Genomic DNA, 55,457 nt, shown 5'->3' with positions numbered 1-55,457 from the left:
ATGAGCTGTCTCCAATGAATGCGCCGAGCTTACTAGAGGCTGCTGCGCGTCAGCAATCAGAAAATGCTATCGAACGTGCAAGAGGGCTTCTATGGGGTGAGCGCCCGCCAAGGTGTGACACACTCTGCTTTCTGAGCTCGCGCTCAAGAAAGGGGCATGAACTTGAATAAGATCGAGGCAGAAATGAGTTTTCAGTTGCGCCAGGCAACGTCCGCCGACCTGTCGTTTGTACGAGAGCTGACTTGCCGAAACATGCTTCGGTACTACATTCACTATGACTTGCTGTGGCAGGACGAGGCGTTCGATATCGCCTGGGCAGGGCGCGAAAACTGGTTGATCCTTCGCGAAGGCGAATTGACGGGGTATGTCAGTCTCAGTCGTGATGCTCGGGCCGTGTATATCCGCGAATTGCAGATCGTCGAAAGCGCTCAAGGCCAGGGCGCGGGATCCTGGGCGATCGATCAGGTTAGTGCGATGGCCCGGCTGGAGCGCAGGCCGGCGCTGCGCCTGACGGTGTTCAAAAACAATCCGGCGCAAAACCTTTATCGAAGAAAAGGAATGTTGGTGCAGGGCGAGGACGAGTGTTTCCTGCGAATGCAGCTCGATTTGAGTACACCTGTGCTCTGAAACCCACGGCCGGCAAGCCCCCGATGAAGAATTGAAACTTTTTATATGTCGCTTGCCGCTAGGTCTGCCCGGCACTTTTTGCTAAGGTGTCCGGCATCCCAATAAGACCATATCGCGAGGTGTCTGCTTGATTAGGGTGCTAGTGGTCGACGACCATGATCTCGTTCGTACAGGCATTACACGTATGCTGGCCGACATCGATGGCCTGCAGGTAGTGGGCCAGGCCGAGTCCGGGGAAGAATCCCTCATCAAGGCTCGTGAGTTGAAGCCCGACGTGGTGCTGATGGACGTCAAGATGCCGGGCATCGGCGGCCTGGAAGCCACGCGCAAACTGTTGCGCAGTCATCCCGACATCAAAGTGGTCGCGGTCACCGTGTGTGAGGAAGACCCGTTTCCTACACGGTTGCTGCAGGCCGGTGCGGCGGGTTATCTGACCAAGGGCGCCGGACTGCCGGAAATGGTTCAGGCCATACGCCTGGTATTTGCCGGCCAGCGCTATATCAGTCCGCAAATTGCCCAGCAACTCGCCATAAAATCCTTTCAGCCGACCAACGATTCACCATTCGATGCGTTGTCCGAGCGGGAAATCCAGATTGCGCTGATGATTGTCGGCTGTCAGAAGGTTCAGATCATTTCCGACAAGTTATGCCTGTCGCCGAAAACCGTGAATACCTACCGTTACCGCATTTTCGAGAAGCTCTCGATCAGCAGCGATGTCGAGCTGACGCTTCTGGCAGTTCGTCACGGCATGGTTGATGCCAGCCTCTGATCATGACTGAAACCTTCGATTCAGGCGCCTTTCTGTCAACCGTCAGCGGGCGTCCCGGCGTGTATCGCATGTTCGACAGCGATGCGCGTCTGCTGTATGTCGGCAAGGCGAAGAACCTCAAAAAACGTCTGGCCAGCTACTTCCGCAAGACCGGCCTTGCGCCGAAAACCGCAGCACTGGTCGGGCGCATCGCCCAGGTCGAAACCACCATCACGTCCAACGAGACAGAGGCGTTGCTGCTTGAGCAAACCCTGATCAAGGAGTGGCGGCCGCCTTACAACATCCTGCTGCGCGACGACAAATCCTATCCCTATGTCTTTTTGTCTGACGGGCAATTTCCGCGCCTGAGCATTCATCGCGGGGCCAAGAAGGCCAAGGGCAAGTATTTCGGTCCCTATCCGAGTGCCGGGGCTATTCGCGAAAGCCTCAGCCTTTTGCAGAAGACTTTTTTCGTGCGTCAGTGCGAGGACAGTTACTACAAGAACCGGACCCGTCCGTGCCTGCAATATCAGATCAAGCGTTGCAAGGCGCCTTGTGTCGGACTCGTCGAGCCTGAGGTTTACGCCGAGGACGTGCGTCACTCGGTAATGTTCCTCGAAGGGCGCAGCCACGCATTGACCAATGAGTTGTCGACGGCGATGGAAGAGGCTGCGATCAATCTCGAGTTCGAGCGTGCCGCCGAACTGCGCGACCAGATTGCGCTACTACGCCGGGTGCAGGATCAACAAAGCATGGAAGGCGGAACGGGCGACATTGATGTGATCGCCGCGTTCGTCAATCCTGGTGGTGCCTGTGTTCATCTGATCAGCGTGCGGGGAGGGCGGGTGCTTGGCAGCAAGAATTTCTTCCCCCAGGTCGGGATCGAAGAGGACGTTGCCGAAGTCATGGCGGCGTTTCTGGGGCAATACTTCATCAGCAGCCCGGAACGCGATTTGCCGAGCGAGCTGATCGTCAACGTCGTGCATGACGACTTTCCTGCACTGATCGAGGCCATTCAGACGCTGCGCGGACGTGAGTTGAGCATCAGTCATCGGGTGCGTGGCACCCGGGCGCGCTGGCAGCAACTGGCCGTGACCAATGCCGAACAGGCACTGGGTGCGCGGCTGGCCAATCGTCAGCACGTTGCCGCACGTTTCGAAGCGTTGGCAGAAGTGTTGAACCTCGACGAGCCGCCGCAACGGCTGGAATGCTATGACATCAGCCACTCCAGCGGTGAAGCCACAGTTGCGTCCTGCGTGGTATTCGGCCCTGAAGGGGCGATCAAGTCGGATTATCGCCGCTACAACATCGAAGGCGTGACGGCCGGCGACGATTACGCCGCCATGCATCAGGCCCTGACCCGACGTTTCAGCAAGCTGAAGGAAGGTGAGGGCAAGTTGCCGGATATTCTGCTGGTGGACGGCGGCAAGGGGCAATTGTCGATGGCGCGTGATGTGCTCAACGAACTGGCTGTTCCGGATCTGATCCTGCTGGGGGTCGCCAAGGGGGCTACCCGCAAGGCGGGATTCGAGACTTTGTATCTGAATGATGCAGCAAACGAGTTCACCTTGCGGGGTGATTCGCCGGCGCTCCATCTGATTCAGCAGATTCGCGACGAGGCCCACCGCTTTGCAATCACCGGCCACCGTGCACGGCGCGGCAAGACCCGCCGTACGTCAACGCTGGAGGGTGTAGCGGGCGTTGGGCCAACCCGGCGTCGGGACTTGTTGAAACATTTTGGTGGATTGCAGGAGCTGTCTCGTGCAAGCATCGAAGAGATCGCCAAAGCACCGGGGATCAGCAAAAAGCTAGCAGAGTCGATTTATGCAAACCTGCATAGTGAGTAGAATGCCCATTCACCTCGTAGCCAGTTGTGCCGATGAATATCCCTAATCTGATTACCGTTCTCCGCGTCCTGCTTATCCCGATCTTCATTCTGCTGTTCTACCTGCCTTACCAATGGAGCTATATGGCCTCAAGTTCGGTATTCGCCTTTGCGGCGGCAACGGACTGGCTGGATGGCTATCTGGCGCGACGTCTGGAGCAAAGCACGCCGTTTGGTGCGTTTCTCGATCCTGTTGCTGACAAACTGATGGTGGCTGTTGCCCTGGTGTTGCTGGTGCAAGAACATGGCAACCTTTGGCTCACTCTGCCGGCCGCTGTCATCATCGGTCGCGAGATCGTTGTCTCGGCGCTGCGTGAGTGGATGGCCGAACTGGGTGCCCGGGCTCATGTAGCCGTGTCGAATCTGGGCAAGTGGAAAACCGCTGCGCAAATGCTCGCACTGGTTATCCTGCTGGCCAACCCCAAGGTTTTCAGTTTCTGGGTTGTCATCGGTTACGCATTGCTGATGGTGTCGGCAGGCCTGACCCTGTGGTCGATGGTTCAGTACCTTCGCGCTGCCTGGCCACATCTGAAGACCGATGTTGAAAAGAAATAAAACTTTTTTGAATCAAAGGGTTGACGGGGCATCTGGAATCTATAGAATGCGCCACACCAAGCGGGAATAGCTCAGTTGGTAGAGCACGACCTTGCCAAGGTCGGGGTCGCGAGTTCGAGTCTCGTTTCCCGCTCCAATTTGTACAACGTTTGTTGTTGCGCTACTGACAGCAAATGTTTTGAGGCCGAGTAGCAAAATGGTTATGCAGCGGATTGCAAATCCGCCTACGCCGGTTCGATTCCGACCTCGGCCTCCACTATAAACAAGCTCCGTAGATCCATGATTTACGGAGCTTTTTTATTTGCATTGCTCTGAAGGATTTAGTCTTTGAAACGGCAACTGCAAACTTGCTTCACCGGGAAGTGATGTATATATTTCCCCCTCTGCCGCCGACGTGCAGTTCCTGTCAGGACTGTGAATCGTCATCAGAGCAAAGCAACACCGCGCTACCGCCCGAATGGCGAAACTGGTAGACGCATGGGACTTAAAATCCCCCGCTCGTAAGGGCGTGCCGGTTCGATTCCGGCTTCGGGCACCATGAATATCAAGGGCTTGCATGACATACCTCATGCAGGCCCTTTTTTGTGCTCAGACAAACGCCTGCCCGCTAAACCCTCTAGGTAAACGCTGAAGTCCAGCCATTGCAGTCAACCGCTCGATCCACTCCGAGCGCCAGTCAGACGCCGTGTGGGCAACCCTGGAATGGCGCGCCGCGCGCCGCGCCGCGTTGCGCTGGTTTTTCCGCGCATCCTTATAGGCATCGGTATTGCGGCAACTACGGCATTTCACTCGATTGAGTTCGCTGCTGGAGGAGAGGTTGTTGCCCTTGTGCCCGCAAGCCAGATGCCCGTCGACTTTGAAATGAATGATCATGAGACGTCTCCTTGGTGACGTGTAAAGGTTTTGACCTTTCACGACCAGGGGCGTTCTTTCATGCGCCAGCCGAATCGACCAACTATCTGAAGCGTGGCAGCGGCCGGTCGATCGGTTTGAGCGATGACAGGGTGCTTCGAATCAGCGGAGTGTCCTTGTCGATATCGTTCAGCCGGTCGCGGATGCGCAGAGCGGTCGGGTGTCCGCCTTGATGATCGACCCAGTCGGCGATCTCTTTGCAGGCTGCCGCGAGACGCGCCTCCCGAGCCTCGAGCAAGGTCAGGAGAGTGGTGATGGACTCTTTTTCGGACATGGAACACCTCCGTTCATTAAATCCGCTCGGTGCCAGCAAAAAGCCCGCCAAGCGCGAGCCTTCTGCCGTTGGGGCGCTGCTCCTTCAGCTGGTTTGAGTATAGACCCGTAAATGACAGCTATCAGCCCGACGACTCGGGGGCGGTCACTCGCGAACTCGCTGCGTTGAGCCGATGGCATTCCTTGCGGGCGTCTTCTTCCCGATCGTAGCCATCGCCGATGAAACCGCCGGTTCGCGTATCGCAGATGCGATACCAGCCCAAGGCTTCGGCGGGTTCATGGAGGCTTTCTCCGGCACGCCGGCCGTGGATGACAATCTTGTTGCAGCGCTTCACGACGAATATGTCTTCCATGGCTTCACCGCGGCTGATTCGTATCAGATCAACTATAGAAGCCCTGACCAATCGTGCAAAAAATAGGCAAGTCAGTTCGTCGGGTACAGTTGCCAGGCTGATCGGTGCCAGCGCAAGTGATGAGTTGGATTTAACGCCTCAAGGAAATCCTGATCATGGGAAACGGCGACAATGGTGCCCGGAAAAGTCTGCAACGCTCGTTCGAATGCTTCCACCGAAGGCAGATCCAGATGATTGGTCGGCTCATCCAGCAACAATAACTGCGCAGGATCCGTTCGCCACAAGGCCAGCGCCAATGCGGCCTTCAAGCGTTCTCCACCGCTCAATGAGGCGCAGGGCCCAGTGGCGCGGTTCGCATCCAGTTGCAAGTGGGCGAGATAGCTGCGCAGGGTGCCCTCGCTCAGCGCAGCTCCCTGCGTCATCAGCTGCTCGGTGATGGAACGCTGATCGTCCAGTTGCGCCAATTGCTGATCCAGGAATGCGAAGGGCACATGTGTTGTGGCGATTCCCTCCAAGGGTGCCAGTTCCCCGGCAAGCACCTTCAGAAAGGTTGATTTGCCGCAGCCGTTTGGGCCGCTGACAGCGATCCGCATCGGGCCGTGGATCGTAAGATTCAGTGCATCGCCCGGCAGCCACGGCAATCGGGCCTCAATCAGCGTGCAGATCTGACGGTTGTTGGGCACGGCGCTCCCGGGCAAGTTAATCAGCACGCTGTCCTCGGGTTGCACCTTGGCGTAAGCGTCGCGCACCTGGGCATCCAGCTCGGACTTGCGGTCCTGATGTCCCTGACGGACACGTCCCATGATTTCCCGGGCGGCGCCCTTGATCGCGACGTATTCGAAACTGGCAATGTTGGCGGTCTCGGCGTTACGGCGGGAGTTGGCGGCGTGACGCTGTATCGTGTCGTGCTCGCGGCGAAGTCGAATCCGCTCGCGCTGGCGTTCGCTTCTGGCCTGTTCAAGACGTGCTTGCGCTGCGGCTTGATGGATCCGTTGATGCTCGCGAAATGCCGTGTAATTGCCGCCGAATTCGACAGCCCCCGATGCGTTCAACTCGACGATTCGAGACATTCGGTCGAGCAGTTGCCGATCATGGCTGACGACGATCAAACCGGTTTGCCAGCGCTCCAGTGCACTCATCAGCCATTGCCGTCCCGATGCATCCAGATGGTTGGTCGGCTCATCGAGAATCAGCAGCGGAGCCCGGCTCAAAAACGCGCCAATCAGGGCAACGCGCGCTTGCTGGCCGCCACTCAGGTGCTCGGTCAAATCAGTAAAGGCGATGTTGCTCAGTCCGGCGTCATCGAGCAGGCGGCGCAAGCGGTCCGCCAGATCCCATTGTTCGCCAATGAGATCGAAATCCTCGACTGATCCGCAGCCCCGGTTCATTCGCCCCAGCGCCTGAAAAATCTCGGCGCTGCCGGTGGTCTCGGCGACCGTCTCGCCGGGTAGCGTGACAAAGGTTTGCGCCACGTAGGTCGCCGCCACGGCGCGCGTTACGCTGCCGCTGGTGGGGCGCCAATGTCCGGCAATCAGGCGCGCCAGTACGCTTTTGCCCACGCCGTTGCGCCCGACGATGGCAGTCGGGGTGTGATCGAATTTCAGATTGAGTGCAGTGAAAATCGTCTCGCCATTGGCGAACTGAAAACCCAGCTGGTTCAGGGAGACGAGTGCAGGCGTACGCGAGACGTGAGTCATCGGCACCTCCAAAAAATGTTGTGAGCACTGACAAGCGCCATGAACGGCGTGTCGCGATTACATTTTTGAAGGCTTAGTTGTTCACTTCTGCGGTCGTCCTGGAAAGGTAGGAGGGCGTAGCCTAGTCGAGACAGCCGAAGGCTTCAAGTCGCGTCAGCCTGTTCGACCATCCGTTCAAGGAACAGCGCCAGCGCGACTTCTTCCTTGCGCAGGCCTTTGCGGATGCGTGGTTTAGGCAGTTCTGCCAGCGCTCCGAGCATGAAATGTTCGACCACCGCCGGGTGGATGTAGCATTTGCGACAGACCGCCGGCGTGTTGCCCAGTTGCCGCGCAACTCCCTTTACCATCTCGACTACATGTCGCTTGGCTTCGGCTTCGGATTCCCATTGCAGCTCCCGCAGAACCGCCAACGCCAGAGCGCTGCCGGCCCAGGTCCGGTAATCCTTGGCGGTGAAGTCCGCCCCGGTCAGGTTTTGCAGGTAGGCGTTGACGTCGGAAGAGCTGACGGTGTGCCGCTCGCCGTTTTCATCCAGATACTGAAACAGGTTCTGCCCCGGTATCTCAAGGCAGCGCTTGATGATTCGCGCCAGGCGCCGGTCCTTCACCGTGATCTGATGCTCGATACCGCTCTTGCCGCGAAACTGGAACAGGATCGCGCTGCCGTTGACCTCGACATGCCGGCTGCGCAGGGTCGTCAGGCCGTAAGAGCGATTGTCCCGCGCGTATTGCGTGTTGCCGACGCGGATCAGCGTGGCGTCGAGCAGCGTGATGACCGTTGCCATGACTTTATCGCGGCTGAAACCGGGCGAGGCCAGCAATGCCTCCAGCTGTTTGCGCAGTTTGGGCAGCGCAAGACCGAATTCGCGCAGACGCGAATACTTGTCCGCATCACGCACTTCGCGCCAACGCGGGTGATAGCGATATTGCTTGCGTCCACGAGCGTCGCGACCGGTGGCTTGCAGATGGCCGCGCGGGTCGGCGCAGATCCATACGTCGGTGTAGGCGGGCGGAACGGCCAGCGAGTTGATGCGCTTGATCTCGTCAGGATCGGTGATGCGCTGGCCTTCGGGATTGAAATAGGCAAATTTTCCGCGCAGTTTTTTTCGGCTAACACCGGGCTGGGTGTCATCGACGTAATGCAGATCCGAAGGCAATACCTCGGTGAGCGCAGTATCGGGCATGGTGGATTTCCTTCGCGGCAGATCAGGCTGTTAAAGCCATTGACCGCACGCCATGACGGTCGTGCCCGCGGATTTACGCCAGCACCGCGACGGCCTTGATCTGGGCCCACAACGACTGGCCCGGATGCACGCCAAGCTGATCCCGCGAATAGCGAGTGATGCGCGCCAGCAGCGGTGTGCCCCCGGCATCGAGACGAATGAGTACGTGCGCGGCGTTATCGGCCGGCTGTTCGCTGACGACCGTGACCGGCAGGCGATTGAGGATGCTGCTGAATTCGCTGTTTTGCAGGGTCAGGCTGATGTCGCGCGCATGTACCTTGCAACGCAGTCTCTGGCCCGTCGTCATCGGCGCGTGGGTCACGCGAATGTTCAGTGACGAGTCCGGCAGTTGCAGGGTGAGCAATTGATAGTCGGCATCGTAGCCACTGACCTGGCCTTCGATGATCACGCCGGCGTTATTGTCCATGGCCAGGGGTAGGTCGAGTCGCGCCAGGGTTTCGCCAATCGGGCCGCTGGCCAGCGCTGTGCCGTTGCTGAGCAGCACCAGATGGTCGGCGAGCCTGGCCACTTCGTCCTGCGCATGGCTGACATACAGGACGGGGATTTCCAGTTCGTCGTGCAGGCGTTGCAGGTAGGGCAGGATTTCGCCTTTGCGCTGACTGTCGAGGGCGGCCAAAGGCTCATCCATCAGCAGCAGTTGGGGGCTGGTCAACAGCGCGCGGGCGATGCCGACACGCTGACGCTCACCGCCGGATAAGTTTTGCGGGTGACGATCGAGCAAGTGGCCGATCCCCAGCAGTTCGGTGGCTTGGGTCATGTCGACCCGGCGCTGCGCCTTGGGAATGCGCTTGAGGCCGAACTGCAGATTGGCCAGCACCGACAGATGCTCAAACAGGCTGGCTTCCTGAAACACATAGCCGAGCGCGCGTTTGTGCGGCGGCACGAAAATGCCTTTCTCGCTGTCCTGCCAGATTTCGCCATTGATGCGGATAAAAGCCAGCGGCGCGCGTTCGAGCCCGGCGATGCAGCGCAGGCACGTGGTCTTGCCCGAGCCGGACTGCCCGAACAGCGCAGTCACGCCGCGACCGGGCAGCTGCAGGTCAACATCGAGGCTGAAGCGCGGCCAGGCCAGTTTCAGACGTGCATCAATCATCGATCAGCTCCAGCCCGCGCGGGTCTTTCGGCTGGAATACAGCGCCAGCAACACCAGAAATGAAAACACCAGCATCGCCCCGGCCAGCCAGTGCGCCTGCGCGTACTCCATGGCTTCGACGTGGTCGTAGATTTGTACGGAAACCACCCGGGTCTTGTCAGGAATATTCCCGCCGATCATCAGCACCACGCCGAATTCGCCGACGGTGTGGGCGAAGCCGAGGATTGCTGCAGTGATGAAGCCGGGGCGGGCGAGGGGAAGAATTACGCTGAAAAAGGTGTCCCAGGGATTGGAGCGCAAGGTTGCGGCCACTTCCAGTGGGCGGGTGCCGATCGCAGAGAAGGCGTTTTGCAACGGCTGCACCACGAACGGCATGGAATAGAGCACCGAACCGATCACCAGGCCGGTGAAGCTGAAGGTCAAGGTGCCAAGCCCCAGCCACTGGGTGAACTGGCCAATGAACCCGTTTGGGCCGAGCGCCAGCAACAGATAGAAACCGATCACCGTCGGTGGCAGCACCAGCGGCAACGCAACAATCGCGCCGATGGGGCCGCGCAGCCAGGAACGGCTGCGTGACAACCACAGGGCGATCGGCGTGCCGACAACCAGCAGGATCGCGGTGGTCAGAGACGCCAGTTTCAGGGTCAGCCAGATCGCCGCGAAATCGGCACTCGTGAGCGACATTTACAGCTGGTAACCGTAGGACTTGATGACCGCAGCGGCTTTCGGGCCTTTGAGGTAATCAACCAGCGCCTTGGCAGCGGCGTTGTCTTTGCCTTTGTTGAGGATCACTGCGTCTTGCTTGATCGGGTCGTGCATGCTCGCCGGAACGATCCACGCCGAACCGCTGCTGACCTTGCCATCCTTGTAGATCTGCGACAGCGCGACGAAGCCCAGCTCGGCGTTGCCGGTGGATACGAACTGGTAGGCCTGGGTGATGTTCTGACCTTCGACGATCTTGGCTTTGGTGGCGTCGGTCAGTTTCAGCTTTTCCAGCACCTGAGTGGCGGCCAGACCATAAGGGGCGGCTTTCGGGTTGGCGATGGACAGGTGCTGGTACTGGTTTTTCTTCAGGACGTCGCCTTTGGCGTCGACGTAACCTTCCTTGGCCGACCACAGTGCCAGGGTGCCGATGGCGTAGGTGAAGCGCGAACCTTTGACGGTGTCGCCTTCTTTCTCGAGTTTTTCAGGGGTGGTGTCATCGGCCGAGAGGAACACTTCGAACGGTGCGCCGTTTTTGATCTGGGTATAGAACTGGCCGGTGGCGCCATACGCAGCGACCAGTTTGTGCCCGGTGTCTTTTTCGAAATCGGCGGCAATCGCCTGGATCGGTGCGGTGAAGTTGGCCGCGACAGCGACTTGCACTTCATCGGCCTGTGCCGCGCCGATGGCGAATAACGCGAGCAGGGCAGGGGCAAAACGTGAGGCACGATTGATCATGTAACGGCTCCGTGGGTGGCAAGTGCAGTGGGCAGTTGTTATTGGATGGGAAGACTGCGCCGATGCGAGGGGGTGAAACGCTATATATAGAAATATATAGCGAAATGCCGTCAAACGGGAAGCACTGGATTAAAACCGGGCGAGGGCGCCACGCTCCTCACCCGTTCAGGTTCATCACCGGGTCAGTTTTGCCAGAGCGCCTTCAGCCAGTTGCCGGGTCAATTCGGCGGTGCCGAGGTCTTTGCCGAGCGTGAAAGCCTGGCCGGCCCATAGGTTGCTGAATTCGGCTTCGCCCTTCGCGCGCAGCGGTATCAAGGCCCCACCCGCCAGCGGAAAGGCAGGAGCCTTGTCCGACATCGGGCCCAGCTCGCGCATCACCCGATTGAGAATCCCCCGCGCCGGGCGCCCGGTAAACAGATTGGTCACCGCCGTTTCGCTTTCCTTGGCGGTGCGCAAGGCCTTGTGGTGCGACGCACTGACTTTCGCTTCCGGAGTAAACAGATACGCCGTGCCGACCTGAACCGCCGAAGCACCGAGCAGGAACGCTGCCGCCACGCCGCGCGCATCGGCAATCGCACCGGCGGCAATCACCGGCACACTCACGGCGTCGACCACTTGCGGCACCAGGGCAAACGTACCGACCTGGCTGCTCAGGTCGTCGCTGAGAAACATCCCGCGATGGCCGCCGGCCTCGTAACCCATGGCGATGATCGCGTCGCAGCCGTTTTGCTCCAGCCAGATCGCTTCGTCGACGGTGGTTGCCGACGAGATGATTTTCGCGCCGGTCGCTTTCACCCGATCCAGCAAGGTTTTTTCCGGCAGGCCGAAGTGAAAACTCACCACTTCAGGACGAAATTCTTCCAGCACTTCGCAGGCAGCCGCATCGAACGGCGCGCGGTTGGACACCGGCGTCGGTGCATCGAAGTCGACACCCAGTTCGCGATAGTAGGGTTCCAGCAGGTTTTTCCAGTCACGTGCCTTTTGCTCATCGGCGGCCGGCGGTTGATGGCAGAAGAAGTTGACGTTGAACGGTTTGTTCGTGCCCTGGCGAATGGTCTTCAGTTCTTCGCGCAGTTGCTCGATGGTCAGCATCGCGGCTGGCATTGAACCGAGGCCACCAGCGTTGCACGTAGCGATGACCATGGATGAGTTAGTGGCTCCGGCCATGGGGCCCTGGATGATCGGCAGTTCGATGCCGAACAGGTCAAGAATGCGGGTATCAGGCCATTGGCTCATGGAATAGCTTCTCCGACGACAAAACAGGGCAGGGACGGTAGCTGCCGGTTTTTTTAACGCAAAGCCAACCCCATGACCAGCACAGATTTGTAGCTTTTACAGCTGGCACCGGGTCGGCATTCGGGCCCGATTGGCTAAAGGTCGAGTGGGGCAAAATGTTGCGATGTGCTATTCCAGTGCCTCGACATCCTGAATTTCACCGGTAAGAGGCAGTCATGTTTAAAGGCATTGTGATCGATAAAGACGACAGCGGTTATCGCGCCAACCTGCAGGAAATCAGCGACGAGCAGTTACCGGAGGGCGATGTGACAGTGGATGTCGCTTACAGCACGCTGAACTTCAAGGACGGTCTGGCGATCACCGGCAGCAGCCCGGTGGTGCGCAAGTTTCCGATGGTGCCGGGGATTGATCTGGCGGGCACCGTCGAAGTCAGCTCACACCCGGACTACAAGGTTGGCGACGCGGTGCTGCTCAATGGCTGGGGCGTCGGTGAAAGCCACTGGGGTGGCCTGGCACAGAAAGCGCGATTGAACGGTGACTGGCTGATTCCGCTGCCCAAGGCATTCACCGCCGCGCAAGCCATGGCCATCGGCACCGCGGGCTATACGGCGATGCTGTGCATCATGGCACTGGAGCGCAACGGCGTGACACCGCAACAGGGCGAAGTGCTGGTGACCGGTGCCAACGGTGGCGTCGGCAGCTTTGCCATCGCATTGCTGAGCAAGCTGGGCTACCGCGTGGTCGCTTCGACCGGTCGGGTGTCGGAGCACGAATACCTGAAACAACTGGGCGCTGGCGAAATCATTGATCGCGCCACCCTGTCCGAACCCGGCAAGCCGCTGGCCAAGGAGCGCTGGGCGGGCGTTATCGATTCGGTCGGCAGCCACACGCTCGCCAATGCCTGCGCCAGCACCCAGGCCGAAGGCACCGTGGCCGCGTGCGGTCTGGCGCAGGGCATGGACTTTCCCGCCTCGGTCGCGCCGTTCATTTTGCGAGGCGTGACGCTGGTCGGGATCAACAGCGTGACCCAGCCCAAGGCCCGCCGCATCGAGGCTTGGGATCGCTTGGCGAAGGATCTGGATTTTGCCCTGCTGCCGCTGATCAGCCATGAAATCGGCCTCGGCGAAGCTATCGACGCGGCACCGAAGTTGCTGGCGGGGCAACTCCGGGGGCGGGTCGTGGTGGATGTGAATCGCTGATCACTGTCGGGTTTTGTCTTCGCGCTCGAGCAATTCTCGCTTGCGCTCCACGCCCCAGCGGTAGCCCGACAGATTGCCGTCGCTGCGCACCACGCGGTGGCAGGGAATGGCCACCGCGAGACTGTTGGCACCGCAAGCCTGGGCCACTGCGCGTACGGCTTTTGGCGAGCCTATACGCAGGGCGATGTCCGCGTAGCTGGCGGTGCTGCCGACCGGTATTTCCCGTAGCGCCTGCCACACCCGTTCCTGAAACGCCGTGCCGCGCACATCCAGCGGCAAATCCAGCCCTATGGCCGGCGTTTCAATGAACCCGACGACGCGCGCGATCAGTTGTTCGAACTCCGCATCGGCGCCGATCAGGTTGGCCCGGCGAAACTGGTCCTGCAGGTCGCACACCAACTGGTGCGGATCGTCCCCCAGCAGGATCGCGCAGATTCCGCGCTCGCTCTGCGCCACCAGAATGGCGCCGAGCGAGCACTGGCCGACGGCGAAGCGGATGTCGTTGTTCTGGCCGGCGGCCCGGAAGTCGCCGGGTTTCATGCCCAGCACCTGATCGGCCGCCTCGTAGAACCGGCTATTGGAATTGAAGCCGGCGTCATATAGCGCCTCGGTCACCGATCCGCCGTCCGCCAGACGCTGGCGAACCCGGCGCGAGCGATGCGCGGCGGCGTAGCCTTTGGGTGTAAGCCCCGTTGCGGCTTTGAAGACCCGGTGAAAATGGAAGGCACTCAAGCCGGCGGTCTCGGCGAGATCGTTGAGCGCCGGCAGGCTGTCCGACGCTTCGATCTGGCGACAGGCTGCCGCAACGGTAGCGGCGTGCTGCGCTGCGACTTCGGTCTGATCCTTGCTCACTCGTCTGCTTGGGCGATAGCCCGCGGCTTCGGCTTCTTCGGCGGTGTCGAAGAACTCGACGTTCTGCGGTTTCGGCAAGCGCGCCAGGCTGCTGGGGCGGCAATAGATGCCGGTGGTTTTCACGGCGTAGACAAACTGGCCATCCGCCCGAGGGTCGCGTGCCACGACAGCGGCCCAGCGCGGATCGTCTTCAGTGTTCAGCGAGGTGGGAAGCGTTTTCATGATGGAGAGTCCGTTGACCTGTTGAATGTCAGATTAACCAGTGCCACCAGCCGGCACACTCCGACCCTTGCGGTCAAACTTTGCAGGATTATCCAGCGGTGCGAAACGTGAGGTTGAAACGCTGTTCGCCAAGGCGCGGGTGGCGGCCAGGCTTGATCGGCAGGATGCCGTGATAGCGCAGTCGGTCGACACCGCCCCAGATCACCATATCGCCGTGCAGCAGCGAGATTTTCTGGCTCCTGTCACCTCGCGCGAAACCGCCGAACAGGAACGTTGCCGGCAAGCCCAACGACAGCGAAACGATCGGCGCTTCGTAGGCATTTTCGTCTTTGTCCTGATGTAACGACATTTTTGCGCCTGGGACATAACGATTGATCAGGCAGGAATCCGGCATGAAGTCGGCAAATCCGGCGCGTTTCGCTGCTGCCTGGGCCAGTTCGCGAAACACCTCGGGCATCGCTGGCCAGGGTTGATGGCTCACGGGATCTTCGGATGAATAGCGGTAGCCGCTTCGATCGGTGATCCAGCCCAGTGCCCCGCAACTGCTGGTGGCCACCGACATGCTGAAGCCCCCGGGCGTCATCATGTGGCGCAACGGGGCGCAGGCGATGATCGATTCCAGGGCCGGCAATAGCTGCTCGATTTGCGGCAGGGCAAAACCGCGCAGAACCCAGGATTGCTCGCCGATCTGTTCGGCGCGCCGAGGTTGTTCGGATTCTGTGTCGGCGAACAGGTCGAAGGTGGTTTGCATGATCGTCAGGTCGCGTCGTGGAAAATGATGCCCAGAGTATGCCGTGTTCCGCTGTGCAGTCGGCTGACGCCGTGGCGCATGGTCACCCGATAGTCACCGCGCACACCTTTGACCGGTCGCTGATTGACGGCAAAGATCAGCGCGTCGCCTTTTCTCAGGTCCATCACGAGTGGGCGCGACTGCATTCTCGGACGTTGCTCGGTCATGACGAACTCGCCACCGGTGAAATCAGCCCCGGGTGCTGACAGAAGAATCGCCACTTGCAGCGGAAAGACATGTTTACCGTACAGATCCTGATGCAGACAGTTGTAGTCCTGCGGACCGTATTGCAGCAAGAGCGGGGTAGGCCGCAGTTGACCGGCGGCATGGCAGCGCTCGAGAAACTCGCTGTGTCGCTCTGGAAAACGTTCCGGCAGACCCATTCGCTTATGCCAGCGGTTGGCCAGAGGCACGAGCCGTGGGTAAAGCGCGCTGCGCAGGCGTTCCACCACGGGAGGAAGCGGATAGCGCAGGTATTTGTATTCGCCGCGCCCAAAGCCGTGGCGGGACATGATCACTTGTGACCGAAACGGTTCGCTGTGCGGGTAAAGCGCACTCAACCGATCGCAGGTCTGCGGACGCAGCAGCGTGCGGATGACGGCGCAACCGTCGTGATCCAGTTGCTGCTCCAGGGCAATCCAGTCGAGCGCTTCGAGCGGGGAGGCGGGTGAGGGTGACATGCTGATTCCTTGGCTCACATTCAGGTATCAGTCTGAGCCGTTCACCCGGCTGGAACACTCCGTCGCTTGCGGTCGAATTGTCACCCGGTTCTTACAGGGCCTTGCTGACGCTGATGTCGCTGATCACATCGTTGCTCTGGCCGTGCAGAGCATCCAGTGCTGCCTTGGCTTCTTCCGGCGTGCCGTTTTCCAGTTGAGCGAACTCGAAGCGGCGCTCACCGTTGAGTTTGTACTTGATCACGTATTTGGTCGTCTGGGCCACGTTGATGCTTACCTGTCTGCGTTGGCGGAATCGCTCAGCTGAGTTTGGAGCTCGAGCGGCGAATGATCTTGATCGAGTGTGTCAGCGTCGGCTTGCGGGTCACGCTGATCGCCCGGCGGCTGACGGTGTCGATGGTGATGTTCCAGAAACCGGTGCTTGGGGCCGTGATGCGGGCCGGGAACGTGTCGAAAGCACCGCCGTGATAGGTGTGGCGGCCGCCATTCTTGAAGCTGCGGAAGTTGGCGTCGTTCATTAAACGGATATTGCAGGTTTGCGAGCATTGAATGACGACGATGTCGTCTTCGTTGAGGTGCTCGCGCTGGTGAATGAATTTCATGGGCGCCTCCAGAAGGGCTTTTTCTACAAAATCAAAACGATAGCATTGTCGATTGGCGCAGTTTATCAGCCCGGACGGGTTATTATCCGGCCGTCGGGCGCCGCTTTGACAATTAAAAACAGATATTCACGTTTCATGTGGGTTTAATACAGCTGGCCTCGGAGAAAAACGGCATTCGTGCTGTCGGAAGGTCTTTATTGGAGGTTTTGTATGAAGTGGGGTGTGGTGATTCTGCCATTGGCATTGGCAATGGGTGGTTGCGCAAGCGTTTCGGAAATCAATGAAACCCTGCCGACCATGAACGTCATTTCCGGCAAGAAACCCCATGAATATGCTCAGTGCCTGGCCGAAAAGCTGTCCAGCAGCCGGGGCGCCTTGCAGGTGGAGCGGCACAAGGATGAAGTCAGAGTGATCGTTCCGGGCAAGCTGGGGTCAGGCCCGGCTGCGGTGTTCGACATCGAGGATCGCTCGGGTGGCAGCAGTATCAAGTTGCATGAGCGGATGTCCAATGTACCGCTGCGCCCCTGGGATGTGCGCAAAGCCGCCACGGCCTGCATCTCCGGCTGATAGACTGTCGGCCGTCAGCATTTGATGCCGTCACAGCGTTGCTGAGGCGGCATTCTCATTTCTGGAGAAGTGAATGAAGAGAGAGCAGGTGCGGGAGCGACACAAGGAAGGGCTCATTGCGGCGACCCATGTGATCCAGAACCCGGCGAATCCGGGGGAGTGGATCGTGTTTTTCAAGAAAAGCGCCGGTCGCAGTTATTTCCTGGTCGACGATAACGACGAAGTCGAATCCTTCAACCGGCTCGACGACCTGATCGAGGTCGTGCGCGGGTTGGGGATCAAGTTCGCCGAAATTCACATGTAAGGCTATTTACACACAACCACCACGCTGCGGTTTTTGTAGTTGCCGACGTCGACGCCCAGCGTCTTGTCGCTTTCCTTGGGTGCTGGTGTGCCGTCGGTGCCGACGATGCGATAGCCGGTCCCGGCACAGGACGCATCAGCCTTTTCATAACAGCTGGCCCAGGAATTGGCTTCACCGGAGCAGTCGATGCTCAAGCCTTGTTCGCCGTTGTTCAGGTAGGTGGTCTGCGAGGTAGCGCAGCCGGCCAGGGCTGCGAGCGCAATCAGGGGCAGGCAGTTGATGAAGTGGCTTTTTTTCATGGCAGTGTCGTCTTCGAGGAGGAGGGGGCTAGACGCTATGACAGCGCAGGCAGGAAAAGGTTATAGCGTTTGGCCACTTCTTTGTGCGCAGCCCAAAAAAAGCCCTGCGCGAAGGCAGGGCCGGGATTTGTCGTTGCCGATCAGTCTTGATCCTTACCGCGACGTTTCGGTGCTGCAGGCGTGTAATCGAGCACCGCGGCTACTTCAATCGCCATCGCTTCAGTGGGCAACGGCCCGGACACATCTTCGCCGTTGGCGGCAGTGATATGCCACTGGCCATCTTTCGCCTTGGCGACGGTGTATCCGTTGATGATTTTTGCTGCAGACATCTAGCGGCCTCGTTGGCTGGTTCAAAGGCCCCATGATAACGGTAAATCGGCAATTGGGCGCAGGTCGATGCGGCGTACCGAGATCTTTGGGCTAAGCTGATTGCGCAGCCTCTGTATGCGGATTGAACTATCCGCCAGATTATTTCTCTATGTTGACATCGGTTAGCCAGCGCGGGGCATTGTAAGGTGCACGCCGCCTGATTAGACTGCGCCGAAACTCGTACACACAGCCCTTTCAAGGACTTATATGATCAAGAAATGCTTGTTCCCAGCAGCCGGTTACGGTACTCGCTTCCTCCCAGCGACGAAGGCCATGCCCAAAGAAATGCTGCCGGTGGTAAACAAGCCACTGATCCAGTACGGCGTCGAAGAAGCTCTGGATGCTGGCCTGAACGAAATTTCCATCGTGACCGGCCGTGGCAAGCGCGCCCTGGAAGACCACTTCGACATCAGCTATGAGCTGGAAAACCAGATCAAGGGCACCGACAAGGAAAAATACCTGGTCGGCATCCGCAAGCTGTTGGACGAGTGTTCCTTTTCCTACACCCGTCAGACCGAAATGAAAGGCCTGGGTCACGCAATCTTGACCGGCCGCCCACTGATCGGTGATGAGCCGTTCGCCGTGGTGTTGGCGGACGACCTGTGCGTCAACCTCGATGGCGACGGCGTACTGACCCAGATGGTCAAGCTGTACAAGCAGTTCCGCTGCTCGATCATCGCCATTCAGGAAGTCGACCCGCAAGAAACCAGCAAGTACGGCGTGATCGCTGGCGAAATGATCCGCGACGACATCTACCGCGTACACAGCATGGTCGAGAAGCCAAAGCCGGAAGACGCGCCGTCGAACCTGGCGATCATCGGCCGTTACATCCTGACCCCGGACATCTTCGACCTGATCGAACAGACCGAGCCAGGCAAGGGTGGTGAAATCCAGATCACCGACGCCTTGATGAAACAAGCCCAGAACGGCTGCGTGATGGCCTACAAGTTCAAGGGCAAGCGTTTCGACTGCGGTGGTGCTGAAGGCTACATCGAGGCGACCAACTTCTGCTTCGAGAACTTCTACAAGACTGGCAAGGCTTACTGATAGCGCCTTATCTGCTTGCACGAAAAAGCCACCTTCGGGTGGCTTTTTCATTTTCCGCCCCTATATCGGCAGGAGTGCTTGCCCAACGGACGACGACGGGTATGCTGATCGCCTGCCGAGGAGATAGAAATGGCCTACGATTTTGACCTTTATGTGATTGGTGCCGGTTCCGGTGGTGTGCGGGCTGCGCGTTTTGCTGCCGGGTTCGGTGCGAAAGTGGCGGTGGCCGAGAGCCGTTATCTTGGCGGAACCTGCGTCAACGTCGGTTGCGTACCGAAAAAACTGTTGGTGTACGGCGCCCATTTTGCCGAAGACTTCGAGCAGTCTTCGGGTTTCGGGTGGAATCTGGGTGAAGCGGATTTCGATTGGGCCACACTGATTGCCAACAAGGATCGCGAGATCAATCGTCTGAACGGCATTTATCGCAATCTGCTGGTCAACAGCGGTGTGACCTTGTATGAGGCTCACGCGAAAATCGTTGGTCCGCACGAAGTCGAGGTCAACGGTGAGCGATACACCGCGAAGAATATTCTGATTGCCACCGGTGGCTGGCCGCAGATCCCCGAGATTCCGGGGCATGAGCATGCAATCAGCTCGAACCAGGCGTTCTTCCTCAAAGAGCTGCCCAAGCGCGTGCTGGTCGTCGGCGGCGGTTACATCGCCGTTGAATTTGCCGGGATTTTCCATGGCCTGGGCGCGAACACGACGTTGTTGTATCGCGGGGATCTGTTCCTGCGCGGCTTCGACGGTTCGGTGCGTAACCATTTGAAGGAAGAACTGACCAAGCGCGGTATGGATCTGCAATTCAATGCCGATATTGCCCGCATCGACAAGCAATCGGATGGCAGCCTGAAGGCGACTCTCAAGGATGGTCGCGTACTGGAAGCGGATTGTGTGTTCTACGCCACCGGCCGACGTCCGATGCTGGACAACCTGGGGCTGGAGAACACTGATGTGCAGCTCGACGACAAAGGCTTCATCAAGGTCGATGAGCAATACCAGACCACCGAGCCATCAATCCTGGCGCTGGGCGATGTCATCGGTCGTGTGCAGCTGACGCCAGTGGCGCTGGCTGAAGGCATGGCGGTGGCGCGACGTCTGTTCAAGCCTGAGCAATACCGTCCGGTGGATTACAAGATGATCCCGACGGCGGTGTTCAGTCTGCCGAACATCGGCACCGTCGGCTTGACCGAAGAAGAGGCGCGGGAAGCGGGTCACGACGTCGTGATCTACGAAAGCCGCTTCCGGCCGATGAAGCTGACCCTGACTGACTGTCAGGAGCGCACGCTGATGAAGCTGGTGGTCGATGGCAAGTCCGACAAGGTGCTGGGCTGTCACATGGTCGGGCCGGATGCCGGCGAGATCGTGCAGGGGCTGGCAATCGCCTTGAAGGCTGGTGCGACCAAGCGTGACTTCGACGACACCATCGGGGTGCACCCGACGGCGGCCGAAGAGTTTGTCACCATGCGTACGCCGGTCGGCGCTTAGGTCTTTTTCGGTTTTGCTGCGTCTGGCGCTGCTGCAATGGTGGTGGTCAGGCGCAGGCTGGCTTGAACCGTGGCCAATTCCTTTTCCAGTGACTGATTAAGCTGCGACTGTTCGTCGACGTTCTGCTTGAGCGTCTGACTTTCCAGTAACGCCACGCGCAGGCGCTCCTGGAGGAGGGTGCGCTCGCTGTCGACTCGAGATGCTTGCTCCAGCAATTGATCCTGACGCTGATTGCTGTGCTTGAGCTGATCCTGCATCAGACTCAGTTCGCGTACGGTGCCGCGATTCTCGGTCAGCAGGCGTTCGTTGTCGCGATGCAGCTGGGTGATTTCGTCCTGGCGTACCAGGGCGCTTTGCTGCGCCTGACGCAACTCCATCTGCAATTGTTGCACCTGGCTTTCATGACGGCTTTGCTCCTGCTCGCGCTGTTCCTTGATGGCGTTGCGATAGTGCTCAAGCGCATCGCGGGCGTGCAGGTGCTTCTCTTCCAGCGAGCGGATCTGCTCGTCCTTGTCCTGCAGGCGCAATTCAAAATCCGCCAGTGCCTGATTCAGCCCGGCGTTGCGGGTCTGCTCGGTCTGCAGCATTGAGCGTGTATCACTCAGTGCTTCGGATTCCTTGGCCAGCGCAGCAGTCTGAATGTCGTGTTTCTTCTCCAGTTGCGCATGATCCTGACGAAGCTGATTCAGTTCGTCCTCCAGTGCCTGACGCTGTTGCTCGTACTGCTCGCGTGCCTGATCAATCGGCTCTTGCGCCTGTTCTTTCAGGCGTTGTGCAAGGCGCGTGACGAGCGCCAGCAGTTCGTCATCGATGGGTTCTGCCGACGGATCCGCTGGCTCGCTGCCGTCATCCAGTTCTTTTAGATAGCGATGAATCGTGGTTTTTGAGCCCGTATTACCTAGCTCGATGCGTACTGCATCGATACTGGGGTGTTCGCCACGGGCGAGGATCGCTGCGCGCGCGATCTGGACTACTGCTTTGTTAACGCCGCCACGGGCCATATCTGCTCCTACCATTTCGTACTGTGGTACATGCCACTAAAGTACGCAGTGTACCATGTTGAAAATAAAGTGAAATAAGGGCCGATAAACGGACGGGATATACTGGTATTACCCCATGTGAAACCCATAAAATCCGTTTCTGCACGAACCCTCAGTACGCCACGAGAAAATCAGCCCATGAGCGATATTGATCGCTATCTGCAAGCCGCCACCCGCGACAACACCCGCCGCAGTTATCGCGCGGCCATCGAGCACTTCGAATCCGGGTGGGGAGGGTTCCTGCCGGCCACAGCGGACAGCGTCGCGCGGTATCTGGTGGCGCATGCGGGCGTGCTGTCGGTCAATACGCTGAAGTTGCGTCTGTCGGCACTGGCGCAGTGGCACAACAGCCAAGGCTTCGCCGATCCCACCAAGTCGCCGGTGGTGCGCAAAGTGTTCAAGGGCATTCGCGCCCTGCATCCCGCGCAGGAAAAACAGGCCGAGCCACTCCAACTGCGCGATCTTGAGCAGACCGTCGCCTGGCTTGAGCAAGAAATGAAAGACGCCCGGGAACAACAGGACCGACCGCTGCTGCTCCGAGCCTGCCGCGACCGCGCGTTGATCCTGCTGGGCTTCTGGCGCGGCTTTCGCAGTGATGAACTGTGTCGGGTGCAGATCGAGCATGTGCAGGCGCACGCCGGCAGCGGCATCACCTTGTACCTGCCGCGCAGCAAAGGCGATCGAGAAAACCTCGGGCAGACCTATCAGGCCCCGGCGCTGCTGAAGTTGTGCCCGGTGCAGGCTTATATCGATTGGATCACCGAGGCAGCACTGGTGCGAGGACCGGTGTTTCGCGCCGTCGACCGCTGGGGCAACCTGAGCGAAGAGGGGTTGCACGCCAACAGCGTGATTCCGTTGCTGCGTCAGGCCCTGGAGCGGGCCGGGATCTCCGCCGAGCGCTACACCAGCCACTCCCTGCGTCGCGGCTTCGCAACATGGGCCCATCAAAGCGGCTGGGATCTTAAATCATTGATGAGTTACGTGGGCTGGAAGGATATGAAGTCCGCCATGCGCTATGTTGAAGCGAGCCCCTTTCACGGGATGGCCCGGATTACGGATAAGCCGCTGTCGCCGTAGATATCGTTTTCTTCTATTAATACCTTCAGCTAATAGCGAAAACAAATCAGCAGCATCAGGTTTGCCAATGAGCCATCCGTCGAGTGACTGGGTAGGATTCACCCATCGAATTCACAACCCTGACGGAGAGTCATCAATGCCTATCATCAACAGCCAAGTAAAACCGTTCAAAGCTACCGCGTTCAAAAACGGCGACTTCGTACAAGTCTCGGACGCTGACCTGAAAGGCAAATGGTCCGTAGTGTTTTTCTACCCGGCCGACTTCACTTTCGTTTGCCCAACCGAACTCGAAGACCTGGCTGACAACTACGCCGCCTTCCAGAAACTGGGCGTAGAGATCTACAGCGTTTCGACCGACACCCACTTTGCCCACGCTGCCTGGCACAACACTTCGCCAGCCATCGGCAAAATCCAGTACACCATGATTGGCGACCCGACCCAAGTCATCTCCCGCAACTTCGACGTGCTGATCGAAGAAGCTGGTCTGGCTGACCGTGGCACCTTCGTGATCAACCCTGAAGGTCAGATCAAAATCGTTGAGCTGAACGATGGCGGCGTTGGCCGTGACGCTTCCGAGCTGCTGCGCAAAATCAAGGCTGCTCAGTACGTCGCTGCTCACCCAGGCGAAGTTTGCCCGGCCAAATGGAAAGAAGGCGAGGCCACACTGGCTCCGTCCCTGGACCTGGTCGGCAAGATCTAAGTCTGTGACACACGCAATGCAGGGCGGGACTCCGCACCTACTCAAGTAAGCTGCACCGCCCAATAGAAAAGCCCGGGCGAGATTCGCTCGGGCTTTTTTTCGCCTCAAATAAAGTCAGGAGATCGCCCGTATGTTGGACGCCAATCTTAAAGCCCAGTTGAAATCGTACCTGGAACGGGTCACCCAGCCGATCGAGATCGTTGCATCACTCGACGACGGTGCGAAATCCCGTGAAATGCTCGACCTGCTGAAAGACGTTGCCAGTCTTTCGCACCAAATTACCTTGATCGACAGTGGCGACGATGCACGCAAACCGTCGTTCTCGATCAACCGCCCCGGTGCCGACATCAGCCTGCGTTTCGCCGGCATCCCGATGGGCCATGAATTCACTTCGCTGGTGCTGGCCCTGCTGCAAGTCGGCGGCCACCCTTCGAAGGCCAGTGTCGAAGTGATCGAACAGATCCGCTCGCTCAAGGGCGAGTTCAACTTCGAGACGTACTTCTCGCTGTCCTGCCAGAACTGCCCGGACGTTGTTCAGGCACTGAACCTGATGGCCGTGCTGAACCCGAATATCCGCCACGTCGCCATCGACGGCGCGCTGTTCCAGGATGAAGTCAACGATCGCAAGATCATGGCCGTGCCGAGCATTTACCTGAACGGCGAAAACTTCGGCCAGGGCCGTATGGGTCTGGAAGAAATTCTCGCCAAACTCGACACTGGCGCCATCGAGCGTCAGGCGGAGAAAATCAGCGCCAAGCAAGCCTTTGATGTGCTGGTGGTTGGCGGTGGCCCGGCCGGTGCTTCGGCGGCGATCTATGCCGCACGTAAAGGCATTCGCACCGGTGTGGCGGCCGAGCGCTTCGGCGGTCAGGTGCTGGACACCATGGCCATCGAAAACTTCATTTCCGTGCAGGAAACCGAAGGCCCGAAACTGGCGACCGCGCTGGAAGAACACGTCAAGCAGTACGACGTCGACATCATGAACCTGCAGCGCGCCGACAAGCTGATCCCGGGCAAGAATGGCGAGCTGCATGAAGTCCACTTCGCGAGCGGCGCGACCCTAAAGGCCAAGAGCGTGATTCTGGCGACCGGTGCGCGGTGGCGTGAAATGAACGTGCCGGGCGAGCAGGAATACCGCAACAAGGGCGTGGCGTACTGCCCGCACTGCGACGGCCCGCTGTTCAAAGGCAAGCGCGTGGCGGTGATTGGCGGCGGTAACTCCGGCGTCGAAGCGGCCATTGACCTGGCCGGTATTGTCTCCCACGTCACTTTGCTGGAATTTGACGTACAGCTGCGCGCCGACGCCGTATTGCAACGCAAGCTGCACAGCCTGCCGAACGTCACCGTGATCACCAGTGCGCTGACCACTGAAGTCACCGGCGATGGCCAGAAGGTCAACGGTCTGCGCTACAAGGATCGCAATACTGACGAGCTGCGCACTGTCGAGCTGGAAGGGATTTTCGTGCAGATCGGTCTGCTGCCCAACACCGACTGGCTCAAAGGCACCATCGAGCTGTCGCCGCGCGGCGAGATCATCGTCGACAACCGCGGTGAAACCTCGATCCCCGGCATCTTCGCCGCCGGTGACGTGACCACTGTGCCGTACAAGCAGATCGTGATTGCAGTAGGCGAGGGCGCCAAGGCTTCCCTCAGCGCTTTCGATCACCTGATTCGCACGTCGGCTCCGGCGTAAATCCCGGGCCTGAAAAAGAAAAACCCCATCAGCGATGATGGGGTTTTTTCTTTGCGGGGGTGCTTTCTACCCAGGTTCAGCTTTACAGCGGCGCCGGCTGGATGATCTCGACCCAGTAGCCATCCGGATCCTTGATGAAAGCCAGGCTCTTCATGCGGCCATCGGTCAGGCGCTTCTGGAAATCGCAGCCAAGTTCTTCAAAGCGCGCGCAGGCAGCGACGATGTCCGGTACCGAGATGCAGATGTGGCCGAAACCGCGCGGGTCGGTGTTGCCGTTGTGGTAGGCGAAATCAGCGTCGTTCTCGGTGCCGTGGTTGTGGGTCAGTTCCAGAATGCCGGGAATCGACTTCATCCACTCGGTGCGGGCGGCGGCGTCGGCCGGAATCTGCGATTTGTCGACCAGGGCGAGGAAGTACAGGCTGAATTCCGCTTCCGGGAAATCACGCTTCTCTACCAGCGAGAAACCCAGTACGCGGGTGTAGAAATCCAGCGACTTGGTGATGTCCTTGACGCGCAGCATGGTGTGATTGAACACGAAGTGGCGGGTTGCGCTGTCCGGGGTGGCGGTGACGCCAGGGAAGGTGTTCAGTTCTTGCAGGCTCATGGGCCCTCCGTAAAAAATTGGGGCGAGTGAATGGGCGCAATGATACGCATGCCTGGCAGCATCGCCAAACCGAAAGCGCGGGCTTGCCCTGCGAGCGGGCGGGCCTCAGACTTTACGGCTCAATCCGCGAGTGCCTCTGGTAATGATCCGACCGTTCAAATCGCTGTTCGTTTTCCTGGGTTTTTCTCTGCTGGCGCTCCCGGTCTTTGCCGAGGCGCCGAGCATCACCTGGCCCGCCGGCTGGGAAGTCGAGGCGTTACCCGAAACCTCCCCGCAAGTCTCCCGTCAACGCGCGGTGAAGACTGACGCCAATGGCAATCAGGTCATGGTGATGGAGTTGACGATGACCCGTGTGGAAAGTGGTCATCAGGTCAACTTGCAAGGCGTGTTGCTTGAGATGCGCAAGTCGGTGCAGAAAGACTTTTTCCAGAGCGGTTATCAGAGTGTCTGCAACAAGGTTCACGCGAGTACGCTGGGCTCGCTGACAGCGCTTGAGACCACTTGTACGGTGACTGAAAACGGCCGTCATGTGTTGTCGCAAACATTGGTTGCAGCGGTCGAGGCGGATAAAGCCTATGTACTTTCGTATGCAGGGCAGGCGGAGGTTTATAAGGCCAGCGGCGGCGACATAGTGGCTGCGCGAAACAGCTTGAAATTCTAGTCGTCTGTTCGGGGTCAGTCTGGTGTTAGATACCGGAACTGATTAAACATAAAGTTAATCTCCGGCTAACGGGGCAACATTCGGAAGCATAGTTTCAGCGCGAGAGCGATTTGAAACTCAACTTGCCCGCCAGAAAAATCGTTGCATTTGTTAAATATTGTCCGAAAAAAAGCCCTGCATATGCAGGGCTTTCATGTTTGCAAGGGATTAACCGCGCAACCAGGAGTCAACGGTGGCTGCACCGTATTGTTCCTTCCAGGCCTTCAGGCCGCGGTGATTGCCACCTTTGGTCTCGATCAGCTCGCCGGTGTGTGGATTCTGGTAGACCTTGACCACGCGAGCGCGGCGGGTTTTAGGTGCGGCGGTCAGTTGCAGACCGGATTTCGCCGGGTTCGGATCGAGAATGGCGATGATGTCTTTCAGGCCTTTGCCGTAGGTTTTCATCAGCCCCTGGAGCTTTTCTTCGAATTCGATTTCTTTCTTGAGCCCGGCATCGTTCTTCAACGATTCCAGCTGCTTGAGCTGTTCTTGAAGGGCCTTTTCAGCTGCACGAAATTCAGCGAGTCTGGACAATATCTTTACTCCAATAGTGTGTTTGGCTGATACCAACCGCAAACAAAGCTATAAGCCAAGAGCCTCGAAGCGACTCGGTGATAATGGCTCACCTGCCCATCTTGCAACAGGTAAGAAAAATTGTAGTAGTTAATGCGGCAAGAGTAAATCCTGACTTTTTCTTCATGTAACAACAAGGCTGTTTTGTATCAATTTGGTGCGGACTGTCGGCGAGTCAGGATTTATCCAGAGAAGTTAATGATGAGTTAATGCTTCGATGAAGTCTGCAGCCGGCATCGGCTTGCCGAAAAGGTAGCCCTGCAAAAAGTTGACATGATGGGTGGCCAGGTAATCGCATTGTGCTTGCGTTTCCACACCTTCGGCCACAATGCCCAAATCCAGCTTGGTCGAGAGCTCAATGATGGTGTCCAGAATGTGCCGGGACAGGGCATCTTTATCGATCATGGCGACGAATGTCTGGTCGATCTTGAGGAAGTCGACATTGAATGTTCTCAAGTAGCCAAGACTTGAATGGCCGGTGCCAAAGTCGTCGATCGCGATCTTCACGCCCATTGCACGCAGCTGCGCGAACAGTTGATGGGTAATGTCGGACGGCTCGATCAGTTCGCGTTCGGTCAATTCCAGGACCAGAGTGATGCTGCCGGGCCGAAAGGCTGACAAAAATTCACGGCAATCCTCAACCAGCTCAAGATCGCGGCAGTGGCTGGCGGTAATGTTGATGCCGATGTGGAAGGGCGCCTCGAAGGTTGGTGACAACGGCCCCAGTATGGCCGCGGTCTGCTGCATCAAGGCGCGGGTCATCGGTACGATCAGCCCGGAGTGTTCGGCAAACGGTATGAACAGGTCCGGACGCACCAAGCCTTCCTTGGGATGGTTCCAGCGCATCAGCACTTCCGCGCCCGACCACCGTTTACTGTCACCGTGCACCACCGGTTGAAAGTACGGAATGAATTCTCCTGCCTCCAATGCCCGACGCATCTCGTGACTGGGCGACGTCGAGCGCTTCTGCAGGGTGTAGCCGATCACCCCCGATACCGCACCAAAGAACATCAGCAGGCTGAACAATGGCGGATACTCTTCTTTCATGTAACGCCAGGTTTCTCCTGGCGCAAAAGCGGCTGTTACCGAGAACGCATAGTGCGATGAGTGCAAGGTACTTTGTGCAACCGGCAGCGCGGGCAGGGCGCCTTGATGCACTTTGCCGTCGGCGCTGAGCCAGTTGTTGCCGACTTGCAGGAGCAACAGTGTGTGTCGGCCGATCAGACGCAGGATGTTGCTCAGGTGATAGCCGTCCAGCGTGGTGAGCGCGCCGCCGCGGCCTTCGCTCAGGCGATAGACCAGCAGCGCGGTGTCAGGCGTGACCGGGTTGCCGTTCATGAGCCACAATTTGCCCTGGGCGTAATCGCCCGGATTCACGGCCTCCTTGAAGTCACCGAACAGCGAACTGCAATAGAGATTGTCGTCCCACACCAGATTGGTCGAGCGCACGAACGGGCGCCGGGTGACTTGTTCGCGTAAAGCCAGCTTGACGGTCTCGCAGGTCTGGCCGGCCAAAGGCAACAGTTCGCGGGCGGCTTGGGCGGTGTTGTCCAGCATCAATTCGAACTGACGCAGGGCTTCATCGGCGGTGTGTTGCGAACTCTGCTGAAGGGCGCGTCCGGCCTGCATATAAAGAATCACACTGCCGAGTGCGATCGGCAGCAAGCCGCACAGCAAAGTCATTATTATCCGGGTGCTGCGCTTGCGGCGGGGCCTGACAGTCAGTGGCATGGGCGCATCCTGTCGCAATGGAGTGGGGCTCTAGATGGCAGGCGAAGCGTGCGCGCAAAGCCCAGGGTCTGAGCCCATGATAGATGGCCAATGACGCCTGCGCTGCTCAACGGTAATCCAGCCGTGTTGCCAGTTGAATGAATGCCAGCGTGGCGGGCGATGCCTGGCGCTGATCCAGTACCGCCAGTCCGACCTGTCGAGTGACCGCAGGGGATAGCAGTCGCTTGACATAGCGCGGGTCTGGGTCGGAAGGCAACGAACCTTAGGCTACCACGGTCATCGCATCGCCCCGGCCAACGGCATCGAGGGTGTGAGCAACTGCGCGTAGCGATAGCGAATGTTCGGGCTCTGCCGGGCGGCGTTGAATAGGCGCGGAACTTTCTGGCGGGCATCTGGCTGTGCAACAAACCCCTTGCAGCGGGCCGAAAAAAGCGGATTTTATAGAGAGGGCAGACAACCCTATTTACGCTGTGTAGAATCGGGTTACGCATACAATAATAATCGTCTTCTGGCAGCAGAAGCCTCGCCCGCAAGAGCCTTGGGTCGACAATGAAGATATTCGGGTTTCAACTGATCTACGGTGACTTCCTCGCCCGCAGTGTGCGTGGCATCTCCTGTGCGCCACCCACCGGTCTCAGCATTACTGACAAATAACTCTGGTTAATTGATTAAGAATGATGAGGCGCCAACCATGGCAGATTTATACGAAAACCCAATGGGCCTGATGGGCTTCGAGTTCATCGAGTTCGCATCGCCCACACCTGGCACCCTGGAGCCGATCTTCGAGATCATGGGCTTCACCAAGGTCGCGACCCACCGTTCCAAGAACGTGCACCTCTATCGCCAGGGCGCGATCAACCTGATCCTCAACAACGAACCCCACAGCGTTGCTTCCTACTTCGCGGCCGAGCACGGGCCGTCGGTATGCGGCATGGCGTTCCGGGTCAAGGATTCGCAGAAGGCCTACAAACGCGCATTGGAACTCGGTGCCCAGCCAATCCACATCGAAACCGGTCCGATGGAACTTAACCTGCCGGCGATCAAAGGCATTGGCGGCGCGCCGCTGTACCTGATCGACCGTTTCGGCGAAGGCAGCTCGATCTATGACATCGACTTCGTGTTCCTCGAAGGCGTTGACCGTAACCCGGTCGGTGCCGGCCTGAAGATCATCGACCACCTGACCCACAACGTGTATCGCGGTCGCATGGCCTACTGGGCTAACTTCTACGAGAAACTGTTCAACTTCCGTGAAATCCGTTACTTCGACATCAAGGGCGAATACACCGGCCTGACCTCGAAAGCGATGACCGCGCCGGACGGCATGATCCGCATCCCGCTCAACGAAGAATCGTCGAAGGGCGCCGGGCAGATCGAAGAGTTCCTGATGCAGTTTAATGGCGAAGGCATCCAGCACGTGGCGTTCCTCACTGACGACCTGGTCAAGACCTGGGATCAGCTGAAGAAGATCGGCATGCGCTTCATGACCGCGCCGCCGGACACCTACTACGAAATGCTCGAAGGCCGCCTGCCGAACCACGGCGAGCCGGTCGATCAGTTGCAATCGCGCGGCATCCTGCTCGATGGCGCATCGGACAAGGAAGACAAGCGTCTGCTGCTGCAGATCTTCTCGGAAACCCTGATGGGGCCGGTGTTCTTCGAATTCATCCAGCGTAAAGGCGATGATGGTTTCGGCGAGGGCAACTTCAAGGCACTGTTCGAATCGATCGAACGTGACCAGGTGCGTCGTGGTGTACTCGCCACTGAATAATTAGCTGCACCGATAAAAAATGTGGGAGCGGGCTTGCTCGCGAAAGCAATCGTTCATTCAATACTTCAGTTGACTGATCCGACGCCTTCGCGGGCAAGCCCGCTCCCACATTTGTTTTGTGCTGCTTTTAAGGCCTGCGTTGGCGCATCAGATGCTTGAACCCTTCAAACACCAGTACTACCACGGCGAGCCAGATCGGGATGTAGGTCAGCCATTCGCCGGGTTTGATGCTCTCGCCGAGCAGCAGCGCCACACCGAGCAGCAACACCGGTTCCACGTAACTCAATAAACCGAACAGGCTGAACGGCAGCAAGCGGCTGGCAATGATGTACACCACCAGCGCCGACGCACTGATCAGGCCGAGCAGCGGAATCAGCCACGTCAGCGCCGGGTACTGGTCGAACACGCTGAAACCCTGTTCGCCGCCGCGCACAAACCAGTACGCCACCGGCAGCATCAGCGTCATGTCGACCCACAAACCGCCGAGGTTGTCGGTCTTGAGGTATTTGCGCAGCACGAAATACAACGGGTAACCGACGACCACCACCAGCGTCGCCCAGGAAAACCCGCCGACCTGATACAACTCGTTCAACACCCCGAGGCTGGCAAAAAACACCGCGACTTTTTGCAGGTACGACAGGCTTTCGCCATAAGCGATGCGTCCGGTCAGCACCATGGCCAGCGGTAACAGGAAGTAGCCCAGCGACACGTCGAGGCTGTAGCCATTAAGCGGCGCCCACATGAACAGCCACAACTGCACGCCGAGCAGCGCTGACGAAACGACCAAGCCACCGATCAACTTCGGTAGCGCAGGAATCCGACGCAGCAGCTCCAGCACCCGCCGCCATTCGCCGGACAGCAACATGAACACGGTCATGCAGGGCACGGTCAGCAGCATCCGCCAACCGAAGATTTCCACGCCGCTCAACGGGGTGAGCAACGAGGTGTAGTAATACATGACGGCAAACAGCGTCGAGGCTGTTACCGAGAGAGCGATACCTTTAGACAAACTGTCCTCGCGGGGGTGATGGTGAAACGGGGCGCGCAGGATACGTGGTTTTTGTGGTGAATATTGGCCGAGTGATCAATATTTCCAACATTCGACACAGGTCCCGTGAGAGCGGGAACCTGTGTCGAAGCATAGGTGCTTAAGCCTGATGCGGTTTGCGCCCCGACACAAAATGGCTCACATCATTAAACCCCGGCGTCGACGCATGCCCCGGCGTCACCAGCGAGTCGATAAACGCCTCATCCTCCGCCGTAATCTTCACCGCCTGCGCCTTGGTGTACGCATCCCACTGTTCTTCCGTGCGCGGCCCGACAATCGCCGACGTCACTGCGCCGTTGTTCAGCACCCAGGCAATCGCAAACTCGACAATGCCGACCCCGCGCTCTTTGGTGTATTGCTGAATCTGCTGGGCAATGCGCAACGATTCCACCCGCCACTCGGTTTCCAGAATCCGCTTGTCTTGCCGTCCGGCGCGGCTGTTGGCGTCCGGGGTCACGTCCGGTGCGTACTTGCCGCTGAGCACGCCACGGGCCAGCGGGCTGTAAGGCACGACGCCGAGGCCGTAAGTCTGGGCGGCGGTGATCTGCTCGGTTTCGGCCTGACGGTTGACGATGTTGTACAGCGGCTGGCTGATCACCGGGCGATCGACGCCGAGTTTGTCCGCCACGCGGATCACCTCGGCGATCCGCCAGCCGCGATAGTTCGACAGGCCCCAATAACGGATCTTGCCCTGGCGAATCAGATCGCCAATCGCCGAGATCGTCACTTCCAGCGGGGTGTTGTGGTCTTCGCGGTGCAGGTAATAGAGGTCGAGGTAGTCGGTGCCGAGCCGGGTCAGGCTGGCCTCCAGACCATTGAAGATGTGCTTGCGGCTCAAGCCGCTGCGGTTCGGCACGCCATCCACCGGGCCGAAACCGACTTTGGTCGCCAGCACCCATTCATGCCGATGACGGGCGATGGCTTCGCCGACGATCTCTTCCGAGCGGCCGTTGGTGTAGACGTCGGCCGTGTCGATGAAATTGATGCCCTGATCCCAGGCCTTGTCGATGATGCGCAGCGAGTCTTCTGCGCTGGTCTGCTCGCCGAACATCATCGTGCCGAGAGTGAGGGTGGACACCTGCAACCCCGAGTGACCCAGTGTGCGATAGCTCATGCCGAAATCCTTTTGTCGGTGGGAAAGCTTCCATCAAATACCAGAAGCGCCCGGCGCGGCAAAGTGAATTTATCGCCGCAACGCCTCGCAACGCTCGCGCAAAAACGCCTGCAACACCTTGACCCGTTCCGACACCTGCACCCGGTGCGGGCACAGCAGATTGAACGGCACGCTCTCGCCCAGCCAGTCATCGAATAGCGTCAGCAGCTGCCCGGCACGCACGTCTTCGGCCACGTCGAGCCAGGCCTTGTAGGCGATCCCGTGCCCGGCCAGCGCCCAGCGGCGGGCGACTTCGCCGTCGTCGCTGAGGTAGTCGCCGCGCACTTCGACCTCGACCGTTTCGTCCTCGCGATGGAAGCGCCAGGTGTTGTAGGGACGGCCGTTGCGCAGGTAGAGCAGGGCGCTGTGCTCGCTCAATTCGGCAGGATTGTGCGGTGTACCGTGGCGTTCCAGATACGCATGACTGGCGCAGGCCACGCGGCGATGCTCAGGCAGAATCGGTAACGCCACCAGCGTCGAATCACTCGGCACGCCAAAGCGCAGCGCCACATCCACCGTCTCGCGAAACAGATCCGCATGCCGGTCGTTGAGCAGCAATTGCAGTTGAATGTGCGGGTGCTCGCGCTTGAAATCGTCCAGCCACGGCAGCAACACGTTGCGCCCGAAGTCCGACGGCGCCGCCAGTTGCAACACACCGCTCAGGCCTTCGGTCTGTTGCTTCAGCGCCTGTTCGCCCTCGGCCAATGTGGCCAGTGCCAGGCGCACACTTTCCAGATAGCGTCGGCCCTCTTCGGTCAGACGCATGCTGCGCGTGGAGCGGGCGAACAGGCGGATGCCGAGGCGGGTTTCCAGGCGTTTCAGCGCGATGCTGGCGGCGGCCGGTGTCAACTCCAGCGCCCGGGCGGCGGCGGAAATGCTGCCGGAGTCGGCGGTACGGACGAAGATCTCAAGATCGAGAATCGAGCTCATTGGTAAAAATCCTTTAAAGATCCTTCCGATTTACCGGGATTTTTCTGCGATTGGCAACCGGGGAAGATGCAATCTCCTCAAGCCCACCGGAGAACTCTCATGAAACCATTCGACAACCAGACTGTTGTGGTCATTGGCGGCAGCAGCGGCATTGGCGCCGCCGTCGCGTCGAACGCCGCTGAACGAGGCGCCCGTGTTTATTCGGTCGGGCGCCGTGTTGAAACGTCCGAAACCCATGACGGTGTCCGTCACGAAACTGCCGATGTCACCGATGACGCTTCGCTGCGTCAACTGTTCGAACGCATTGGCGCCCTCGATCATCTGGTGATCACCGCCGGGCCGAGCGTCAGCGCCAAGCCTCTGGCCGACAGCGATCTGCTCCAGGCGCAGCAGGCCTTCGACGTGAAATTCTGGGGCACCTTGCGCGCCATTCAAGCGGCACTGCCGTACCTGAGCGAGCGGGCCAGCATCACCCTGACGTCGGGTTTGTTGTCACGCAAATTCGTAGCGGGGCAATTCATCAAGACCACGTTGAATGGCGCGCTGGAAGCTCTGGCCAAACAACTGGCCAAGGAGCTGGCGCCGCGCCGGGTCAACGTGATCAGCCCCGGCGTGACCGACACTGAAGCGTACGCCGGCATGGATGAGATCCAACGCACCGCGATGTTCGCCCGTACCTCGGCGGCGCTGCCGGTAGGCCGGATCGGCACGCCACAGGACCTGGCCGCCGCGTTTATGCTGGTCATGGAAAACGGCTTCATCAGCGGCAGCATCATTGATGTCGATGGAGGTGGATTGTTATGACCTGGCACTTCGATCACCTGGCGTTCAATGCGCCGGACGGGCAACCGATTCAGGACGTCTTCAATGTATTGCTGGGATTGACGCCGGGGCGGCGGCCGCCGTTTCCGTTTCCCGGGCGGTGGTTGTACCAGGATGGGGAGGCGTTGGTGCATGTGATTGAGCAGCCGGCGCTGGATGAGGCGGCGTTGAGTCATATTGCGTTTCGTACGGATGAAGACGCGGCGGTGGTTTTGAAGCGGGTGCAGGGCAGTGGACTGCCGTATCAGGTGGGGCAGGTGCCGGAGGATGGGATCTGGCAGATTTTTGTGCAAATGCCGGGGGGGTTAGTGCTTGAGCTGGATGCAAAAACCAGTGTGTGACGCTCGTTCCCACGCTCTGCGTGGGAACGCCTCCACGGACGCTCCGCGTTCGGCTTTGGAAGGGACGCGGAGCGTCCCGGGCTCCATTCCCACGCAGAGCGTGGGAACGATCTGGAGTGGGGTGTTTAAGTGTGGTGTTTAAAGGACACGTTCAGACACGCACCTCAGGCTACACAACCTTGCGTCGTTGCCTACGACTGCGCCAGAATCCGCCGGCTTGTGCGCTTATGGGCCGGGTTTTATCGTTGTCCCGTCGCTGAAAAACGGCGATGGGGTTTGGTAGCCCGGTTCTGACTTGTTGCGCAATTCACCGTATTCGGACGCGTATCCGTCCGTGCTTTTATGGTGGCCATGCGTGGGGCGTTTTCGAGCGCGCCGGTTCTCCAAGTCACCGGTCTACCAACCCGTGCATGGCCACCACCTCTTCGTTTGGTAGCGAAGTTTGATGGCTCCATTTTTCTGATTTGGAGATTCAAACGTGATCAAACCAACACCCAACCCACCCGAAGCCGATTCAACGTCCCCCTACGAAACCCTCGACTCCAAGAAATTCCACGAAGCCGCCGAGCGCGCCCTCGATCACTACCTCAATCCGCTGCTCCCCAGAAAACCGCTGCTCAAACCCAACACCCGCTACCTCATCGCCCCGGGCATCGACAACGAAGAACTGCTGGCCGACGCCTCTGAAACCCTGACTTGCGCGAAAACCATGGCCACCGACTTCGCCGGGCTGGTGGACGGCTCGCAGCGGCACGTGCTGCTGGGCATCGCGCAACTGATCATGCTGGGGGAACTGGCGGTGAGTCGGGCGCTGGATAATTTGGAGGTGGCCGCCGGCGAAGTTCTATAGATGAACTGAGGCCCAATAAAACGGGTCTCTAAAGCTGTACGGTGAATACAAGCTGAAGGTGTTTTAGCAAACGCCCCGAATTGTTCGGAGCGTTTGTTTTTGAGCTTAATCTTTTACCTGAACATTTCGAAACCGTTTGTTCCCGACTTTACTTGAGGCTGAATTTTTTGGAGTCCGCGGATGTCTTTGTACTGAACAACCGTCGGACCCTGCCCAACCGAAACTGCGTCTGGCCCAGCTTCGATCACAACTCCAGACACCTCACCGGAGGCTGTCGTGATTTTATAAAGCGAACCCAATTCAAAACTGTTGCGATCGATGCTCATTGCCGTACTCCTTGTGACTTTCAAGAAGTACCAGCTTCGGCGCGGGCGACGATTTTGGCACCTGTAATTTCTGACAGTTTTTTATACGCTTTCGAGATTGAGTCGAGAACCTGATCACTACTTTGGGTTGCTGGGTCCAAGACTCCGCGTGGGAACGATCTAAATGAAAAACGGCCCGTAATGGGCCGTTTCTGTATTTCGACTAAGGCTTAAGCCCGCAACGTCCGCGTCATCCGCAACGCCAGCAGGCTCCCGCCAACAATCACACCCGCCAGCAGATACAGCGCCGCATCGGTCGACCCGGTGCTGTCCTTGACCCAACCCACGAGGTAAGGGCTCAGGAACCCGGCCATCTGTCCCATAGAGTTGATCAACGCCAGCCCACCCGCCGCAGCACCCGCGCTCAACATGGCAGTCGGCACCGGCCAGAACATCGGCAGACCGGTCAGCGCACCCATGGTCGCAATGGTCAAACCGAGAATCGCAATCGCCGGATTTGCCGCGAAGTTCACGGCGATCAGCAGACCGACAGCGCCCATCAACATCGGCACCACCAGATGCCAGCGGCGTTCTTTACGCAAGTCCGCCGAACGACCCACCACCAGCATGAATACCGCCGCCAGCAGATACGGAATCGCACTCAACCAGCCAATCACCAGGTTGTCGCTGAAGCCGAGGTTCTTGATGATCGACGGCAGCCAGAAGTTGATCGCGTACACGCCGCTCTGGATGCAGAAGTAGATCAGGCCGAAGGCCCAGATGGCCGGGTTCTTGAACACGGCAATCAGCGAATCGGAAGTGGTTTTCGGTTTGTTCGCCAGGTCTTCGGCCTGATCCGCTTCCAGCACCGCACGCTCATGCGGGGTCAGCCATTTGGCGTTGGCGAAGTTGTCGCTGAGCAGGAAGTAGGCGAGTGCGCCCAGCACCACGGTTGGAATGCCTTGCAGCAGGAACATCCACTGCCAGCCGGCCAAACCACCCTGGCCGGCGGCGAAGTGGTTGAGGATCCACCCGGAAAACGGGCTGCCGAGCAGGCCGGACACCGGGATCGCCGACATGAACAACGCCATGATCCGGCCACGGCGGAAGGTCGGGAACCACTGCGAGAGATACAGCACAACACCTGGGAAGAATCCGGCTTCGGCGGCGCCAGTGAACAGGCGCAGGGTGTAGAACTGGGTTGGCGTGGTGACGAACAGCAGGCAGGTCGACAGCGTGCCCCAGGTGATCATCATTAGCGCAATCCAGCGCCGTGGGCCGAACTTGGTCAGCGCCAGGTTGCTCGGTACGCCGCACAGCACGTAGCCGATGAAGAAGATACCGGCACCGAGGCCGTACACGGTTTCGCTGAATTTCAGCGCATCGAGCATCTGCAGCTTGGCAAATCCAACGTTGACCCGGTCGAGGTAGTTGAACAGGTAGCAAATGAAGATGAAGGGGATCAAACGCAGGGTGATGCGTTTGTAGACGGCATTTTTATCGTCAACGATGGTCTGGGCGGCAGCGGCGCTCTGCGACATGGCGGCTCTCTCTTTATTATGATTTTTTGCGATGCAAAGGGTAACGTTGATCGCCCTGAGAGTCTCGGCCACCTTTGGCCGGATTGTCTTTGTGCCTGAGCACAGGGTTTGCTGCCAGACCCTGTGCGGGTGAACAACCGTCCGCGCCTGTTTTCAAGGATTTCAGCCCTTATGTTCGAACTCGATCACGACCTCGCCCAGGACATCGTCGACCGGGCCATGGCCATTTTGCCGTACAACGTCAACGTCATGGACAGCCAGGGCTTGATCCTCGGCAGTGGCGAGCCGGATCGGATCAACACCCGCCACGAAGGCGCGCAACTGGTGCTGGCCAACGGGCGAGTGGTGGAGATCGACGCGCAGACGGCGGTGCATCTCAAAGGCGTGCAGCCGGGGATCAATCTGCCGTTGTTGCTCGATCAGCGGTTGATCGGTGTGCTCGGCATTACCGGCGAACCGGAGCAGCTGCGCACTTACGCCGAACTGGTGCGCATGACCGCCGAAATGCTGGTCGGCCAGCGCAATCAGCAATCCGAACAGCAATGGCGGCGGCAACGTTGTGATGATTTACTGGCCTTGCTGCTGAGCGAGGCGGGGGATTCGCCAAGGCTGATCGACGAGGCCCAGCAACTCGGGCTCAAGCCGCAACTGACACGAGTGCCGTATCTGTTCGAACTGGGTCTGGAACACGGACCGGGGCAAACCGTCGAGGCGCTGAGTGCCTGGCTGATGTCGCGTTATCCGGACAGTTGGTGCGTGAGTTCGGCCAAGTCGTCACTGCTGTGGTGCCGGCCGGCGAGTCAGAACGTCGAGCATGATCGACTGCTGGAAAAACTCGATGGCTTGGGCTGGAACATCCTGCGCATTGCGGTCGGCGGGCAGGCCGATGGGCTGGCCGGGCTGCGCCGTTGTTATCGACGGGTCGGCGATTTGCTCGCCTATGGCCGCGAAGTGCTGCCGCGCTCACGGTTGCTGACCCTCAATCGCTATCGCTTGCCGGTGATGCTCTGGCGCCATCGCAACGACGATGCGCTGGATGAATTGCTAAAACCGTTACGCAAGGTCATCGCCAAGGACAGCAACGGCCAGTTGCTCGCGACCCTGCGCAGCTGGTGCGATCACGACGGCCAGAGCCAGGCCTGTGCCGATGCCTTGGGGATTCACCGCAACAGTCTGCGTTACCGGATGGAGCGGATTGCCGAGTTGAGTGGGGTCGATCCTCTGAAACTCGATGGCATGCTGGCGCTGTATCTGGGTGTGCAATTGCTGCCGCAGACTGAGTCGACTGCATGAGGTGTTCGTGAGGGCCCTATCGCTGGCAAGCCAGCTCCCACAAGTATCCGGGCGTGCACAAAATATGTGAACGATGCAAAAACCTGTGGGAGCTGGCTTGCCAGCGATAGGGCCGGGACATTCAGCATCCATTCCAGAGCCTTTGTGAAAATGAACAATAAACGCCAATCCAACTTGTGCAGCGGACAGGCGTCAACGGGCAAGGCGACTGGCAGCATGAGGGGCATTGGAACTGGAGAATTCGCATGAAAATCGTCATCGCCCCCGATTCGTTCAAGGACAGCCTGAGTGCTCAAGGCGTTGCAGAAGCCATTGCGCTGGGCCTGGCGCAGGTCTGGCCGCAGGCGACGCTGGTCAAGTGCCCGATGGCTGACGGTGGCGAAGGCACGGTGGAGTCGATTCTCGCCGCCTGCGAAGGCGAACTGCGCCGCACCCGTGTGCGCGGCCCGTTGGGCGCAGCGGTTGAAGCCGCGTGGGGCTGGCTGCCGCACAACCACACCGCGATCATCGAAATGGCCGAAGCCAGTGGATTGCAACTTGTGCCGCCGGGGCAGCGTGATGCGTGCATCAGCAGCACCTTTGGCACGGGTGAGCTGATCCGTGCAGCACTGGATGCCGGCGCACAACGGGTGATCCTGGCCATCGGTGGCAGCGCCACCAACGACGGCGGTGCCGGCGCGATGCAAGCGTTGGGGGTGAAGTTGCTGGATGCTCAAGGGCAATCATTGGTGCCGGGCGGATTGGCGCTGGCGCAACTCGCACGACTGGACCTGAGCGAACTCGACCCGCGACTGGCGCACGTCCGGTTCGACATCGCCGCCGACGTCAACAATCCGCTGTGTGGCCCCCACGGTGCCTCGGCGATTTTCGGCCCGCAGAAGGGTGCATCCCCGGCGCAAGTGCAGCAACTGGATCAAGCCCTCGGTCACTTTGCCCAATTGTGCGCGCAGGCGTTGGGCAAGGATGTTCAGGACGAGCCGGGCAGCGGTGCCGCGGGTGGACTGGGTTTTGCCGCCAAGGCGTTTCTCGGTGCGCGATTCCAGGCCGGTGTCGAAGTGGTCGCCGAGCTGGTCGGACTGGCCGACGCAGTAAAGGACGCAGATCTGGTGATTACTGGAGAAGGGCGCTTCGATGCCCAGACCCTGCGCGGCAAAACCCCGTTTGGCGTGGCGCGGATCGCCAAGCATTACGGCGTACCGGTGATCGTCATTGCCGGGACTTTGGGCGAGGGCTATCAAGCTCTTTACGATCACGGTATCGACGCAGCATTCGCCATCACCAGCGGCCCGATGACCCTCGAACAGGCTTGCGCCGAAGCACCGCGTCTGTTGCGCGAACGTGCCACCGATATTGCCCGCGTCTGGCGCATGGCAACTCCGGCCTGACCTGTCACCCATCATCTAAACCGTCGGGTGTTTCAATAGCGAAACACTCGCAATAATTAGAAAAATATTTGCTCTTTACCTGCAAAATTCCTCAAGCCTGGCCGATACAGAGATCAGGCGCGCACAAGACTTCCTGAAACAGTGACGCCGGACTGAAGCCCGCACAAGGGCCAGTGAACAGGGCATGGACGCTAGTAGTTTCAACTATCCGAGAGTCCTCCTATGTCCTTGCGTAATCTGAATATCGCGCCCCGTGCCTTCCTCGGTTTTGCCTTTATTGCCCTGCTGGTGATTGTGCTCGGCGTGTTCGCCGTCAACCGCATGTCGATCATCCGTCAGGCGTCCGTCGAGATGCAGACCAATCAGTTGCCCAGCGTTACTTATCTTGGGGTGATGACGGAAAACGTATTGCGTCTGCGGATTCTATCGTTCCGGATTCTGGTCAACCGTGAAGCTGCAGGCCTGCAGGAAGCACAGACTCGCATCGGCGTGCTGGTGGACAAAGTGCGCAGCGCCCAGGCCGCTTACGCCGCGTTGCCCGCTGAGAGTGAAGAGCGTGCGCAATATCAGGCCTTCGCGACGACGCTGGACAACTATCTGCAAGCCCAGAACCAAATGATGGATTTGTCGCGTCAGGACAAGCTCGAAGAGATGCGCGCCTTGATCAACACGAAGATCAAGGACGGCACGGACCAGATGGGTGAGCAGCTCAATAAACTCATCGCGATCAATGCCGCCGGGGCAAAAGACGCCTCCATTCAGGCCGGCGAGCATTACGACAGTGCCATTACCGGAATCGTCATCGTCGCAGTGATCGCCGCATTGGCCACGGTGTTGCTGGCCTGGTTGCTGACCCGCAGCATCGTCACTCCGCTCAACCGTGCCGTGGCGGCCGCGCAAACCATTGCCGGCGGCAACCTGACCAAAGCCATCGAAATCGACGGCAAGGACGAGCCGGCGCGCCTGCTTGAAGCCTTGGCCGCGATGCAGACCAACCTGCGCAAGACCATCGAGCAGATTGCCGGCTCCGCCACGCAACTGGGCGCCGCCGCCGAAGAACTCAGCGCCGTGACCGAAGAAGCATCCCGTGGCTTGCAACAGCAGAACGACGAAATCGAACAGGCCGCCACCGCCGTAAACGAAATGACCGCTGCAGTGGAAGAGGTGGCACGCAACGCAGTGTCGACCTCTGAAGCCTCGAACCAGTCGACCCACGCCGCCCGTGAAGGTCGCGATCAGGTGGTGAAAACCGTCGACGCGATCCAGACCATGACCCACGACGTGCAAAACACCGCGCAAATGATCGAAGGCCTGGCCGCTCAGGGGCGCGACATCGGCAAAGTGCTGGACGTGATTCGCGCTATCGCTGAGCAGACCAACCTGCTGGCGCTCAACGCCGCCATCGAAGCGGCGCGTGCCGGTGAAGCGGGACGCGGTTTCGCCGTGGTAGCGGATGAAGTTCGCGCCTTGGCCCATCGCACCGCGCAGTCGACCCAGGAGATCGAAAAAATGGTCGCCGGCATTCAGAACGGCACCGGTGAAGCAGTCGAGTCGATGCAGCAAAGCAACCAGCGCACCCAGACCACTCTGGAAATGGCTCGCGCCGCCGGCGTCGCACTGGAGCAGATCACTCAATCGATTCACCAGATCAACGAGCGCAACCTGGTGATCGCCAGCGCCTCGGAAGAGCAGGCGCAGGTGTCCCGCGAGGTCGACCGCAACCTGGTCAACATTCGCGACCTGGCCACCCAATCGGCCGCCGGGGCCAACCAGACCAGCGCCGCGACCCACGAACTGTCGCGCCTGGCGGTGGATTTGAATGCGATGGTGGCGCGGTTTGTGATTTGACCTAGGGTGAAGGCTGGAGACCGCGCAATCAGGAGACGTACATGCGCTATTCAGCCTTGACCCAACGAATCGCCGGGGAGGGAGCAGCAGCCTGGCGGATTCACGACCGAGCGCTGGAGCTGCGCGCCGAAGGGGTCGATGTGTTGCTGCTGTCGGTGGGTGATCCGGATTTCGATACGCCGCTGCCGATCATCCACGGCGCCATCGACAGCCTGCTGGCGGGTGATACTCATTATTCCGAAGTGCGCGGCCGGCTGGAGCTGCGCACGCTGATCGCCGAGCGCCATCGGCGCAGCAGCGGTCAGGACGTGGATGCCGGGCATGTGATCGTGCTGCCCGGCGCGCAATGCGCGGTGTATTCGGTGGCGCAATGTCTGCTGGATCCGGGTGATGAGGTGATCGTCGCCGAACCCATGTATGTCACCTACGAAGGCGTGTTTGGCGCTTGCGGCGCGACCGTGGTGCCGGTGCCGGTTCGCCCTGAGAACGGTTTTCGCGTTGACCCGGTGGATGTCGCAGCGCGGATCACTCCGAGGACGCGGGCCATGTTGCTCAACAGTCCCAACAATCCTTCCGGTGCGAGTCTGTCGCTGTTGATCTGGCAGGCGCTGGCGGCCCTGTGCGTCCGTCATGACCTGTGGCTGATCAGCGACGAGGTCTACAGCGAATTGTTATACGAAGGCGAGCACATCAGCCCGGCGAGCCTGCCGGGCATGGCCGAGCGCACGGCGACCATCAACAGCCTGTCCAAATCCCACGCCATGACCGGTTGGCGCATCGGCTGGATGATCGGGCCGAAACCGTTGGCCGAACATCTGGTGAATCTGTCGTTGAGCATGCTGTTCGGGCTGCCGGATTTCGTGCAGAAAGCGGCGCAGATAGCGCTGGAGAAAGATCTGCCGGAAGTGACGCAGATGCGCGAGGAATACCGCTTGCGTCGGGATCTGGTGTGCGAGCGCTTGCGCGGCTGTCCGGGGTTGTACCCGATCAAACCGGATGGCGGGATGTTTGTGATGGTGGACGTGCGTCAGACCGGGCTCGGCGCGCAGGACTTTGCCGAGCGGCTGTTGGAAGGTTATGGGGTTTCGGTGCTGGCAGGTGAGGCGTTCGGGCCGAGTGCGGCGGGGCATATTCGCATCGGGTTGGTGGTGGACCGGGTGAAGCTGGCGGATGCGTGTTCAAGGATTGCCCTTTGTGCTGCGCAGCTTCTCCAAGTGCGCAGTGCCTGACCGCTTACGCTGATCGTTCCCTGAGGGTTTACTCCTGATCGTTCCCACGCTCTGCGTGGGAATGCCTCAAGGAACGCTCCGCGTTCCAGCTCTGGAAGGGACGCGGAGCGTCCCGGGCTGCATTCCCACGCGGAGCGTGGGAACGATCAACGTGAAGGATTCACCAGGTTGGCGGGTTTTTCACCGGCCAACGCCGCCAACAGATTCTCCACTGCACACCGCGCCATCGCTTCGCGCGTCTCATGGGTCGCCGAACCCATGTGCGGCGTCGCCACCACGTTGTTCAGCTGCAACAACGGCGAGTCATGATTCAGCGGCTCGCGCTCGAACACATCAAGCCCCGCCGCGCGAATCCGGTTATGCCGCAAGGTGTCGATCATTGCCGCCTCGTCTACAACCTTGCCCCGTGAGATGTTGATAAAGATGCTTTCCGGGCGCATCAACGCAAACTGTTCAGCACCGATCAAACCTTCAGTCTGCGCCGTCAACGGCAGGGTCAGGCAGATAAAATCCGCCTGCTGCAACAGGTCCTTAAGACTGCGGTACTGCGCATCGAAGCGCGCCTCGACCGCCGGTTTGCGCGACTGGCTGTGATAGATCACCGGCATCCCGAACCCGAAATGCCCGCGCTGCGCCAACGCCTCACCGATCCGCCCCATGCCGATGATGCCCAGCGTCTTGCCGTGCACGTCTGTACCGAAATGCGCTGGGCCGATGCTGCGATGCCAGTGGCCGCCGCGCACCATGTTCGCCAGTTCGACCACGCGCCGGGCGGTGGCCAGGATCAGTGCGAATCCGGTGTCGGCGGTGGTTTCGGTGAGCACGTCCGGGGTGTTGGTCAGCAGGACCTTGCGCCGGGTCAGGTAGTCGATGTCGTAGTTGTCGACACCCACCGAGACGCTGGAAATCGCTTCGAGCTGCGGCGCCAGATCGAGTAGCGACGCGTCGAGTTTCAGGCTCGCACCGAGTAATCCGTGAGCACCGGGCAGGGCGTCGCGCAGTTTCATCAGACCGTCGGCGTCGAGGCTGTCGATCAGCGTCACCTCGACCTGTTCCTCAAGGCGCGCCATCAGTGCCGGCGACAGTTTTTTGTACAGCACAACCTGCTTTTTCATCGCAGTCATCTCTCCATCAATTCAGGAATGGGCCGGCTGCGGACGCGGTGCGACGCGCTTGGCCGTCACCCGGTCGCTGGCGCCGGGCTTGAGAAAAATCGTCAGCACCACCGAGAGCATCAGCGCGCCACTCATCAACAGATACGAAGCGCCGGGCGAACCGGTGGAGCTGTTCAGGTAACCGACCAGATATGAACCGCCGAACGAACCGAGAGCACCCATGCTGTTGATCAGCGCCATGGCGCCGCCGGCAACGTTGGCCGGCAGAATCTCCGGGACGATGGCGAAGAACGGCCCGTAGGGTGCGTACATGCAGGCGCCGGCAATCACCAGCAGCGTGTACGACCACCAGAAATGCTCAGCGCCCAAGGCGTAGGAGCCGTAGAACGCCACCGAAGCAATCAGCAGCGGCGGCCAGACGAAGCGTTTGCGCTTTTGCAGTTTGTCCGAGCCCCAGGACACCAGCAGCATGCCGATCACTGCCGCCAGATAGGGCAGGGCCGACAGCCAGCCAGCCTCGATCATGTCCATCTGCGCGCCGGCCTTGAGGATCGATGGCAGCCACAACACGAAGCCGTAGACGCCGATGCTCCAGCAGAAAAATTGCAGCGCCAGAATGATCACCTTCGGCGAACGAAAAGCTTCTGCGTAGTTCTTCACCGCTTTGATCCCGACCTGTTCGGCGGCGAGAGCGCTTTCCAGATCGTGCTTCTCCTGATCGCTGAGCCACTTGGCCTGGGCCGGACGATCATCGGCCAGCTTCCACCAGATAAACGCCCAGAGCACCGCCGGCAGGCCTTCGATGATGAACATCCAGCGCCAGCTGAAATGCTGCACCAGATACCCCGAAACCACCGACATCCACAGCATCGTTACCGGGTTGCCGAGGATCAGGAAGGTGTTGGCTCGCGAGCGTTCGGCACGGGTGAACCAATGGCACAGGTACACCAGCATCGCTGGCATCACCGCCGCTTCGACCACACCGAGCATGAAGCGGATGACGATCAGCCAATAGGCGTTGGAAACCACGCCGGTCAGCGTGGCGAGCCCGCCCCAGAGAATCAGGCTGACGAAGATCAGCTTCTTCACGCTGTGCTTTTGCGCGTAGATCGCGCCGGGCACCTGGAAGAAAAAGTAACCGAGGAAGAACAGCGCGCCGAGCAGCGAGGACAGGCCCGGCGTGATCATCAGGTCGGCGGCCATCCCGGAGGCGGCAGCGAAGCCGTAATTGGCGCGATCCAGGTACGCCAGGCTGTAGGTGATGAACACGATCGGCATGATGTACCACCAGCGGCGGGTGGCGAGGGTTGCGGTTTTCATGGTCTTGCTCCTGAGCTTGTTGTTTTTGTCGCAGCAGGTTCAATTGATTGGTTGTTGCTCGTTCCCACGCTCTGCGTGGGAATGCCTCCGGGGACGCTCCGCGTCCCATGTGACGCAGAGCGTCACGGGCTGCATTCCCACGCAGGAGCGTGGGAACGATGAGCTAGAAGTTCGGATCGGGTCGGCAAACCCTCCATGTCTCCACGGCTCTGCACCGCCCGACTGCCAATCCAGTTGGCACGACTGACCGCCTCGGGAAAGCTCCGGTGCTCCAGCAGGGCACTGATCATCCCGACCGCAAATCCATCGCCGGCGCCCACCGTATCGACCACGGTTTCGACCGGCACCCCGGCGACAAATCCCTGATCCAGGTGGGTGCGGTAATACGCACCTTGAGGCCCGAGCTTGATCGCCACGGCTTCGGCACCCTGATCGAGATAGAACGCGGCGATATCCGCCGGGTCTTCAAATCCGGTCAGCAGGCGGCCTTCGCTCAACCCCGGCAAAACCCAGTGAGCGAGAGCGGCGAGTCGGTTGATCTCGGTGATCATCTCCCGCTCGCTGGCCCACAGGCTCGGGCGCAGGTTCGGGTCGAACGACACGCTGCGCCCGGCATTGCGCATGCGGGTCATCAGCTCACGGGACATTTCCCGTGCCGACCCGGACAGCGCCGGCGGAATCCCGGTGGCGTGCAGATGCCGGGCGCCGAGCAGTGTCGGGGTGATCGACTGCGGCGACAGATGACTGGCCGCCGAGCCACGACGAAAGTACTCGACCGTCGGATCGCTGCCGTCATCGTTGCGCGACTTGAGCTGGAAACCAGTCGGGTGAGCGTTGTCGACTTCGACATGGCTGCAGTCCAGGCCTTCGCGGGCCAGGGTTTCGACGACAAAGCGTCCCAGTGAATCGGCTCCGACACGGCTCAGCCACGCCACCTTGAAACCCAAGCGCGACAATCCTATGGCAACGTTGCTGTCGGCCCCGGCAATCCGTTTGTGAAACTGCTCGACGCAGGCCAGATCACCGCTTTGTTCGGCGACAAACATGGCCATGGTTTCGCCGAACGACAGAATATCGATCTCAGACATGAGCAGGCTCCAGGCGGGACTGACCGAGGCGGGCGAGGGCGGCGACGTGTTCGGTGGTGACTTGCACCAGGTCATCGCCCTGCAACGGGTATTCGGCGGCGCGCATGACCCCTTGGGCCATGTGCCGCAGCAGTTGTTCCCACAGATGCAGGTCGGTGGCGGCGGGCGGCACGGCCACCAGTTTGCCGTCGGCGCGGCGGGCCACGGCTTTGCAATGCACGTAACCGACGTGACGGCCCAACAGTCGTGCGGCGCTGATGGCGGACTGGTCTTGCCACTGCCAGTTGCCGATGTCGAAGGTCATCTTGATCGGCAGGTTGTGTTGCTCGACGGCCGCGAAGAAACGTTGAAACGGTTCGATGCGCCCGCCGTGCAAGGTCTGATCGTTCTCCACCAGCAGTTGCACCGGGCTCTGCGCGAGGATTTGCCCCAGCGTCTGCAGATCGTTGTTGTCGGTGAAGAAACCAAGGGAAACCTTCAGCCACTTCGAGCCGAACGCTTCAGCGTTCTGCAACGCAGTGATGAGTTCGGGGTTGGGCCTTGATTGACCGGCCAGCCACAGTTCGGTGGGCGAGGAATAGATGCTTTGCAGACCTTCGGCTTGTGTGGCGGCGGCAAGTTGTTCGGGGACTTCGTTGGTCAGCAGTTCTTCGCGCCATTCGATGCGATGGGCGCCGGCAGCGGCCAACACTTCGATGAACGAAGCCTGACCATTGCGGCGAACAAGATCGGCACCGTAGCTGGACAGGCTGATGGAAACGGCAGGTTTATTCATTGTTATCTACCTCTGAAACCGGTTTCATTTTTGTTCAAAAAAAATCAGTAAATTGTGTGTCGTTCTTTCGGGCCTCGTCGCTGGCAAGCCAGCTCCCACAGATACGGGATCGTTCACGAAACTTAAGTACACCCGATTACCTGTGGGAGCTGGCTTGCCAGCGATGGGGCCAGATCAGTCAGCCGATTTCCCTTGGGTCGAACCGCGCTCAATCAGCACCGGCGCAAAATCCAGCGTCCGCGCCGCTTCATCATCCCCACGCAACCGCTTGAGCAAGCACTCAAACGCCCGCGCACCAATCTCCTCCGTCGGCTGAGCGAGGGCGGTAATCCCGCTGCCCACCAACGGATACCAGTCCAGATCATCCAGCGCGATCAGCCCGACATCCTCGAACAACCGGCAGCCAATCTCGCGTAAAGCCAGGGTGCAGGCGAGCGCTGCCACGCCATTGGCGCAGAACAAGGCTTTCGGGCCGTTATCAGGTGTGTTCAAAAAGGTTTGAAGATCGTTCGCAAGGCTCGAACCGGTTTCCAGCACCGCACCACGCATGTCTTCGCGCTGGCCAATCTGCTGCTGAAAACTGCTGACCCGCTCAACCCGCGAACTGGTGCCGTCATAAGGCTCCGTCACCAGCAGCACATCGCGATAGCCGCGCTGCTGAAGATGTTCGAGCGCCATTTCGACGGCTTGCGGGTTGTCCAGCCCGACCATATCGCTGTTCAGCCCTTCGACCTTGCGATCCACCAGTACCAGCGGCATTTCCCGCTTCAACTCATCCAGTTCATCTCGATGATGGCCCAGGGTGTTCACGATCAGTCCTTCGATGTTGTAGGAGCGCAGTAGCGCCAGGTGCTGACGTTCCTGCTCGTCATCGCGGTCGGTGTTGCACACCACCAGGCTGTAACCGTGCCGGCGGCAGGCGGTTTCCACGCCGTGCATCACGGCAATCGAATAAGGGTTGCGGATATCGGCCACCAGCATGCCGATCAGGCGCGTGCGGCCGCGTTTCAGGCCTCGGGCCATTTGATTGGGGCGATAGCCGAGTTCGGCAATCGCCTGCTCGATGCGCTGGGCAATGGCATCGGAGAGCAGAGCGCGGTCATCGCCGATAAAACGCGAGACGCTGGCCTTGGACACACCGGCGTGTTCGGCAACGTCGAGCATGGTCACGCGGCTGCGCTGGGCGGCGGAGAATTCGTTCACGGATGGGTCTTCTTATTGTCTGAAACCGGTTTCAGAAGACACCATTTATATGGCAGCCGTCAACTGATGTCTTGGGAATGAAGTTGAATCTGCTTCACGGTTTCCGACGGACGGTGGTTTTACCTGTCAGATCTGACAGTAGGCAACCACGGGATACGGGCGCTTAATTTCTTGCACGTGAAGGGCGAATGAAGAGCGAGAAGTGATCCATGTCAGCAGATGATCCCCGCGCCACAAGCAACGATCTCTTCGCAGGCATTTTACTCGATCTGCCTGGATTCGAAGGCGTCGACCCGTTGGATCCAGCCGGGACATTGCCGCCGGATGCGAAGCAAAACGGAATTGTCTGCATCATCAATATCTGGCCAGCGTTTCCTACACTTCCAAATACGCGTATTGATCGTGTCGAGATCTTTATCGTCGGCAATCCGAATTTCGTTGCATGGGCCGAATATGGTGCTGCCGACTATGCCCCCGAATTTCATATTCGAGTCAGGCCGGATTTGCTTCCCGATCTGCCTACATTTGAAATTTATTACACCGTGCGCTCGGTCAACCAGACAACGTCGCAACCACGGCGCCTGACGTTTGGGATTACACCGCCACCTCAGTTATTGAAAGAAGCAACCTTTCCCGATGCAACTCTTTGGGGATATATAGGCTGTAAAAAAAACAACCCTCTGGATCCAGATGCTTTATTTATCTGGGAGGGAATACGCATTCTGATTCCATTCAATGATCTGTTTCAGCGAGGCGATGTGATCAGTCTTGCCTGGCAGGGATGGAATTCGTTGAATGGATCGGGAGCTGCGTTAACCCCCGAATTTTTTTTTACCGCTCCGGTAACGGATGTGGCCAACAAACGGCCGGTCTTGATTGTAATAAGACCGTTCGCTGCACACATCGAACCTATGCGTGAGAACCATTCAGCGACGGCTAAGTATCTGTTAGTGCGAAATGGAATTCCAGAATTCAGTTCTTTTACGGGGCTGGTGAAAATAGACAGAGTGATTCCTGGCACGAGTGGTTTTTGTTCGGATGCAAGCTGGATGAAATAAACATGTTGTTGTAACAGAAAGACGACTGCTGTCGGCGATAACGCCCTTGTCGATGAAGGAAGTATTGATATCCATTGTTCAGAGTACTGGAGAACACACATGACAAGTTTTCAAACTGGAACCGCGGGGCAGGGTGGTGGGACCCTTTCTGCTCCTTTACCTGAATTGCCAGATGGCCGAGGCCCTGACGGGGATATCGTTCCCGTTACTGCCATTCCGGTGGGCGGGCCGCTTCAGCTATTACTGGATACAACCGTTCCTGATAACCGGCAAAATGGCGATCAGGTGGCAATAGATATAACTCGAACCCAGCCGCCTACCGTTCCGACCCCCGCAGACTACACAAGGCTGCCACGCGTGACCCTGCCGGATATGGCGCAACGACCGGAAAAATTTCCGTATTCAGTGCCCACGGAACATTTGGGGGAGGACGCAACACCCCCCGGCCCGACTACGTTCTGGGTGCGCTGCGTGTACTATGAACGTGGCCTGAACGCGTTGACTTCGGATTTCGTGCCGTATCGGATTGACCGCACGGCACCCTGGCAAGAAAAACCGATCCAGACTCCGCCCAATCCTGGACAAAGGCCCGGCGTCAAATTAGCCCCGAGAGTGTCATTTCCCAATGCCGATGGCGATCTGGACGATGCGTGGGCAGCTAAGCCGGAAAGCGCAATGGGGTTGAGGGTTGCCATCGACACCACATATCCCAATGCTCAACCGGATGACCACGTGCAGCTGTATTTCGCCAATCAACGAACCAATCCTCCGCAGGTACCGCCTTTCTTCGAAGGTGCCATGCCCGTCGATGGCGAGGTGCGGATTCCGATTGCCGAGTTGAGGAAGATCACCAGCGGCAGGGCTTTCATCTGGTTCATGATTATTGATGCTGCAGGCAACAAAAGTGCTTGGTCAGTAAATTTCAAAAACACTCGCTTTCAGCCGCTGCCCGCATTGGGGCCACTGCGCGTACCGACAAACGATGACGGTCTGATCGACCTGAACGATGCGCGTGCAGGTGTTACTGTCGAAGTCGATCGGCCGGTGAACGCACTCAATGATGATGAGGTGAGCCTGAAATGGGGAAGTCAGGCTGCCCAGGACCTGGAGTTCGGCACCCTGAACAAACTGGTTTTCACTATTCCATGGGCCGCTTTGAGCAAAGAGTATTTCGATAATCAGACCGGCGCGAATTACGAGGTGCCTGTTCAGGTCAAAGCCGATTTGATGCGTAACTTAGTGTCTGTCAGTGAGGTGGATACGAGAGCAAACACTGACTTCTCGACGCACCCGCCTTATACCGTCGACCCACTTATTCCACCTCCAGTCGTCAATCCCGAGTTCCAGAAGGCTATCGTGCGGGGACAAGCCCCTGTTACCGATAACGTGCTGGGCCCACATGATGCCAATCAGACGGCCACGATATACATTGATGTATCACCTGCTACTCCAGGTGACACCTTTCCAGACCCGGAACCGGGTGATCTGGTCACCGCGTATTTCCTCGGAGATGCGGGCGAAGTCGTCGTCGGCTCAATGCCGATGGACGTTACAAATATCAATACAGAGATTGAACTCCCTTTGCCTTATCCCATTGTCGATGCCGGCGGTCTGGGGAAGAAGAAAGTTTGGTGGGTATATGAGAATCCCGGTCGCAACAACATTCAAACTTCGGCCGAAACCGAGGTGACGGTCAATACGGTGGTCATTAATCTTGATCCGCCAGAGTTTGATCGGCCGCCTGCAGACGGGACTGCCGATCCGTTCATTATTTGCGAAAGCCTGACCGTATCGGCCGATGATCATGTGGCCAGATTCCGTATTCCGCCAAACAACCACTTTGTCGACGGTATGCCTATCACGTTCAACTGGCGCGGATTCCGGACGGAGGATTATCAAACGCCGGCACCGTCCGAGACGGAGTACACCGAAACCCGGAATATCAACGCGTCTGAATTGATCGCCGGGATGATTTTTGATGTCGGGCCTTATGATCCGGTGATCCGGGATGTACCAAGGCCTCCACCCGCTACTCCGGATCCTTCAGACTTCTACGCGGGTTATGTAAAAGTCTGGTATTCGACACCGACAGTTCCTACATCCGGTGTAACGGAAATGACGGTCTATTTGCTCAACGCAGACTTCCTGTACTGCGAATCAGAGCCGGGTTGGGATCCAGAGCCATAGCATCAATGCCAGGGCTGCATTCACCGGGAGAACAGTGCTCTCCCGGCGAATGCGGTTGCTCTGTCTTCGAAATTGCTGATAGCTCTTCATTCGGCAGGGATGAACCCTACCTGTAAAAAGGATTAGTCCTACATAGATGATTCGAAGTTGTAGGTATTCTCCGACGCCGCCAATGACGGACGTCTGATGGATCCATGCTGCGAACCGTCGTTCTCCCGTCCCGACAAATCTCAGAGAGTAGTTGTTATGAAGTTTGAAAAGATACCGGGATTGACGTTCATGAAATTTACTGGTGTGCTCACTTATGCAGTGGTGATAATGACCACTTCAGAGCCCGCTAATGCCCGTAATCTTCAACCGGGAGAGGTGGCGACCGTTTCCACAGGCGCTACACCCGAAGCCTGGTTTGTTCCCACGACCGCTACGCTGAATATCAACGGCGCCAGTGCACTGGATATTCAAGTCGGTGGCGGCGCTCTCAATGGCGATAACGCCACGACATCACAGATTGATGCGTCGGCAGGCGCTCGAGTCGACCTTAGCGGATCAACTGTTACCAGCACAGGTTTTGAAGCTGCGCTGGCGTTGACTGACAGCCTGGCCACCCTCTCGAACAGCACGTTGATCAGCCAGGGCGCTGCACTGACGCTGGCCCGGGATCTGCTGACCCCTGTGGGATCTACCGCCACTGTCACTGGCAGTACTTTGCATGGCGGGACATTCGGTGCAGCGGTGACTTCACTCAGCACATTGAATCTGATCAATACTCAAGTGAGCGCAACGGATGCGGACGGTATCGGGTTGGCCCTGTTTGGCGGGAATGCCAATGTAAGTGCCCGCAGCAAGATTACCGGCGGTCTCAACGGGGTCAGTTTCGGGCAGGACACCGTAGCCAATCCCGGTGATGTCACTGGTCGAAGTCATTTAATACTGGATGACGCGACCGTCGAGGGGCTCAGTGGCGCGGCAATTACTGTCGATTTGGCAACACCTGCTGGTCAGCCAGTGCTGATCGATGTCAACAACGGCTCTCGTTTGATCGGGGGTAATGGCAATATCCTCGAAGTAGTCGATGGAGCCGCTGCTCAGTTCCAGGTCGACAACAGTAAATTGTCCGGCAACATCGAAGTCGCTGAGGGGGGCGTCGCCAGCGTTTCGTTGAGAAACGCCGCGACATTGGATGGCAACCTGATCAATGTCGATTCGGTAAAGCTTGATACCCAAAGCGTTCTCACCGGTAAGATCCAGGGCACCGGTGCGGGAGCGGTGGTGCTGGACAACAATGCCCGATTCACGGGTGCTGTTTCCGGTGTCAGCAGCATGTCGGTCAGCCGTGGTGCCGAATGGAACATGGCCGGTAGCAGTAACTCGGTCGCGCGCCTGGACATGCAGGGCGGTACAGTGCGTTTTGGAACAGACCAGGCCTATAGTCAGCTGGATATAGCCACCTTATCGGGCAACGGTCAGTTTTTTATGCGCACGGACGTGGGTACTGCTCAGACGGATTTTTTGAATGTCACAGAGTCGGCAACGGGCCAGCATGGTTTGGTGGTGGAGGCTACCGCCAGCGAGCCCGCCAGTGGGGCGCTGATCAAAGTGGGGAACATCGCTTCCGGAGATGCGCAGTTTTCCCTGCAAAGTGGACAAGTCGATATTGGCGCCCTGGCCTACAAGCTGGTGAGAGAGGGCGAAGGGCTGTATCTGCAACCCGATGGGACCACACCGAGCACGGGTTCTCAAACCGCTCTTGCGATCTCCGGAACGGTGCCCACGGTCATTCAATCCGAGATGACCACCCTCAATACTCGCCTCGGAGACCGGCGCATGGCCGGCACTCAGCCCAGGGCACAATCGGAAGGGGCATTGAGCTCGAATGCTCAAGATTCGTCATCCGGTCTCTGGATTCGAACCTACGGTAATCAGTACAACGTAAAGAGCGCTTACGGTAACGGTTTCAATCAACACCAGACAGGTGTCTCGGTAGGGGTGGACAAAGCATTGCCATTTTGGGACGGCCAATGGTTGATCGGTGTCTTTGGCGGCTACAGCAACACGCGTCTGGATTTGGCGCGAGGCAGTTCCGGTACGATTGACAGTGGTTATGCAGGTCTTTACTTGACCTGGTTTGATCAAGCGACAGGTTATTACGTGGATACCGTCGGCAAGATCAACCGGTTCAATAACGATGTCAAAGTCACCTTGAGCGACGACACTCGGACCAAAGGCAACTTCAAAAACCTGGGTTTGAGCGGGACCGTGGAAGTCGGCAAGCACATTCCCTTGGACCACGGTTATTTCATTGAGCCTTCCACGCAAATAGGTTTGGCAGCCGTTGAGGGCAAGCGCTACCACTTGGACAATGGCTTGCAAGTAGACAGCGACGAGACTCGTTCGGTACTCGGCAAGGTCGGGATGACGGTGGGGAGTGAGCTCACGCTGGACAATGGCAGCAAGCTGCAACCACGCCTCCGTGCCGCTGTCAGCCACGAGTTCGTCAATAACAACCGCGTCAGTGTCAACGACACCAGTTTCAATAATGACTTGTCCAGTACCAGCCTGGAATTGACCGGGGGAATGAACTGGGTTCCGGTCAACAAAAAATGGCAGGTTTATGCGGAGGTTGGCACCAGTCGAGGTACGAAAGTTGACCAGGAGCTGGGGGGGAGTGTGGGGTTGAGTTATAACTTCTGAATGGGGTCGAAATAGAAAGGAAGCTTGAAAGCTTCCTTTTTTTATGGGCTGTTGGGCGAGTTATCTTCGGATCTTGCTGAGGTCAACGATAACGAGGAACTCTCCAGAGATCGGAAACACATTGTCACCATCTGAACCGCCATGATCAAACAAACCCGTCCACGTTGCGGTCAGGTTTTTTTCGGTTTCATCGTATTGAAATGTGATGGTACCGCTTTCGGCCATGTGTAGGTCACCGTTCACCGGGTTGGAGTTATAGGTCACTCGGACATCGTCCATATTCTTGGATAGTGAAGCCGTTCCTGGCGCGGGCTTCGAGGAAAAGACAAATTCGATTGTCTGTGTCATTCCATTTTCTGTGTGCCCGGCTCTGAGCCAGTAAAACAGACCATCGGGAAACGCTTTTAACTCGAGTACAGGCACAGAGGTTGAGCGAAATTCTTTGAATGGCGGGATCTTGACGTGTCTGAAGCCTGGATTGGCATCGCCATTGATGGTGGCCGACAAGTACGGTTGTGCGGTAAGCGTTGGCGCGTAGGCTCGGGCTGCGAAGCTCATGAGTTTATCTCCATACAGAATGGTAAGAGTCATCCAAAGACTGACCGGTCCTACTTCTGGATGTTGTATGGAAGCTCAAAGAGGATGCGGCTGTAAACTGTCAGAGTTGACAGTTTACAGCCGTTTATTTTTGTGATTTTTTAGACTTCCTTTATTTCGGTTTTCATTCTGAGGTTTTCATTCAAAACCGACGAAAACACTGATGTTTTGGGCAACTCATCCAAACAAGCCGGCGGCGATGTTGATTGAAAACCCCAGAATCGCGGTGTTGAACACAAACCCGATCAACGACTGCGCCAGCACGATCTTGCGGATCTCCCGCGTGGCCACGCCAACATCCGCCGTCTGCACCGCC

The 55,457-nt window shown here is 58.7% G+C and carries 56 protein-coding genes, 3 tRNA genes and 1 pseudogene (1 of these 60 only partly in view); 27 read left to right on the top strand and 33 right to left on the bottom strand.

Translation table 11 applies throughout. From position 1 onward, the window contains the following. Positions 1 to 183: 183 nt before the first annotated feature. From ACTJK7_RS01730 to ACTJK7_RS01700, 7 genes are all read left to right on the top strand, one after another. Positions 184 to 627, top strand: a complete 444-nt coding sequence (locus ACTJK7_RS01730) for a GNAT family N-acetyltransferase (protein WP_440779770.1) — start codon at positions 184 to 186, stop codon at positions 625 to 627. A 127-nt stretch (positions 628 to 754) separates the two neighbouring features. Next, positions 755 to 1,396, top strand: coding sequence for a response regulator transcription factor GacA (gene gacA, locus ACTJK7_RS01725; protein WP_032829778.1), 642 nt, complete (start codon positions 755 to 757; stop codon positions 1,394 to 1,396). Positions 1,397 to 1,398: 2 nt separating this feature from the next. Further along, entirely contained in the window at positions 1,399 to 3,222 is a 1,824-nt protein-coding gene (uvrC, locus tag ACTJK7_RS01720; protein WP_236196882.1) for an excinuclease ABC subunit UvrC, read from the top strand. Between the two features lie 32 nt (positions 3,223 to 3,254). Further along, entirely contained in the window at positions 3,255 to 3,815 is a 561-nt protein-coding gene (gene pgsA / locus ACTJK7_RS01715; RefSeq protein ID WP_108562180.1) for a CDP-diacylglycerol--glycerol-3-phosphate 3-phosphatidyltransferase, read from the top strand. Between the two features lie 60 nt (positions 3,816 to 3,875). Continuing rightward, a tRNA-Gly gene (locus ACTJK7_RS01710) sits at positions 3,876 to 3,951 on the top strand. 46 nt (positions 3,952 to 3,997) lie between these two features. Further along, positions 3,998 to 4,071: transfer RNA gene (locus ACTJK7_RS01705), tRNA-Cys, on the top strand. 195 nt (positions 4,072 to 4,266) lie between these two features. Continuing rightward, positions 4,267 to 4,353 (top strand) — tRNA-Leu (locus ACTJK7_RS01700). Positions 4,354 to 4,403: 50 nt separating this feature from the next. On the opposite strand, the gene ACTJK7_RS01695 is transcribed toward ACTJK7_RS01700, so the two are convergent. From ACTJK7_RS01695 to ACTJK7_RS01655, 9 genes are all read right to left on the bottom strand, one after another. Continuing rightward, entirely contained in the window at positions 4,404 to 4,688 is a 285-nt protein-coding gene (locus ACTJK7_RS01695) for a hypothetical protein (RefSeq protein ID WP_108562177.1), read from the bottom strand. Between the two features lie 82 nt (positions 4,689 to 4,770). Beyond that, positions 4,771 to 5,001, bottom strand: coding sequence for a hypothetical protein (locus ACTJK7_RS01690; RefSeq protein WP_039768768.1), 231 nt, complete (start codon positions 4,999 to 5,001; stop codon positions 4,771 to 4,773). A 121-nt stretch (positions 5,002 to 5,122) separates the two neighbouring features. Continuing rightward, on the bottom strand, positions 5,123 to 5,353 hold the full coding sequence (locus ACTJK7_RS01685) for a hypothetical protein (RefSeq protein ID WP_108562175.1): 231 nt from the start codon (positions 5,351 to 5,353) through the stop codon (positions 5,123 to 5,125). A gap of 71 nt (positions 5,354 to 5,424) precedes the next feature. Beyond that, positions 5,425 to 7,050: an ABC-F family ATP-binding cassette domain-containing protein gene (locus tag ACTJK7_RS01680; protein ID WP_440779575.1), complete on the bottom strand. Its 1,626-nt coding sequence runs from the start codon at positions 7,048 to 7,050 to the stop codon at positions 5,425 to 5,427. Between the two features lie 143 nt (positions 7,051 to 7,193). Then, on the bottom strand, positions 7,194 to 8,231 hold the full coding sequence (locus ACTJK7_RS01675) for a DNA topoisomerase IB (RefSeq protein ID WP_323150680.1): 1,038 nt from the start codon (positions 8,229 to 8,231) through the stop codon (positions 7,194 to 7,196). 73 nt (positions 8,232 to 8,304) lie between these two features. Continuing rightward, on the bottom strand, positions 8,305 to 9,384 hold the full coding sequence (modC, locus tag ACTJK7_RS01670) for a molybdenum ABC transporter ATP-binding protein (protein WP_323150679.1): 1,080 nt from the start codon (positions 9,382 to 9,384) through the stop codon (positions 8,305 to 8,307). Positions 9,385 to 9,387: 3 nt separating this feature from the next. Beyond that, positions 9,388 to 10,068 carry a molybdate ABC transporter permease subunit gene (gene modB, locus ACTJK7_RS01665; protein ID WP_108562166.1) on the bottom strand — a complete coding sequence of 227 codons (681 nt, stop codon included), beginning with the start codon at positions 10,066 to 10,068 and terminating at the stop codon, positions 9,388 to 9,390. Then, entirely contained in the window at positions 10,069 to 10,824 is a 756-nt protein-coding gene (gene modA, locus ACTJK7_RS01660; RefSeq protein ID WP_064381385.1) for a molybdate ABC transporter substrate-binding protein, read from the bottom strand. Positions 10,825 to 10,998: 174 nt separating this feature from the next. Beyond that, positions 10,999 to 12,060 (bottom strand): NAD(P)H-dependent flavin oxidoreductase, encoded by a 1,062-nt coding sequence (locus ACTJK7_RS01655; protein WP_440779577.1) that lies wholly within the window; start codon positions 12,058 to 12,060, stop codon positions 10,999 to 11,001. A gap of 215 nt (positions 12,061 to 12,275) precedes the next feature. On the opposite strand from ACTJK7_RS01655, the gene acuI reads away from it, so the two are divergent. Beyond that, a complete protein-coding gene (gene acuI / locus ACTJK7_RS01650) occupies positions 12,276 to 13,259 on the top strand; it encodes an acrylyl-CoA reductase (NADPH) (protein WP_323150678.1) in 984 nt (327 codons plus the stop codon). Here acuI and ada read toward each other — a convergent pair whose 3' ends face one another. The 5 genes from ada to ACTJK7_RS01625 form a co-directional block, all read right to left on the bottom strand. Then, a complete protein-coding gene (gene ada, locus ACTJK7_RS01645) occupies positions 13,260 to 14,333 on the bottom strand; it encodes a bifunctional DNA-binding transcriptional regulator/O6-methylguanine-DNA methyltransferase Ada (RefSeq protein ID WP_108562162.1) in 1,074 nt (357 codons plus the stop codon). It lies immediately after the preceding gene. Between the two features lie 88 nt (positions 14,334 to 14,421). Then, a complete protein-coding gene (gene alkB, locus ACTJK7_RS01640) occupies positions 14,422 to 15,084 on the bottom strand; it encodes a DNA oxidative demethylase AlkB (RefSeq protein ID WP_064381394.1) in 663 nt (220 codons plus the stop codon). 5 nt (positions 15,085 to 15,089) lie between these two features. Beyond that, positions 15,090 to 15,803, bottom strand: a complete 714-nt coding sequence (locus ACTJK7_RS01635; protein ID WP_064381396.1) for a 2OG-Fe(II) oxygenase — start codon at positions 15,801 to 15,803, stop codon at positions 15,090 to 15,092. Between the two features lie 91 nt (positions 15,804 to 15,894). Then, a complete protein-coding gene (locus ACTJK7_RS01630) occupies positions 15,895 to 16,065 on the bottom strand; it encodes a hypothetical protein (protein WP_170928922.1) in 171 nt (56 codons plus the stop codon). Positions 16,066 to 16,099: 34 nt separating this feature from the next. Continuing rightward, entirely contained in the window at positions 16,100 to 16,402 is a 303-nt protein-coding gene (locus ACTJK7_RS01625) for a DUF1883 domain-containing protein (RefSeq protein ID WP_039768744.1), read from the bottom strand. 210 nt (positions 16,403 to 16,612) lie between these two features. Between ACTJK7_RS01625 and ACTJK7_RS01620 the strand changes: the two genes are divergently transcribed. Both ACTJK7_RS01620 and ACTJK7_RS01615 read left to right on the top strand, forming a co-directional pair. Beyond that, positions 16,613 to 16,969 (top strand): hypothetical protein, encoded by a 357-nt coding sequence (locus tag ACTJK7_RS01620; RefSeq protein ID WP_064381402.1) that lies wholly within the window; start codon positions 16,613 to 16,615, stop codon positions 16,967 to 16,969. A 73-nt stretch (positions 16,970 to 17,042) separates the two neighbouring features. Then, complete coding sequence (locus ACTJK7_RS01615) at positions 17,043 to 17,273, top strand: hypothetical protein (RefSeq protein ID WP_011334337.1); 231 nt, start codon at positions 17,043 to 17,045, stop codon at positions 17,271 to 17,273. Between the two features lie 2 nt (positions 17,274 to 17,275). On the opposite strand, the gene ACTJK7_RS01610 is transcribed toward ACTJK7_RS01615, so the two are convergent. Both ACTJK7_RS01610 and ACTJK7_RS01605 read right to left on the bottom strand, forming a co-directional pair. Further along, on the bottom strand, positions 17,276 to 17,572 hold the full coding sequence (locus ACTJK7_RS01610; RefSeq protein ID WP_064381403.1) for a hypothetical protein: 297 nt from the start codon (positions 17,570 to 17,572) through the stop codon (positions 17,276 to 17,278). Between the two features lie 140 nt (positions 17,573 to 17,712). Further along, positions 17,713 to 17,901: a hypothetical protein gene (locus tag ACTJK7_RS01605; RefSeq protein WP_041475286.1), complete on the bottom strand. Its 189-nt coding sequence runs from the start codon at positions 17,899 to 17,901 to the stop codon at positions 17,713 to 17,715. 247 nt (positions 17,902 to 18,148) lie between these two features. Here ACTJK7_RS01605 and galU point away from each other — a divergent pair, with 247 nt between their 5' ends. Both galU and gorA read left to right on the top strand, forming a co-directional pair. Beyond that, a complete protein-coding gene (gene galU / locus ACTJK7_RS01600; RefSeq protein ID WP_039768735.1) occupies positions 18,149 to 18,988 on the top strand; it encodes a UTP--glucose-1-phosphate uridylyltransferase GalU in 840 nt (279 codons plus the stop codon). Positions 18,989 to 19,117: 129 nt separating this feature from the next. Next, positions 19,118 to 20,476, top strand: coding sequence for a glutathione-disulfide reductase (gene gorA / locus ACTJK7_RS01595; protein WP_440779578.1), 1,359 nt, complete (start codon positions 19,118 to 19,120; stop codon positions 20,474 to 20,476). Here gorA and ACTJK7_RS01590 read toward each other — a convergent pair. Then, the gene (locus ACTJK7_RS01590; protein WP_440779579.1) at positions 20,473 to 21,477 is read right to left on the bottom strand and encodes a DNA-binding protein; all 1,005 of its coding nucleotides are present in this window, start codon (positions 21,475 to 21,477) and stop codon (positions 20,473 to 20,475) included. The two genes, gorA and ACTJK7_RS01590, sit on opposite strands and share 4 nt — an antisense overlap. Before the next feature lie 177 nt (positions 21,478 to 21,654). Between ACTJK7_RS01590 and ACTJK7_RS01585 the strand changes: the two genes are divergently transcribed. The 3 genes from ACTJK7_RS01585 to ahpF all read left to right on the top strand — a co-directional run bounded on the left by ACTJK7_RS01585 (position 21,655) and on the right by ahpF (position 24,986). Continuing rightward, on the top strand, positions 21,655 to 22,593 hold the full coding sequence (locus ACTJK7_RS01585) for a site-specific integrase (protein ID WP_108562153.1): 939 nt from the start codon (positions 21,655 to 21,657) through the stop codon (positions 22,591 to 22,593). A 136-nt stretch (positions 22,594 to 22,729) separates the two neighbouring features. Continuing rightward, complete coding sequence (ahpC, locus tag ACTJK7_RS01580) at positions 22,730 to 23,293, top strand: alkyl hydroperoxide reductase subunit C (protein WP_007958941.1); 564 nt, start codon at positions 22,730 to 22,732, stop codon at positions 23,291 to 23,293. A 130-nt stretch (positions 23,294 to 23,423) separates the two neighbouring features. After that, positions 23,424 to 24,986: an alkyl hydroperoxide reductase subunit F gene (ahpF, locus tag ACTJK7_RS01575; protein WP_007958943.1), complete on the top strand. Its 1,563-nt coding sequence runs from the start codon at positions 23,424 to 23,426 to the stop codon at positions 24,984 to 24,986. An 82-nt stretch (positions 24,987 to 25,068) separates the two neighbouring features. Here the strand turns inward: ahpF and gloA are convergent, their stop codons facing one another. Further along, positions 25,069 to 25,590: a lactoylglutathione lyase gene (gene gloA / locus ACTJK7_RS01570; protein ID WP_064381412.1), complete on the bottom strand. Its 522-nt coding sequence runs from the start codon at positions 25,588 to 25,590 to the stop codon at positions 25,069 to 25,071. Between the two features lie 142 nt (positions 25,591 to 25,732). Here gloA and ACTJK7_RS01565 point away from each other — a divergent pair, with 142 nt between their 5' ends. After that, on the top strand, positions 25,733 to 26,251 hold the full coding sequence (locus tag ACTJK7_RS01565; protein WP_108562151.1) for a DUF4946 domain-containing protein: 519 nt from the start codon (positions 25,733 to 25,735) through the stop codon (positions 26,249 to 26,251). A 207-nt stretch (positions 26,252 to 26,458) separates the two neighbouring features. Here the strand turns inward: ACTJK7_RS01565 and ACTJK7_RS01560 are convergent, their stop codons facing one another. From ACTJK7_RS01560 to ACTJK7_RS01550, 3 genes and pseudogenes are all read right to left on the bottom strand, one after another. Beyond that, a complete protein-coding gene (locus ACTJK7_RS01560) occupies positions 26,459 to 26,824 on the bottom strand; it encodes a histone-like nucleoid-structuring protein, MvaT/MvaU family (RefSeq protein WP_064381416.1) in 366 nt (121 codons plus the stop codon). Between the two features lie 234 nt (positions 26,825 to 27,058). Further along, on the bottom strand, positions 27,059 to 28,594 hold the full coding sequence (locus ACTJK7_RS01555; RefSeq protein WP_108562149.1) for an EAL domain-containing protein: 1,536 nt from the start codon (positions 28,592 to 28,594) through the stop codon (positions 27,059 to 27,061). Positions 28,595 to 28,700: 106 nt separating this feature from the next. After that, positions 28,701 to 28,972 (bottom strand): annotated as a pseudogene (locus ACTJK7_RS01550) (LysR substrate-binding domain-containing protein); the annotation flags it as partial. 313 nt (positions 28,973 to 29,285) lie between these two features. On the opposite strand from ACTJK7_RS01550, the gene hppD reads away from it, so the two are divergent. Then, positions 29,286 to 30,362, top strand: a complete 1,077-nt coding sequence (gene hppD / locus ACTJK7_RS01545; protein ID WP_011334325.1) for a 4-hydroxyphenylpyruvate dioxygenase — start codon at positions 29,286 to 29,288, stop codon at positions 30,360 to 30,362. A gap of 127 nt (positions 30,363 to 30,489) precedes the next feature. Here the strand turns inward: hppD and rarD are convergent, their stop codons facing one another. From rarD to ACTJK7_RS01530, 3 genes are all read right to left on the bottom strand, one after another. Next, positions 30,490 to 31,371 carry an EamA family transporter RarD gene (gene rarD, locus ACTJK7_RS01540; protein WP_323150677.1) on the bottom strand — a complete coding sequence of 294 codons (882 nt, stop codon included), beginning with the start codon at positions 31,369 to 31,371 and terminating at the stop codon, positions 30,490 to 30,492. 139 nt (positions 31,372 to 31,510) lie between these two features. Continuing rightward, positions 31,511 to 32,524, bottom strand: a complete 1,014-nt coding sequence (locus ACTJK7_RS01535) for an aldo/keto reductase (RefSeq protein ID WP_323150676.1) — start codon at positions 32,522 to 32,524, stop codon at positions 31,511 to 31,513. A gap of 69 nt (positions 32,525 to 32,593) precedes the next feature. Further along, the gene (locus ACTJK7_RS01530) at positions 32,594 to 33,493 is read right to left on the bottom strand and encodes a LysR family transcriptional regulator (RefSeq protein ID WP_323150675.1); all 900 of its coding nucleotides are present in this window, start codon (positions 33,491 to 33,493) and stop codon (positions 32,594 to 32,596) included. A 99-nt stretch (positions 33,494 to 33,592) separates the two neighbouring features. Between ACTJK7_RS01530 and ACTJK7_RS01525 the strand changes: the two genes are divergently transcribed. From ACTJK7_RS01525 to ACTJK7_RS01515, 3 genes are all read left to right on the top strand, one after another. Beyond that, the gene (locus ACTJK7_RS01525; RefSeq protein WP_108562139.1) at positions 33,593 to 34,297 is read left to right on the top strand and encodes an SDR family oxidoreductase; all 705 of its coding nucleotides are present in this window, start codon (positions 33,593 to 33,595) and stop codon (positions 34,295 to 34,297) included. Further along, a complete protein-coding gene (locus ACTJK7_RS01520) occupies positions 34,294 to 34,656 on the top strand; it encodes a hypothetical protein (RefSeq protein ID WP_108562137.1) in 363 nt (120 codons plus the stop codon). The genes ACTJK7_RS01525 and ACTJK7_RS01520 overlap by 4 nt, the downstream gene beginning before the upstream one ends. Positions 34,657 to 35,134: 478 nt before the next feature. Then, positions 35,135 to 35,506, top strand: a complete 372-nt coding sequence (locus tag ACTJK7_RS01515; protein WP_108562135.1) for a DUF6124 family protein — start codon at positions 35,135 to 35,137, stop codon at positions 35,504 to 35,506. 113 nt (positions 35,507 to 35,619) lie between these two features. Here the strand turns inward: ACTJK7_RS01515 and ACTJK7_RS01510 are convergent, their stop codons facing one another. Continuing rightward, a complete protein-coding gene (locus ACTJK7_RS01510; protein WP_108562133.1) occupies positions 35,620 to 35,832 on the bottom strand; it encodes a hypothetical protein in 213 nt (70 codons plus the stop codon). 209 nt (positions 35,833 to 36,041) lie between these two features. Next, complete coding sequence (locus ACTJK7_RS01505; protein ID WP_064381434.1) at positions 36,042 to 37,352, bottom strand: MFS transporter; 1,311 nt, start codon at positions 37,350 to 37,352, stop codon at positions 36,042 to 36,044. Between the two features lie 171 nt (positions 37,353 to 37,523). Here ACTJK7_RS01505 and ACTJK7_RS01500 point away from each other — a divergent pair, with 171 nt between their 5' ends. From ACTJK7_RS01500 to ACTJK7_RS01485, 4 genes are all read left to right on the top strand, one after another. Then, positions 37,524 to 38,645 carry a sugar diacid recognition domain-containing protein gene (locus ACTJK7_RS01500; RefSeq protein ID WP_323150672.1) on the top strand — a complete coding sequence of 374 codons (1,122 nt, stop codon included), beginning with the start codon at positions 37,524 to 37,526 and terminating at the stop codon, positions 38,643 to 38,645. A gap of 245 nt (positions 38,646 to 38,890) precedes the next feature. Further along, positions 38,891 to 40,030 (top strand): glycerate kinase, encoded by a 1,140-nt coding sequence (locus ACTJK7_RS01495; RefSeq protein WP_108562129.1) that lies wholly within the window; start codon positions 38,891 to 38,893, stop codon positions 40,028 to 40,030. 222 nt (positions 40,031 to 40,252) lie between these two features. Further along, the gene (locus ACTJK7_RS01490; RefSeq protein WP_108562127.1) at positions 40,253 to 41,878 is read left to right on the top strand and encodes a methyl-accepting chemotaxis protein; all 1,626 of its coding nucleotides are present in this window, start codon (positions 40,253 to 40,255) and stop codon (positions 41,876 to 41,878) included. 41 nt (positions 41,879 to 41,919) lie between these two features. Further along, positions 41,920 to 43,107 (top strand): pyridoxal phosphate-dependent aminotransferase, encoded by a 1,188-nt coding sequence (locus tag ACTJK7_RS01485; protein ID WP_108562125.1) that lies wholly within the window; start codon positions 41,920 to 41,922, stop codon positions 43,105 to 43,107. Positions 43,108 to 43,253: 146 nt separating this feature from the next. Here the strand turns inward: ACTJK7_RS01485 and ACTJK7_RS01480 are convergent, their stop codons facing one another. The 5 genes from ACTJK7_RS01480 to ACTJK7_RS01460 form a co-directional block, all read right to left on the bottom strand. Then, positions 43,254 to 44,222 carry a 2-hydroxyacid dehydrogenase gene (locus tag ACTJK7_RS01480; RefSeq protein WP_108562123.1) on the bottom strand — a complete coding sequence of 323 codons (969 nt, stop codon included), beginning with the start codon at positions 44,220 to 44,222 and terminating at the stop codon, positions 43,254 to 43,256. 21 nt (positions 44,223 to 44,243) lie between these two features. Continuing rightward, positions 44,244 to 45,542 (bottom strand): MFS transporter, encoded by a 1,299-nt coding sequence (locus ACTJK7_RS01475; RefSeq protein ID WP_108562121.1) that lies wholly within the window; start codon positions 45,540 to 45,542, stop codon positions 44,244 to 44,246. A 122-nt stretch (positions 45,543 to 45,664) separates the two neighbouring features. Continuing rightward, positions 45,665 to 46,630, bottom strand: coding sequence for a sugar kinase (locus ACTJK7_RS01470; RefSeq protein ID WP_108562119.1), 966 nt, complete (start codon positions 46,628 to 46,630; stop codon positions 45,665 to 45,667). Continuing rightward, complete coding sequence (locus ACTJK7_RS01465) at positions 46,623 to 47,405, bottom strand: sugar phosphate isomerase/epimerase family protein (protein WP_108562116.1); 783 nt, start codon at positions 47,403 to 47,405, stop codon at positions 46,623 to 46,625. Before ACTJK7_RS01465 ends, ACTJK7_RS01470 begins: the two co-directional genes overlap by 8 nt. A 174-nt stretch (positions 47,406 to 47,579) precedes the next feature. After that, positions 47,580 to 48,608, bottom strand: a complete 1,029-nt coding sequence (locus ACTJK7_RS01460) for a LacI family DNA-binding transcriptional regulator (protein ID WP_108562115.1) — start codon at positions 48,606 to 48,608, stop codon at positions 47,580 to 47,582. Positions 48,609 to 48,817: 209 nt separating this feature from the next. On the opposite strand from ACTJK7_RS01460, the gene ACTJK7_RS01455 reads away from it, so the two are divergent. The 3 genes from ACTJK7_RS01455 to ACTJK7_RS01445 all read left to right on the top strand — a co-directional run bounded on the left by ACTJK7_RS01455 (position 48,818) and on the right by ACTJK7_RS01445 (position 54,544). Next, the gene (locus tag ACTJK7_RS01455) at positions 48,818 to 49,666 is read left to right on the top strand and encodes a hypothetical protein (RefSeq protein ID WP_108562113.1); all 849 of its coding nucleotides are present in this window, start codon (positions 48,818 to 48,820) and stop codon (positions 49,664 to 49,666) included. Between the two features lie 99 nt (positions 49,667 to 49,765). Continuing rightward, a complete protein-coding gene (locus tag ACTJK7_RS01450; RefSeq protein ID WP_199912974.1) occupies positions 49,766 to 51,853 on the top strand; it encodes a hypothetical protein in 2,088 nt (695 codons plus the stop codon). Between the two features lie 246 nt (positions 51,854 to 52,099). Then, the gene (locus tag ACTJK7_RS01445; RefSeq protein ID WP_440779582.1) at positions 52,100 to 54,544 is read left to right on the top strand and encodes an autotransporter outer membrane beta-barrel domain-containing protein; all 2,445 of its coding nucleotides are present in this window, start codon (positions 52,100 to 52,102) and stop codon (positions 54,542 to 54,544) included. A gap of 60 nt (positions 54,545 to 54,604) precedes the next feature. Here ACTJK7_RS01445 and ACTJK7_RS01440 read toward each other — a convergent pair whose 3' ends face one another. Then, a complete protein-coding gene (locus tag ACTJK7_RS01440; protein ID WP_064381459.1) occupies positions 54,605 to 55,102 on the bottom strand; it encodes a hypothetical protein in 498 nt (165 codons plus the stop codon). Positions 55,103 to 55,318: 216 nt separating this feature from the next. Continuing rightward, positions 55,319 to 55,457: the 3' portion of a DUF1345 domain-containing protein gene (locus ACTJK7_RS01435; protein ID WP_440779584.1), read on the bottom strand. It continues 503 nt past the right edge of the window; 139 of the gene's 642 nt are visible here — the last part of the coding sequence; its start codon lies off the right edge, out of view; its stop codon occupies positions 55,319 to 55,321.

The sequence above is a fragment of the Pseudomonas sp. 22085 genome, from assembly GCF_052045815.1.
GTDB lineage: Bacteria > Pseudomonadota > Gammaproteobacteria > Pseudomonadales > Pseudomonadaceae > Aquipseudomonas > Aquipseudomonas glycinae.
Note: the sequence above shows the minus strand (reverse complement) of the source record. Positions and strands in the feature narration are given on the sequence as shown.

Excerpts from the sequence above, each read along its gene's own strand:
- ACTJK7_RS01565 (WP_108562151.1), top strand. The coding sequence starts at position 25,733 with ATGATCCGACCGTTCAAATCGCTGTTCGTTTTCCTGGGTTTTTCTCTG.
- ACTJK7_RS01440 (WP_064381459.1), bottom strand. The coding sequence starts at position 55,102 with ATGAGCTTCGCAGCCCGAGCCTACGCGCCAACGCTTACCGCACAACCG.
- ACTJK7_RS01730 (WP_440779770.1), top strand. The coding sequence starts at position 184 with ATGAGTTTTCAGTTGCGCCAGGCAACGTCCGCCGACCTGTCGTTTGTA.
- ACTJK7_RS01585 (WP_108562153.1), top strand. The coding sequence starts at position 21,655 with ATGAGCGATATTGATCGCTATCTGCAAGCCGCCACCCGCGACAACACC.
- ACTJK7_RS01605 (WP_041475286.1), bottom strand. The coding sequence starts at position 17,901 with ATGTCTGCAGCAAAAATCATCAACGGATACACCGTCGCCAAGGCGAAA.
- ACTJK7_RS01555 (WP_108562149.1), bottom strand. The coding sequence starts at position 28,594 with ATGCCACTGACTGTCAGGCCCCGCCGCAAGCGCAGCACCCGGATAATA.
- modC (WP_323150679.1), bottom strand. The coding sequence starts at position 9,384 with ATGATTGATGCACGTCTGAAACTGGCCTGGCCGCGCTTCAGCCTCGAT.
- ACTJK7_RS01530 (WP_323150675.1), bottom strand. The coding sequence starts at position 33,493 with ATGAGCTCGATTCTCGATCTTGAGATCTTCGTCCGTACCGCCGACTCC.
- modA (WP_064381385.1), bottom strand. The coding sequence starts at position 10,824 with ATGATCAATCGTGCCTCACGTTTTGCCCCTGCCCTGCTCGCGTTATTC.
- ahpC (WP_007958941.1), top strand. The coding sequence starts at position 22,730 with ATGCCTATCATCAACAGCCAAGTAAAACCGTTCAAAGCTACCGCGTTC.
- ACTJK7_RS01495 (WP_108562129.1), top strand. The coding sequence starts at position 38,891 with ATGAAAATCGTCATCGCCCCCGATTCGTTCAAGGACAGCCTGAGTGCT.
- ACTJK7_RS01590 (WP_440779579.1), bottom strand. The coding sequence starts at position 21,477 with ATGGCCCGTGGCGGCGTTAACAAAGCAGTAGTCCAGATCGCGCGCGCA.
- ACTJK7_RS01510 (WP_108562133.1), bottom strand. The coding sequence starts at position 35,832 with ATGAGCATCGATCGCAACAGTTTTGAATTGGGTTCGCTTTATAAAATC.
- ada (WP_108562162.1), bottom strand. The coding sequence starts at position 14,333 with ATGAAAACGCTTCCCACCTCGCTGAACACTGAAGACGATCCGCGCTGG.
- ACTJK7_RS01610 (WP_064381403.1), bottom strand. The coding sequence starts at position 17,572 with ATGAAAAAAAGCCACTTCATCAACTGCCTGCCCCTGATTGCGCTCGCA.
- ACTJK7_RS01635 (WP_064381396.1), bottom strand. The coding sequence starts at position 15,803 with ATGTCACCCTCACCCGCCTCCCCGCTCGAAGCGCTCGACTGGATTGCC.
- ACTJK7_RS01695 (WP_108562177.1), bottom strand. The coding sequence starts at position 4,688 with ATGATCATTCATTTCAAAGTCGACGGGCATCTGGCTTGCGGGCACAAG.
- ACTJK7_RS01690 (WP_039768768.1), bottom strand. The coding sequence starts at position 5,001 with ATGTCCGAAAAAGAGTCCATCACCACTCTCCTGACCTTGCTCGAGGCT.
- ACTJK7_RS01615 (WP_011334337.1), top strand. The coding sequence starts at position 17,043 with ATGAAGAGAGAGCAGGTGCGGGAGCGACACAAGGAAGGGCTCATTGCG.
- ACTJK7_RS01520 (WP_108562137.1), top strand. The coding sequence starts at position 34,294 with ATGACCTGGCACTTCGATCACCTGGCGTTCAATGCGCCGGACGGGCAA.
- ACTJK7_RS01680 (WP_440779575.1), bottom strand. The coding sequence starts at position 7,050 with ATGACTCACGTCTCGCGTACGCCTGCACTCGTCTCCCTGAACCAGCTG.
- alkB (WP_064381394.1), bottom strand. The coding sequence starts at position 15,084 with ATGCAAACCACCTTCGACCTGTTCGCCGACACAGAATCCGAACAACCT.
- ACTJK7_RS01505 (WP_064381434.1), bottom strand. The coding sequence starts at position 37,352 with ATGTCGCAGAGCGCCGCTGCCGCCCAGACCATCGTTGACGATAAAAAT.
- ACTJK7_RS01620 (WP_064381402.1), top strand. The coding sequence starts at position 16,613 with ATGAAGTGGGGTGTGGTGATTCTGCCATTGGCATTGGCAATGGGTGGT.
- pgsA (WP_108562180.1), top strand. The coding sequence starts at position 3,255 with ATGAATATCCCTAATCTGATTACCGTTCTCCGCGTCCTGCTTATCCCG.
- modB (WP_108562166.1), bottom strand. The coding sequence starts at position 10,068 with ATGTCGCTCACGAGTGCCGATTTCGCGGCGATCTGGCTGACCCTGAAA.
- ACTJK7_RS01625 (WP_039768744.1), bottom strand. The coding sequence starts at position 16,402 with ATGAAATTCATTCACCAGCGCGAGCACCTCAACGAAGACGACATCGTC.
- ACTJK7_RS01480 (WP_108562123.1), bottom strand. The coding sequence starts at position 44,222 with ATGAAAAAGCAGGTTGTGCTGTACAAAAAACTGTCGCCGGCACTGATG.
- hppD (WP_011334325.1), top strand. The coding sequence starts at position 29,286 with ATGGCAGATTTATACGAAAACCCAATGGGCCTGATGGGCTTCGAGTTC.
- ACTJK7_RS01535 (WP_323150676.1), bottom strand. The coding sequence starts at position 32,524 with ATGAGCTATCGCACACTGGGTCACTCGGGGTTGCAGGTGTCCACCCTC.
- ACTJK7_RS01655 (WP_440779577.1), bottom strand. The coding sequence starts at position 12,060 with ATGAGCCAATGGCCTGATACCCGCATTCTTGACCTGTTCGGCATCGAA.
- gorA (WP_440779578.1), top strand. The coding sequence starts at position 19,118 with ATGGCCTACGATTTTGACCTTTATGTGATTGGTGCCGGTTCCGGTGGT.
- ACTJK7_RS01450 (WP_199912974.1), top strand. The coding sequence starts at position 49,766 with ATGACAAGTTTTCAAACTGGAACCGCGGGGCAGGGTGGTGGGACCCTT.
- uvrC (WP_236196882.1), top strand. The coding sequence starts at position 1,399 with ATGACTGAAACCTTCGATTCAGGCGCCTTTCTGTCAACCGTCAGCGGG.
- ACTJK7_RS01490 (WP_108562127.1), top strand. The coding sequence starts at position 40,253 with ATGTCCTTGCGTAATCTGAATATCGCGCCCCGTGCCTTCCTCGGTTTT.
- galU (WP_039768735.1), top strand. The coding sequence starts at position 18,149 with ATGATCAAGAAATGCTTGTTCCCAGCAGCCGGTTACGGTACTCGCTTC.
- gloA (WP_064381412.1), bottom strand. The coding sequence starts at position 25,590 with ATGAGCCTGCAAGAACTGAACACCTTCCCTGGCGTCACCGCCACCCCG.
- ACTJK7_RS01685 (WP_108562175.1), bottom strand. The coding sequence starts at position 5,353 with ATGGAAGACATATTCGTCGTGAAGCGCTGCAACAAGATTGTCATCCAC.
- ACTJK7_RS01455 (WP_108562113.1), top strand. The coding sequence starts at position 48,818 with ATGTCAGCAGATGATCCCCGCGCCACAAGCAACGATCTCTTCGCAGGC.
- ACTJK7_RS01445 (WP_440779582.1), top strand. The coding sequence starts at position 52,100 with ATGAAGTTTGAAAAGATACCGGGATTGACGTTCATGAAATTTACTGGT.
- ACTJK7_RS01500 (WP_323150672.1), top strand. The coding sequence starts at position 37,524 with ATGTTCGAACTCGATCACGACCTCGCCCAGGACATCGTCGACCGGGCC.
- ACTJK7_RS01675 (WP_323150680.1), bottom strand. The coding sequence starts at position 8,231 with ATGCCCGATACTGCGCTCACCGAGGTATTGCCTTCGGATCTGCATTAC.
- ACTJK7_RS01525 (WP_108562139.1), top strand. The coding sequence starts at position 33,593 with ATGAAACCATTCGACAACCAGACTGTTGTGGTCATTGGCGGCAGCAGC.
- ACTJK7_RS01475 (WP_108562121.1), bottom strand. The coding sequence starts at position 45,542 with ATGAAAACCGCAACCCTCGCCACCCGCCGCTGGTGGTACATCATGCCG.
- ACTJK7_RS01485 (WP_108562125.1), top strand. The coding sequence starts at position 41,920 with ATGCGCTATTCAGCCTTGACCCAACGAATCGCCGGGGAGGGAGCAGCA.
- ACTJK7_RS01470 (WP_108562119.1), bottom strand. The coding sequence starts at position 46,630 with ATGTCTGAGATCGATATTCTGTCGTTCGGCGAAACCATGGCCATGTTT.
- ahpF (WP_007958943.1), top strand. The coding sequence starts at position 23,424 with ATGTTGGACGCCAATCTTAAAGCCCAGTTGAAATCGTACCTGGAACGG.
- ACTJK7_RS01465 (WP_108562116.1), bottom strand. The coding sequence starts at position 47,405 with ATGAATAAACCTGCCGTTTCCATCAGCCTGTCCAGCTACGGTGCCGAT.
- acuI (WP_323150678.1), top strand. The coding sequence starts at position 12,276 with ATGTTTAAAGGCATTGTGATCGATAAAGACGACAGCGGTTATCGCGCC.